This is a genomic window from Croceitalea sp. W27 (assembly GCF_055693185.1).
The window spans coordinates 2,054,042-2,111,712 of record NZ_CM146327.1 but is presented as its reverse complement, the minus strand read 5'-3'; the positions used below and the strand labels follow the sequence as shown (position 1 = coordinate 2,111,712).

Annotated in this window: 60 protein-coding genes and 1 tRNA gene (2 of these 61 running past the window's edge); 37 read left to right on the top strand and 24 right to left on the bottom strand. The window is 36.7% G+C overall.

The window, feature by feature from the left end:
• The 4 genes from ACZ1GR_RS09595 to ACZ1GR_RS09580 form a co-directional block, all read left to right on the top strand.
• Positions 1–827, top strand: partial view of a sigma-54-dependent transcriptional regulator gene (locus ACZ1GR_RS09595; RefSeq protein WP_472608774.1) — the 3' portion only. 538 nt of this gene lie to the left of the window's left edge; 827 of the gene's 1,365 nt are visible here — the last part of the coding sequence; its start codon lies beyond the left edge, outside the window; its stop codon occupies positions 825–827.
• Complete coding sequence (locus ACZ1GR_RS09590) at positions 820–2,166, top strand: sensor histidine kinase (protein ID WP_472608773.1); 1,347 nt, start codon at positions 820–822, stop codon at positions 2,164–2,166. Before ACZ1GR_RS09595 ends, ACZ1GR_RS09590 begins: the two co-directional genes overlap by 8 nt.
• 7 nt (positions 2,167–2,173) lie before the next feature.
• Positions 2,174–2,617: a 3-oxoacyl-ACP synthase gene (locus ACZ1GR_RS09585; RefSeq protein ID WP_472608772.1), complete on the top strand. Its 444-nt coding sequence runs from the start codon at positions 2,174–2,176 to the stop codon at positions 2,615–2,617.
• Between the two features lie 87 nt (positions 2,618–2,704).
• The gene (locus ACZ1GR_RS09580; protein WP_472608771.1) at positions 2,705–3,082 is read left to right on the top strand and encodes a SnoaL-like domain-containing protein; all 378 of its coding nucleotides are present in this window, start codon (positions 2,705–2,707) and stop codon (positions 3,080–3,082) included.
• A 5-nt stretch (positions 3,083–3,087) separates the two neighbouring features.
• Here ACZ1GR_RS09580 and arfB read toward each other — a convergent pair whose 3' ends face one another.
• The 11 genes from arfB to ACZ1GR_RS09525 all read right to left on the bottom strand — a co-directional run bounded on the left by arfB (position 3,088) and on the right by ACZ1GR_RS09525 (position 14,223).
• A complete protein-coding gene (arfB, locus tag ACZ1GR_RS09575) occupies positions 3,088–3,492 on the bottom strand; it encodes an alternative ribosome rescue aminoacyl-tRNA hydrolase ArfB (RefSeq protein WP_472608770.1) in 405 nt (134 codons plus the stop codon).
• A gap of 36 nt (positions 3,493–3,528) precedes the next feature.
• Complete coding sequence (locus tag ACZ1GR_RS09570; RefSeq protein ID WP_472608769.1) at positions 3,529–4,371, bottom strand: hypothetical protein; 843 nt, start codon at positions 4,369–4,371, stop codon at positions 3,529–3,531.
• Positions 4,372–4,454: 83 nt separating this feature from the next.
• Positions 4,455–5,438, bottom strand: a complete 984-nt coding sequence (locus ACZ1GR_RS09565; RefSeq protein ID WP_472608768.1) for an ABC transporter ATP-binding protein — start codon at positions 5,436–5,438, stop codon at positions 4,455–4,457.
• A 71-nt stretch (positions 5,439–5,509) separates the two neighbouring features.
• A complete protein-coding gene (locus ACZ1GR_RS09560) occupies positions 5,510–7,660 on the bottom strand; it encodes a prolyl oligopeptidase family serine peptidase (RefSeq protein WP_472608767.1) in 2,151 nt (716 codons plus the stop codon).
• Between the two features lie 166 nt (positions 7,661–7,826).
• Positions 7,827–8,816 carry an aspartate-semialdehyde dehydrogenase gene (locus ACZ1GR_RS09555; protein ID WP_472608766.1) on the bottom strand — a complete coding sequence of 330 codons (990 nt, stop codon included), beginning with the start codon at positions 8,814–8,816 and terminating at the stop codon, positions 7,827–7,829.
• A gap of 216 nt (positions 8,817–9,032) precedes the next feature.
• Entirely contained in the window at positions 9,033–10,040 is a 1,008-nt protein-coding gene (locus tag ACZ1GR_RS09550) for a medium chain dehydrogenase/reductase family protein (RefSeq protein ID WP_472608765.1), read from the bottom strand.
• Positions 10,041–10,154: 114 nt separating this feature from the next.
• The gene (locus tag ACZ1GR_RS09545; protein ID WP_472608764.1) at positions 10,155–10,907 is read right to left on the bottom strand and encodes a DUF6090 family protein; all 753 of its coding nucleotides are present in this window, start codon (positions 10,905–10,907) and stop codon (positions 10,155–10,157) included.
• Between the two features lie 160 nt (positions 10,908–11,067).
• A complete protein-coding gene (locus tag ACZ1GR_RS09540; RefSeq protein WP_472608763.1) occupies positions 11,068–11,793 on the bottom strand; it encodes a hypothetical protein in 726 nt (241 codons plus the stop codon).
• Positions 11,794–11,999: 206 nt separating this feature from the next.
• Entirely contained in the window at positions 12,000–12,401 is a 402-nt protein-coding gene (gene mscL / locus ACZ1GR_RS09535) for a large conductance mechanosensitive channel protein MscL (protein ID WP_472608762.1), read from the bottom strand.
• An 81-nt stretch (positions 12,402–12,482) separates the two neighbouring features.
• Positions 12,483–13,586 (bottom strand): alanine racemase, encoded by a 1,104-nt coding sequence (gene alr, locus ACZ1GR_RS09530; RefSeq protein WP_472608761.1) that lies wholly within the window; start codon positions 13,584–13,586, stop codon positions 12,483–12,485.
• Positions 13,579–14,223 carry a thymidine kinase gene (locus tag ACZ1GR_RS09525; RefSeq protein WP_472608760.1) on the bottom strand — a complete coding sequence of 215 codons (645 nt, stop codon included), beginning with the start codon at positions 14,221–14,223 and terminating at the stop codon, positions 13,579–13,581. Before ACZ1GR_RS09525 ends, alr begins: the two co-directional genes overlap by 8 nt.
• A 159-nt stretch (positions 14,224–14,382) precedes the next feature.
• Here ACZ1GR_RS09525 and ACZ1GR_RS09520 point away from each other — a divergent pair, with 159 nt between their 5' ends.
• Genes ACZ1GR_RS09520 through rsmI form a run of 3 tightly spaced genes read left to right on the top strand, consistent with a single transcriptional unit; the run spans position 14,383 to position 16,143 of the window.
• Positions 14,383–15,060, top strand: a complete 678-nt coding sequence (locus ACZ1GR_RS09520) for a hypothetical protein (RefSeq protein WP_472608759.1) — start codon at positions 14,383–14,385, stop codon at positions 15,058–15,060.
• 48 nt (positions 15,061–15,108) lie between these two features.
• Entirely contained in the window at positions 15,109–15,462 is a 354-nt protein-coding gene (locus tag ACZ1GR_RS09515; RefSeq protein WP_472608758.1) for a DoxX family protein, read from the top strand.
• Between the two features lie 9 nt (positions 15,463–15,471).
• The gene (gene rsmI, locus ACZ1GR_RS09510; protein WP_472608757.1) at positions 15,472–16,143 is read left to right on the top strand and encodes a 16S rRNA (cytidine(1402)-2'-O)-methyltransferase; all 672 of its coding nucleotides are present in this window, start codon (positions 15,472–15,474) and stop codon (positions 16,141–16,143) included.
• Positions 16,144–16,190: 47 nt separating this feature from the next.
• Here rsmI and ACZ1GR_RS09505 read toward each other — a convergent pair whose 3' ends face one another.
• Positions 16,191–18,686, bottom strand: coding sequence for a S8 family peptidase (locus tag ACZ1GR_RS09505; protein ID WP_472608756.1), 2,496 nt, complete (start codon positions 18,684–18,686; stop codon positions 16,191–16,193).
• 97 nt (positions 18,687–18,783) lie between these two features.
• Between ACZ1GR_RS09505 and ACZ1GR_RS09500 the strand changes: the two genes are divergently transcribed.
• From ACZ1GR_RS09500 to ACZ1GR_RS09470, 7 genes are all read left to right on the top strand, one after another.
• Positions 18,784–19,611, top strand: a complete 828-nt coding sequence (locus ACZ1GR_RS09500) for a M57 family metalloprotease (RefSeq protein WP_472608755.1) — start codon at positions 18,784–18,786, stop codon at positions 19,609–19,611.
• A gap of 123 nt (positions 19,612–19,734) precedes the next feature.
• Positions 19,735–20,793 (top strand): succinylglutamate desuccinylase/aspartoacylase family protein, encoded by a 1,059-nt coding sequence (locus ACZ1GR_RS09495; protein WP_472608754.1) that lies wholly within the window; start codon positions 19,735–19,737, stop codon positions 20,791–20,793.
• Complete coding sequence (locus tag ACZ1GR_RS09490; RefSeq protein ID WP_472608753.1) at positions 20,790–21,920, top strand: DUF819 family protein; 1,131 nt, start codon at positions 20,790–20,792, stop codon at positions 21,918–21,920. Before ACZ1GR_RS09495 ends, ACZ1GR_RS09490 begins: the two co-directional genes overlap by 4 nt.
• A 58-nt stretch (positions 21,921–21,978) precedes the next feature.
• Complete coding sequence (locus tag ACZ1GR_RS09485; protein WP_472608752.1) at positions 21,979–23,031, top strand: helix-turn-helix domain-containing protein; 1,053 nt, start codon at positions 21,979–21,981, stop codon at positions 23,029–23,031.
• Positions 23,032–23,106: 75 nt separating this feature from the next.
• Positions 23,107–23,460: a nuclear transport factor 2-like protein gene (locus ACZ1GR_RS09480; protein ID WP_472608751.1), complete on the top strand. Its 354-nt coding sequence runs from the start codon at positions 23,107–23,109 to the stop codon at positions 23,458–23,460.
• A gap of 239 nt (positions 23,461–23,699) precedes the next feature.
• A complete protein-coding gene (locus tag ACZ1GR_RS09475) occupies positions 23,700–24,053 on the top strand; it encodes a hypothetical protein (RefSeq protein WP_472608750.1) in 354 nt (117 codons plus the stop codon).
• Positions 24,054–24,202: 149 nt separating this feature from the next.
• Complete coding sequence (locus ACZ1GR_RS09470; RefSeq protein ID WP_472608749.1) at positions 24,203–24,781, top strand: uracil-DNA glycosylase family protein; 579 nt, start codon at positions 24,203–24,205, stop codon at positions 24,779–24,781.
• Here ACZ1GR_RS09470 and ACZ1GR_RS09465 read toward each other — a convergent pair.
• The 3 genes from ACZ1GR_RS09465 to ACZ1GR_RS09455 form a co-directional block, all read right to left on the bottom strand.
• Positions 24,759–24,959 carry a helix-turn-helix transcriptional regulator gene (locus ACZ1GR_RS09465; protein WP_472608748.1) on the bottom strand — a complete coding sequence of 67 codons (201 nt, stop codon included), beginning with the start codon at positions 24,957–24,959 and terminating at the stop codon, positions 24,759–24,761. The genes ACZ1GR_RS09470 and ACZ1GR_RS09465 overlap by 23 nt on opposite strands.
• On the bottom strand, positions 24,956–25,366 hold the full coding sequence (locus tag ACZ1GR_RS09460; RefSeq protein ID WP_472608747.1) for a hypothetical protein: 411 nt from the start codon (positions 25,364–25,366) through the stop codon (positions 24,956–24,958). The genes ACZ1GR_RS09465 and ACZ1GR_RS09460 overlap by 4 nt, the downstream gene beginning before the upstream one ends.
• Before the next feature lie 127 nt (positions 25,367–25,493).
• Positions 25,494–26,096 carry a carboxymuconolactone decarboxylase family protein gene (locus ACZ1GR_RS09455; RefSeq protein ID WP_377767061.1) on the bottom strand — a complete coding sequence of 201 codons (603 nt, stop codon included), beginning with the start codon at positions 26,094–26,096 and terminating at the stop codon, positions 25,494–25,496.
• A gap of 47 nt (positions 26,097–26,143) precedes the next feature.
• Here ACZ1GR_RS09455 and ACZ1GR_RS09450 point away from each other — a divergent pair, with 47 nt between their 5' ends.
• From ACZ1GR_RS09450 to ACZ1GR_RS09435, 4 genes are read left to right on the top strand one after another with little or no spacing between them, the layout of a single operon-like run.
• Positions 26,144–26,572 carry an OsmC family protein gene (locus tag ACZ1GR_RS09450; RefSeq protein WP_472608746.1) on the top strand — a complete coding sequence of 143 codons (429 nt, stop codon included), beginning with the start codon at positions 26,144–26,146 and terminating at the stop codon, positions 26,570–26,572.
• Between the two features lie 39 nt (positions 26,573–26,611).
• Entirely contained in the window at positions 26,612–26,962 is a 351-nt protein-coding gene (locus ACZ1GR_RS09445; protein ID WP_472608745.1) for a four helix bundle protein, read from the top strand.
• A 40-nt stretch (positions 26,963–27,002) separates the two neighbouring features.
• Positions 27,003–28,691, top strand: a complete 1,689-nt coding sequence (recJ, locus tag ACZ1GR_RS09440; RefSeq protein ID WP_472608744.1) for a single-stranded-DNA-specific exonuclease RecJ — start codon at positions 27,003–27,005, stop codon at positions 28,689–28,691.
• Positions 28,692–28,707: 16 nt separating this feature from the next.
• Positions 28,708–29,967 carry an MFS transporter gene (locus ACZ1GR_RS09435; protein ID WP_472611810.1) on the top strand — a complete coding sequence of 420 codons (1,260 nt, stop codon included), beginning with the start codon at positions 28,708–28,710 and terminating at the stop codon, positions 29,965–29,967.
• 512 nt (positions 29,968–30,479) lie between these two features.
• Here the strand turns inward: ACZ1GR_RS09435 and ACZ1GR_RS09430 are convergent.
• From ACZ1GR_RS09430 to ACZ1GR_RS09410, 5 genes are all read right to left on the bottom strand, one after another.
• The gene (locus ACZ1GR_RS09430; RefSeq protein ID WP_472608743.1) at positions 30,480–31,244 is read right to left on the bottom strand and encodes a UDP-2,3-diacylglucosamine diphosphatase; all 765 of its coding nucleotides are present in this window, start codon (positions 31,242–31,244) and stop codon (positions 30,480–30,482) included.
• A 214-nt stretch (positions 31,245–31,458) separates the two neighbouring features.
• Complete coding sequence (locus ACZ1GR_RS09425) at positions 31,459–31,935, bottom strand: DUF4199 domain-containing protein (protein WP_472608742.1); 477 nt, start codon at positions 31,933–31,935, stop codon at positions 31,459–31,461.
• Between the two features lie 23 nt (positions 31,936–31,958).
• Positions 31,959–32,726 carry an enoyl-CoA hydratase/isomerase family protein gene (locus ACZ1GR_RS09420; RefSeq protein ID WP_472608741.1) on the bottom strand — a complete coding sequence of 256 codons (768 nt, stop codon included), beginning with the start codon at positions 32,724–32,726 and terminating at the stop codon, positions 31,959–31,961.
• Between the two features lie 32 nt (positions 32,727–32,758).
• The gene (locus tag ACZ1GR_RS09415; RefSeq protein WP_472608740.1) at positions 32,759–34,093 is read right to left on the bottom strand and encodes an MATE family efflux transporter; all 1,335 of its coding nucleotides are present in this window, start codon (positions 34,091–34,093) and stop codon (positions 32,759–32,761) included.
• A gap of 13 nt (positions 34,094–34,106) precedes the next feature.
• Positions 34,107–34,607: a GNAT family N-acetyltransferase gene (locus tag ACZ1GR_RS09410; RefSeq protein ID WP_472608739.1), complete on the bottom strand. Its 501-nt coding sequence runs from the start codon at positions 34,605–34,607 to the stop codon at positions 34,107–34,109.
• A gap of 53 nt (positions 34,608–34,660) precedes the next feature.
• Here ACZ1GR_RS09410 and ACZ1GR_RS09405 point away from each other — a divergent pair, with 53 nt between their 5' ends.
• Both ACZ1GR_RS09405 and ACZ1GR_RS09400 read left to right on the top strand, forming a co-directional pair.
• Positions 34,661–35,458, top strand: a complete 798-nt coding sequence (locus tag ACZ1GR_RS09405) for a universal stress protein (RefSeq protein ID WP_377767071.1) — start codon at positions 34,661–34,663, stop codon at positions 35,456–35,458.
• 52 nt (positions 35,459–35,510) lie between these two features.
• Positions 35,511–35,587 (top strand) — tRNA-Ala (locus tag ACZ1GR_RS09400).
• Positions 35,588–35,931: 344 nt separating this feature from the next.
• Here ACZ1GR_RS09400 and ACZ1GR_RS09395 read toward each other — a convergent pair.
• Positions 35,932–36,414, bottom strand: a complete 483-nt coding sequence (locus ACZ1GR_RS09395; RefSeq protein WP_472608738.1) for a hypothetical protein — start codon at positions 36,412–36,414, stop codon at positions 35,932–35,934.
• A gap of 1 nt (position 36,415) precedes the next feature.
• The gene (locus ACZ1GR_RS09390; RefSeq protein ID WP_472608737.1) at positions 36,416–36,988 is read right to left on the bottom strand and encodes an RNA polymerase sigma factor; all 573 of its coding nucleotides are present in this window, start codon (positions 36,986–36,988) and stop codon (positions 36,416–36,418) included.
• Between the two features lie 134 nt (positions 36,989–37,122).
• Between ACZ1GR_RS09390 and ACZ1GR_RS09385 the strand changes: the two genes are divergently transcribed.
• From ACZ1GR_RS09385 to ACZ1GR_RS09315, 15 genes are all read left to right on the top strand, one after another.
• On the top strand, positions 37,123–37,461 hold the full coding sequence (locus ACZ1GR_RS09385; RefSeq protein ID WP_472608736.1) for a DUF6249 domain-containing protein: 339 nt from the start codon (positions 37,123–37,125) through the stop codon (positions 37,459–37,461).
• Positions 37,451–38,488 (top strand): serine hydrolase domain-containing protein, encoded by a 1,038-nt coding sequence (locus tag ACZ1GR_RS09380; protein WP_472608735.1) that lies wholly within the window; start codon positions 37,451–37,453, stop codon positions 38,486–38,488. The genes ACZ1GR_RS09385 and ACZ1GR_RS09380 overlap by 11 nt, the downstream gene beginning before the upstream one ends.
• Before the next feature lie 9 nt (positions 38,489–38,497).
• A complete protein-coding gene (locus ACZ1GR_RS09375; RefSeq protein WP_472608734.1) occupies positions 38,498–40,210 on the top strand; it encodes a serine hydrolase domain-containing protein in 1,713 nt (570 codons plus the stop codon).
• Positions 40,211–40,523: 313 nt separating this feature from the next.
• A complete protein-coding gene (locus ACZ1GR_RS09370; protein ID WP_472608733.1) occupies positions 40,524–41,576 on the top strand; it encodes a sensor histidine kinase in 1,053 nt (350 codons plus the stop codon).
• 1 nt (position 41,577) lies between these two features.
• On the top strand, positions 41,578–42,300 hold the full coding sequence (locus ACZ1GR_RS09365; RefSeq protein WP_472608732.1) for a LytR/AlgR family response regulator transcription factor: 723 nt from the start codon (positions 41,578–41,580) through the stop codon (positions 42,298–42,300).
• Between the two features lie 45 nt (positions 42,301–42,345).
• Positions 42,346–44,112, top strand: coding sequence for a serine hydrolase (locus ACZ1GR_RS09360; RefSeq protein WP_472608731.1), 1,767 nt, complete (start codon positions 42,346–42,348; stop codon positions 44,110–44,112).
• A gap of 145 nt (positions 44,113–44,257) precedes the next feature.
• Positions 44,258–45,289 carry a right-handed parallel beta-helix repeat-containing protein gene (locus ACZ1GR_RS09355; RefSeq protein WP_472608730.1) on the top strand — a complete coding sequence of 344 codons (1,032 nt, stop codon included), beginning with the start codon at positions 44,258–44,260 and terminating at the stop codon, positions 45,287–45,289.
• Between the two features lie 22 nt (positions 45,290–45,311).
• Entirely contained in the window at positions 45,312–46,256 is a 945-nt protein-coding gene (locus ACZ1GR_RS09350; RefSeq protein WP_472608729.1) for a S41 family peptidase, read from the top strand.
• Between the two features lie 6 nt (positions 46,257–46,262).
• Positions 46,263–47,390, top strand: a complete 1,128-nt coding sequence (locus tag ACZ1GR_RS09345; protein WP_472608728.1) for a trypsin-like peptidase domain-containing protein — start codon at positions 46,263–46,265, stop codon at positions 47,388–47,390.
• A 937-nt stretch (positions 47,391–48,327) separates the two neighbouring features.
• Positions 48,328–48,597 carry a helix-turn-helix transcriptional regulator gene (locus ACZ1GR_RS09340; RefSeq protein WP_472608727.1) on the top strand — a complete coding sequence of 90 codons (270 nt, stop codon included), beginning with the start codon at positions 48,328–48,330 and terminating at the stop codon, positions 48,595–48,597.
• An 84-nt stretch (positions 48,598–48,681) separates the two neighbouring features.
• Positions 48,682–49,887 carry a primase-helicase family protein gene (locus ACZ1GR_RS09335; RefSeq protein ID WP_472608726.1) on the top strand — a complete coding sequence of 402 codons (1,206 nt, stop codon included), beginning with the start codon at positions 48,682–48,684 and terminating at the stop codon, positions 49,885–49,887.
• Between the two features lie 208 nt (positions 49,888–50,095).
• Positions 50,096–51,052: a toprim domain-containing protein gene (locus tag ACZ1GR_RS09330; protein ID WP_472608725.1), complete on the top strand. Its 957-nt coding sequence runs from the start codon at positions 50,096–50,098 to the stop codon at positions 51,050–51,052.
• Positions 51,049–51,351 (top strand): mobilization protein MbpA, encoded by a 303-nt coding sequence (mbpA, locus tag ACZ1GR_RS09325; RefSeq protein ID WP_472608724.1) that lies wholly within the window; start codon positions 51,049–51,051, stop codon positions 51,349–51,351. Before ACZ1GR_RS09330 ends, mbpA begins: the two co-directional genes overlap by 4 nt.
• Entirely contained in the window at positions 51,351–52,220 is an 870-nt protein-coding gene (locus ACZ1GR_RS09320) for a relaxase/mobilization nuclease domain-containing protein (RefSeq protein WP_472608723.1), read from the top strand. Before mbpA ends, ACZ1GR_RS09320 begins: the two co-directional genes overlap by 1 nt.
• A gap of 11 nt (positions 52,221–52,231) precedes the next feature.
• Positions 52,232–52,705 carry a DUF6730 family protein gene (locus tag ACZ1GR_RS09315; protein WP_472608722.1) on the top strand — a complete coding sequence of 158 codons (474 nt, stop codon included), beginning with the start codon at positions 52,232–52,234 and terminating at the stop codon, positions 52,703–52,705.
• A 117-nt stretch (positions 52,706–52,822) separates the two neighbouring features.
• Here the strand turns inward: ACZ1GR_RS09315 and ACZ1GR_RS09310 are convergent, their stop codons facing one another.
• Positions 52,823–54,040 (bottom strand): phage integrase SAM-like domain-containing protein, encoded by a 1,218-nt coding sequence (locus tag ACZ1GR_RS09310; RefSeq protein ID WP_472608721.1) that lies wholly within the window; start codon positions 54,038–54,040, stop codon positions 52,823–52,825.
• Between the two features lie 304 nt (positions 54,041–54,344).
• Here ACZ1GR_RS09310 and ACZ1GR_RS09305 point away from each other — a divergent pair, with 304 nt between their 5' ends.
• Together ACZ1GR_RS09305 and ACZ1GR_RS09300 are read left to right on the top strand one after the other, a co-directional pair.
• On the top strand, positions 54,345–54,482 hold the full coding sequence (locus ACZ1GR_RS09305; protein WP_377767080.1) for a hypothetical protein: 138 nt from the start codon (positions 54,345–54,347) through the stop codon (positions 54,480–54,482).
• Between the two features lie 104 nt (positions 54,483–54,586).
• Positions 54,587–55,294, top strand: a complete 708-nt coding sequence (locus ACZ1GR_RS09300; protein ID WP_472608720.1) for an SDR family oxidoreductase — start codon at positions 54,587–54,589, stop codon at positions 55,292–55,294.
• On the opposite strand, the gene ACZ1GR_RS09295 is transcribed toward ACZ1GR_RS09300, so the two are convergent.
• Positions 55,295–57,671: the 3' portion of a PD-(D/E)XK nuclease family protein gene (locus ACZ1GR_RS09295; RefSeq protein WP_472608719.1), read on the bottom strand. It continues 368 nt past the right edge of the window; 2,377 of the gene's 2,745 nt are visible here — the last part of the coding sequence; its start codon lies off the right edge, out of view — the gene reads right to left on this strand; its stop codon occupies positions 55,295–55,297.

The window sequence follows — 57,671 nt, the reverse complement described above, 5'->3', positions numbered from 1 at the left end:
CAGGCGAGAACGGAACAGGAAAAGAACTCATAGCACGAGAGCTTCATAAGACATCAAAACGAAAAGATGAAGTATTTATAGCCGTTGACATGGGTTCTATTTCTGAAAATCTATTAGAGAGCGAACTTTTTGGCCATGTGAAAGGTTCCTTTACAGATGCTCGTGAAAATAGAACTGGAAAATTCGAGGCGGCTCATAAGGGAACGTTGTTTTTAGATGAAATAGGAAATCTTTCACTACAGGCGCAGGCAAAATTATTATCTGCCATACAGAATAAAGCAATAGTAAGAGTCGGCGCAAATAAGACAATCCCCGTTGATATTAGATTGATTTGCGCTACAAACTGCAATCTTGAACAAATGGTTACTGATGGACTTTTCAGGGAAGATCTTTTGTACAGAATCAATACCATTTCCGTTGAGGTACCTGCGCTCAGAGAACGAGACGATGATATACTGATTATAGCTGATTTCTACTTAAAGCGTTTTGGTAACAAGTACGATAAACCAAGCCTGAGAATAAACAACGCAGCTCAAGAAAAGTTGATGAAGTATCAATGGCCCGGCAATGTTCGAGAATTATTGCATACCATTGAACGCGCCGTAATCTTAGGCGAAGGCAATGTTTTAAAGGCAGATGATTTTATTTTAAACAGTAAATCGACCCCATCTCTTGGTGCTGATCCAAAAACTCTTGAGGAAATGGAAAAGCAGATGATTTTAAGGGCTTTAGAAGCGCATGATGGTAATTATAGTGCTGCTGCCGACCAGTTGGGAGTGTCTCGACAAACCTTGTATAACAAGCTTAAGAAAATAAATAATGGCTAGTAGAAATTTTTATTTTCAACTTATCGTTAGGGTCGGTTTTATTACACTTACCTCCATTTTATTGGCTTTGGCCTTTGTGCAAAATCGTTTTTTCTTATTTGGGTTTTTGGTCATACTTTTAGTTATTCAGACCTACTCTTTAATTAAGTTCATTAATAGTACCAACCGTAAAATCGCTTATTTTTTTGATGCTATTAGAAATGAAGATTTCACCTTACGTTTCCCAGAAAAAGTAACCATCAAATCTTTTAAAGAATTAAATCAAAGTTTGAATAGGGTAAATGGACTAATTCAAGAGGTGCATCTACAACTTCAAGTAAGGGAACAGTATTATCAAGAAATTTTGAAGCAGGCCAGTATCGGCATTTTAACTTTTAATGAAAAGGGGCATATTCTCTTTGCTAATCCAACCTTAGAAAAATTACTCAATTACACTCCTTTAAACCATATTAAGCAGTTAGCGCAAATAGATGAAAAGCTGTATAATATCTTTAAAAACTTTCAACCTTTTGAACGCAAACTGTTTCAGCTAATAAACGAGCGCGAACAAATACAGCTTGCTTTAAAATCTACACCTATTACTTTTGACGGCCAGACTTTATTACTAGTGGTTGTTCAAGATATTCATAAAGAATTAGATGAAAAAGAAACGGATTCTTGGATAAAATTGATTCGTGTGCTTACACACGAAATTATGAATACCATAACTCCGATAACCTCTATATCAGAATCTATTCTAAAGTATTATAAGACCCGTGATGGATTAGTTTCTACTGAACAGTTAGATGAAAACAAGTTGAACAGTACTGCAAAGGGCCTTGAGGTTATCAAAAATCAGGGCAACGATTTAATGGAGTTTGTACAGTCGTACAGAAGCTTACTTAGCGTACCCAAACCGGATAAAAAATTGGTAAGTGTTAAACAGCTCTTTGAAAAAGTACAGGTGCTAATGGAACTTGACGCAGATAGCGGGACTAAAATATTTTGGGAGTTGGCCGATGAAAGTTTAGAATTGTTTATTGATGAAAAGCAGATAACGCAGGTGCTCATAAATTTGGTGAAAAATGCTATACACTCTTTAGAAGGCCAACAGAATGGTGAAGTAAGGGTAAGTGCTTTTATTGATGCTAAAGAAAAAAAGAATATAGAGGTAAGGGATAATGGACCCGGAATACCTTCTGACATACTTGAAGATATTTTTATTCCCTTCTTCACCACAAAAGAAAAGGGTACAGGTATAGGGCTAAGCCTATCAAAACAGATCATGCAAATGCACGGCGGAAGTTTAAAGTTATATTCTGTTTTAAATAAGGAAACTGTATTTACGCTCACTTTTTAAAAACTGTATGAAAGAAGCGCTCTATAGGTTTTGTGAAGCATACATTTTAGCCAGACTTCAAAGAATTAGAAACAATATTGATGAGGTCAATAATTCTCTAAACTCTGAAACCAAGAGCAGTGCTGGCGATAAACATGAGACAGGTAGAGCCATGCTTCAACTTGAGCGTGAGAAATTGGGGCAACAATTATTAGAGGCTGAGAAAACCGCAATCTTACTACGTAAAGTTAGCGCTTCAAAACAATCCAATACTGTTATTTTAGGGAGTTTGGTTAAAACTACCAATGCCAATTACTATATCGCTATTTCTGCTGGAAAGTATGAAAGCGGCACAGCCACATATTTCTGCATTTCTGCTAATACCCCAATTGGGAAACTGTTAATGGGGAAATCCGCAGGAGCTACTTTTCAATTTAACGGAAAAGCGCATAAAATACTGGAAGTCAATTAGTAACGACTTGCTTCTTTTAACTATTTCTTAAAATTTTATTTGCTGTTGTTCACTATCTTTAAGAGGTTAACCAAAAAATAAATAAGCATGACAACTAAAGAAGTAGCAGACAAGTTTGTAAACTTATGTAAAGAAGGAAAATATGATGAGGCATACGGAATGTATGCCGATAATGCCGTAAGCGAAGAAATGCCAGGGGTACCTAACAATGTAACCAAGGGTAAGGCAAATATTTTAAAAGGGTTTCAGCAATGGGAAGAGAGTATCGAAGAAATGCACGGCGGTTCTGTAGGTGAGCCAATGGTCGCAGGTAATCATTTTGTGGTTCCGATGTCTATGGATGCTACTTTTAAGGACAGGGGTAGGCAGCAAATGGATGAGCTATGCGTATATCAAGTAGAAAACGATCAGATTACCAGGGCTACGTATCATTACCAATTACCTGATATGGGTCAGGGAATGTAAATCAACTAATCTAGGTTTGGCTTTTTTCGATTTAATTTTTTTGAAGCAGCGGCCTTTTTAGATTTTAACCGTTTTTCAACAGAAGATTTTGAAGGTTTTGTAGGTTTCCTTTTTTTAGGAATGTGCAAAGCCTTTTTTAGTACATCCAAAAACCGTTTTACCACAAGGTCTTTGTTTTTATGCTGACTTCTAGCCTCGTCACATTGTAGAATTAAAAGGTTTTCCTTTGTCAACCGGGTATTCAGCTTTAAAAGTAAACGCTCTTTTTCCGAGTTGGATAGGCCTTCTGAATCTAAAATGGCAAAACTAAGTTCGACTTTTGAAGAAACCTTATTTACATGCTGACCACCGGCACCACTGCTGCGAATAGCCTTGAATTTCAACTCCTTTAAAATAATTTCTTTTTGCAAAACGCTACTTTACACAAAGATAGATAAGTAAGCAGGTTATTGTTTTTTATAGCTTAGGGCCATTAGATTGAATTCTGAATTGTTTTCCGTATTGCCACTATCGTTTAAGGCTTGCCCTGCATAACTTGCCCTATAGGTTGGGCAGCCTCTTTCTTCACCTCCCCACTGGGTAGCTTCAATAATAATTTTAGAAATATTGTTGGTATTAAGCTCAAAGCGGTAAGAGCCCATAGAGTCTGGCAGCTTACCTTCAATCGAGTATTCATCCAATAAAATTCCGTTTCCAATCTCTTGTCCCATAGCGTTAAAGGCTGTCCATTTCCCAGATTCATCGGCCCTATTGGTATCATTATCGGCGCAGGTCGTACCTTCTTTTGCTTGCCTGCCCTCATCGGGGTCCATTTGACCTACCTGCAGTATTACGTTATTTACTGGAGAATTAAATTCAAGTATCAGCTGCTCACTTGCTTTGACGATTTCACCTTGATATTCATAGTAGTAATCTATCTGCTGCCATCGTCCTCCTGCAACTCCAAAACCATCATCGGTAAAACGACTTTCATAGACTACCTTACCAGGTGAGCGATCTATTTTTAAAGCGCTAATTGTAACATCTTCGTTCCAGGTTTGGTTGCCTTCACCATCATTGACAATAATGTCGGGGTCAGCTTCTAAGGTAATGAGGTCTGTATTATTATCGTTTCCTGAGGTATCATCAGGAGTATCTTCTGGGTTATCATCGGAGTTATCTTCAGGGGTCTCATCAACTTCATCGGCTTCGGTATCTGTTAGAACCTCTTCAAGAAGATTAGTTTCGGCAGAACAAGAAGATAATATCACCGATAAGGACAGTAATAAAAGAAGAATAGGCTTTTTCATTTCAATAGTTTTTGGGTTCTAAAAAAGGAACGAAAAAGGGTAAGGTAGAAGTATGCAGCCAGATGTATTTTCGATGAAAGGCGCTATTTTTTAATGCTAATTCTGCGGTTCACCAACTGTAATGAAACATTAAGATATACTCTGGCGTGTATTTTAAGTGTATTGGGGTTGGTAAAAAATACAGTTTGACTATTTTCGGCTACCCCTTCGATTACATAATACCCGCCCTTAAAATGATTGTTTACAACGTAAACCTCAAATCCGGATTCTTTGGAAATTTCAAATTCATGAGGGTAAATAAGAATGGAAGCATCTACCTCTGTATATTCTTTTAATAAAGAAATTGGTAGTTCGTTCACCTGCCCGAAAAGTGAAGCAACGTATTTTTCCTTTGGCTTTTGGTATAGCGCCTCAATACTATTATAAGCTATTGTTTTACCATCTTTTAAAACTAGCATATCATCTGCGAAAGAAAGTACATCGTTAGGGTCGTGGGTCGCATTGATAACGGTAATGCCTTTTTCTTTTAGATAGGGAAAAAGACTGTGCCTTAGTTGATTCTTTTTAAACTGGTCAATACTGCTAAAGGGCTCATCTAACAATAAGACTTCAGGTTCTTGTGCCAAAGCTCTTGCTAGAGCAACGCGCTGTTGTTGGCCGCCACTTAGGTTTTTAACCTTAACATCTGCAAAGTCGACGAGCTCTATCACTTCTAACAGCTCGGTTATTCTTCTTTTATGGTTTTCTTGTTCAAAAACGGAGAGAAATTCCCCGATGTTTTCAGCTACGGAAGTATAGGGCATTAAATCAAAATCTTGAGCCACATACCTCATATACTTTTCGCCGGGGACCAAGTTAAAACTAGGGCCCAAAACTTGCTGTTTATCCCAAAAAATCTCACCAGAATCTAAATCGAGTAAACCATAAATAGCTTTGAGCAAAGTGCTCTTGCCCGAGCCGCTTTCGCCCATAATTGATAGATGCCTTCCTTTTTCAAGAGCGAAAGCTATATGGTCAAGAACAGGAGTATTCTTATAGGAGAATGAGATGTTGTTTATATGAAGCATTTGGGCTTTAAAAAGTAAAATCCGCTTCCAAAGAAACGGATTTTATATAATTATTATGCTTTTGTGAAGATTTAGTCTTTAAACTCTTTTAATACGGCTTGATTCGGCAGTTGATCAAAGCCCATATTGAATAATGTAAAGCCAAAAATATCGGCATATTGTTCAATAGTTTTACTCACGGGTGTTCCAGCACCATGTCCTGCATTAGTTTCAATACGGATTAATGTCGGATTGGTGCCTGCCTGTTTTTCTTGCAATTCGGCGGCAAACTTGAAACTATGTGCTGGCACAACTCGGTCATCATGATCACCGGTTGTTACCAAAGTGGCAGGATATTCCACTCCCTCTTTAACATTGTGTACAGGAGAGTATCCTTTTAAATATTCAAACATTTCTTGACTTTCTTCTGCTGTTCCATAATCATAGGCCCAACCTGCACCTGCAGTAAATGTATGATAGCGTAGCATGTCTAAAACTCCAACAGCTGGTAAAGCTACCTGCATTAAATCTGGACGTTGCGTCATGGTTGCACCAACTAAAAGCCCACCGTTAGAACCACCTCTAATGGCCAAATATTCTTTTGAAGTGTATTTGTTCGCAATTAGATATTCTGCAGCAGCTATAAAATCGTCAAAAACATTTTGTTTTTGCGTTTTAGTACCTGCATCGTGCCATTTTTTACCATATTCTCCACCACCTCTTAAATTAGGCACGGCATAAACACCACCTTGTTCCATCCATACAGCATTTACAATGCTAAAAGAAGGTGTAAGACTAATATTAAAGCCGCCATAACCATATAAGATAGTAGGGTTCTTGCCGTTAAGCTCAACACCTTTTTTATGGGTAATAATCATAGGTACTTTTGTACCATCCTTCGAATCATAAAAAACTTGGGTAGATTCATAATCGGCTGGATTAAAATCAATTTCTGGTTTCCAGTATTGTGCGTATTCGCCCGTTTCCACATTGTATTTGTAGGATGAGCCGGGTGTGTTGTAATTGGTAAAAGAAAAGTAGAATTCTTTGTCTTCTTTCTTCCCTCCAAATCCACCAGCACTACCGACACCGGGAAGTTCTACTTCACGCACCAGTTTTCCATCAAAATCATATTGTAGCACTTTAGAAATGGCGTCGACCATATATTCTGTAAAAAAATAACCGCCACCAGAACCAGCAGTTAATACGTTTTCAGTTTCAGGAATAAAGTCTGTCCAGTTTTCAGGAGTAGGATTATTAGCATCCGTAACTACAATCTTTTTATTCGGGGCATCCATATTGGTGACCATAAATAGTTTTGACCCTTCATTCTCTATCACATAGGTATCTGAATCGGTGTGGTCTAAAACAGTAATTAAATCCCCATCTGCTTCTAGGTCTTTTAAGAATAATTTATTGCCCGACGTTGAGGTAGAAGCCGTAATCACTAAATAACGTTCATCTTCGGTAAGATATCCCCCAACGTAGCGATGCTTTTCTTCAGGAGTACCCCCAAAAATCAGTTTGTCATTAGCCTGTGGAGTACCCAATTCATGGTAATACAATTTATGCTGGTCTGTTTTTGCCGAAAGCTCACTTCCTTTAGGTTTATCGTAGCTGGAATAGTAAAAGCCTTTGTTTCCTTTCCAAGAGATTCCACTGAACTTTATATCCACTAAAGTATCTTCTACTTGTTCTTTGGTCTTCGCATCGATAACAATCGCTTTTCTCCAATCGCTGCCGCCTTCAGAAATAAGATAAGTGGCTAGAGAACCATCTTTGGTAAAGCTAAGGCCTGCCAGTGAGGTAGTTCCGTCTTCAGAAAAGGTATTCGGATCAAGAAACACTTCTTCGGCACCATCACCTTGTTTGCGATAGACCACATATTGGTTTTGCAGTCCGTTATTTTTATAGAAATAGGTGTATTCGCCTTCTTTGAATGGAGAACCCAACTTTTCATAGTTCCATAGTTTTTCCAATCTATTTTTTAAATCTTCTCTAAACGGAATACTATCCAGGTAGCCAAAAGTGGTTTTGTTTTGAGTTTTTACCCATGCTTCAGTCTCTTTACTACGGTCGTCTTCCAACCAGCGATAAGGGTCTTGTACTTCGGTTCCAAAATAGGTATCTACGGTATCAACTTTTTGGGTGATAGGATAATTCACAACGATAGGTTCTCTCTTTTTTTCGGTTTCGCAGGCGGCTAAAACAAGCACTGCCAATAAGAAGGTGATTTTTTTCATTTTTTAGGTGGATTTAACCTCCCGAAAATACCATAAAAGAGTAGAAAGTCTGGTTAAGTCTAGCTTTTGTTAACGTTTTTTAACGAATAGCACTTGTCATTCCTGCGAAAGCAGGAATCCACTTTGTTATTCTTTTAGATTCCTGCTTGCGCAGGAATGACAAAACCTACACCAACTTATTTTCCACCAAATACTCTGCGATTTGCACCGCATTGGTTGCGGCTCCTTTTCTGAGGTTATCAGACACAATCCACATGTTAAGGGTATTGCGCTGGGTTTCATCCCTACGAATTCGCCCTACAAAAACATCGTCTTTGTCATGCGCATAAATAGGCATGGGGTAGGTATTGGTATCTGGATTGTCTTGCACGGTGACTCCAGGGGTTTCACTTAGTAATTGACGAACTTCGGCCAGGTCAAAATCATTATGAAACTCAACATTTACCGATTCTGAATGCCCCCCTGCAGTTGGTATACGCACAGCGGTAGCAGAAACAGAGAAAGTTCTATCGTCCAATATTTTTTGTGGCTCACGAGCGAGCTTCATTTCTTCTTTGGTATAGCCATTTTCTAAAAAGACATCACAATGGGGCAGTGCATTTCTGTTAATGGGATATGGGTATGCCATTTCACCTTGTACACCTGCCATTTCGTTCTCAAGTTGTTTTACGGCTTTTACTCCAGTACCAGAAACGGATTGATACGTTGAAATAACTACACGTTTCATCTGATACTTTTTATGCAATGGGTTCAACGCCATGACCAATTGTATGGTAGAACAGTTGGGGTTGGCAATAATTTTATCACTTGCCGTTAATTCAGAAGCATTTATTTCTGGAACCACTAACTTTTTAGAAGCATCCATACGCCATGCGGATGAATTATCTACCACAGTAGTGCCCACTTCGGCAAATTTTGGCGCCCATTCTAATGAAGTGTCACCACCGGCTGAAAAGATGGCGATATCTGGTCGGGCCGCCACCGCAGTTTCTAGACCAATAATAGTATGCTCTTTGCCTTTGTAGCTCAATTTCTTGCCTACTGAACGTGCTGAGGCTACCAATAACAATTCTGAGATGGGAAAATTACGTTCTGCCAATACTTTTAACATGACCTCGCCAACCATACCGGTGGCACCAACTACTGCTACTTTCATTTCTTTTAATTTGACAGGGCAAAGGTAATTCTGAATTTTAGATTGGCAAGCAAACTAAAGGGAATAATCAAAATACAACAAAATGTTTTATTTTTAACAATCGTACATCCTTGTTAATTGGTAGAAATGTGCTCTAACATTCTGGTTATGAAAAGTAGGACATTTCAAGGCTACAACCTTGTCCACCCTATTTTACAGCCATTGTTGTGCATTTTTTTAATTTTCCATTTGTATAATTAGTTTCCCCTTCAATCCTCTTTTTTCAATTAGTTCATGTGCTTCTTTTGCGTCCTCTAATTTGATGGTTTTGGAGACAAGGGGCTTTAGTTTCTTTTCTGATAGAAGTTTAAAAAGCTTTTTTAAGTCACTTTCAAACCAATCATGATGCTTTTTATGCCACGCACCAATAGAGTAGAATTTGGTAGAAGGCATCCAAGGCGTGAAATTCCACATTTGAACACGTAAAAAACTCTTTATCAAGTCCATTTTCGTTTTTGCATTGTACGCACCAAAAGCCACTAGTTTCCCCTTTTTGTTAAGTGTTTTGATAGAACGTTTGAAATGGTCTCCACCAAATGGGTCAAATACTGCATCAAGTCCATTTGGTTCCAAATCCGTGACTACCTGAACAAAATCGTCAGACTTATAGTCAATTGGTTTACAGCCTAATTCTTTTAAGATGTCATGCTGGTCTACTGATGCAGTGCCGTACATTTTTAGCTTTAAGATAGCCCCAATTTGTAGTAAGGCACTACCAACTGCTCCTCCAGCTCCGTGAATAAGAATTTTGCTTCCTTCTTTAACTTTAACTGACCTAGTTAGCATTTGGTAAGCTGTCACATATGACAGAATCATTGAGACTGCCTCAACCGAATTCACATTTTCTGGAACGGTAACTAGTTGCTTGGCAGGTAGAACATTGTATTCTGAGTAAGCACCGATTATGGTCAGTTCTGCCACTTTTTGACCTACTTTAAAATCAGTAACTCCAGCACCTAGTTTGTCTATAACTCCGACCATGTCATAACCTGGTGTAATGGGAGGCTTCTTTTTAACATCAGGATAAATACCTCTGCGGATTAACGTATCAGTAAAGTTGATACTTGTCGCTTGAACTTTAATCCTTACCTCACCTTGATTGGGTTCTGGAAGTCTTTCCGCTGTTTTTACAACCAATACCTCAGGACCTCCAAATTTGTTAAAACTGATGTATCTGTAGCTCATTATGTTATGTCTTTTAATTGTTCACAACGTCCAAGTGTATGGAGCGGACGAAGCGATAGCGAGTCTGATCTCATGCACAGTGTTATGCTTTCGTTATTCTCATAGGCAACATATTTATAGGTTCAAATTTTGTTCCATATAATCTATAATTGATTGCCCTTCAGCTTTAATTTTTGCAAAATGATAAATTTGCCAGTAGGACGACACGTGTATAGCGTTGATATCCTTCCGAACTTCTTTATTATTGAGAAAGCAAGTAAACCAATTTCTACTGTTGGTCTGATCGCCATCTGGTTTCCAATATCTATCCACACTTGCAATATCCAGACATTGTCCGTAGGTATTTCTGCATTTCTCTCTCATTTTTGCAGGTGTCTCTGAAAATTGAATCACTTGTTTGTCATAATATTCATAGAAGTTTTTCAATTGATTATCCAATGAATCATTATCTATTATTGCAATTTTCCCTGAAGATGATAACTCATCCCAGGTATTATTTTGTCGACCAACATCTATGACCCCGATAATATTTAATACATCTTTTGTAAACAAACTCGAATCGGCTATATATCTACTTTCACTTTCTAAAATTTCAAGTATGCGTCGAGATTTTATTTTATTCGCTTCAAATTTGTCAAGAATATCAGCTATCTTCTTAATATCTTTTTTTATCTCTCTATAAATTTCCGCGACATACGCCTTTCCTTGTATATTACTTTTTCTTTCTTCGTTCCAATTGTTAATTGAAAGTGCGATAAGAATACCAATAACCACAAGAACTATTTCTCCAATTGCATAAATAAGATACTTACTGAATTTATTTTCAGAGAGTAGTTTTTGCCTAATTTTTCTAAAGAATTTTATCATTGGTTAATGGTTGGTTATTATGAAGCACAACGGTCTCGGATATTAGTAGTTGCGTGGGTTAACACTAAACTTTGCAAGTACACACTAAGGTGAAAATCCACGAGGATTTTCGTAAGTAGGCTAGTACTAGCAATGAATTATACACGTTGTCGTACTTTCGTTATTTATTTTTTAACTCGCTTTGGATTTCACTCTTTAATTTTTGCATTGTTTCTAATAAATCGCTTAATTTCTGCGAAGACTGTCTATCAGTTCCTAATTTTTTATTCAGAAGATTAATAATTTCTATATTATCTATGATTTGTTTTTTATCGGTTAAGAGAATAGTAGTGTTATTATCGGCATACTTTAGATTGTTAATAATATATGGTGTTATGGAATTTTGAACTTCATTTATAGCAAATGATTGATAAAAATCAAGAAAAGTCAATTTTGATTTAAAATCTTGTAATAGATTTAGTAGTTTTTTGTTTTCAATTAATTCAGGATTAGTTCTTTCGATAAAGCCTAAAATAACTGGAAAGTCAAATTTTAATTGAATTAATCTATTAAGTCCTTTGAGATTATTGTTTAATTGATTTACAGATTCGTATTTCTTATTTTGTAATAGATTCACTGCTTTTTGCAAATAAGCAATTGTACTATCGTTTCTCTTATATTGGTGTTCAATAATTGGGTTCAAAAATTTGATTTCCGTTTCTATACTTTTATATGAATCAATTATATTATTTTTCTCTTGTTTATTATTATTCCAATTATTTATTCCAAGAGCAATCAATATTCCAAAAACAACAAGTACAATTTCACCAATCGCATATTTTAAATACTTTCCAATTTTGCCTTCTGAAAGTAAATTTTGTCTAATTTTTCTAAAGAATTTTATCATTGGTTAGCGGTTTCTGATAATGAAGTACAACAATTAGATATAGTTATTAACTATATCTTACTTATGTGTAGAACTAAGATAGTATAACAAACTAAATACCTAATAGGTTGGAATAAAAATAACCGCCAGCTTGTTAGCGAACAAACTGACGGTTTTAGTTAAATGTGTGATGTAGCGGCCTGCTCTGAATTTATTTCAGGGTCTCACTATTTTTTTAAAGCATCACGAATTTCAGTAAGCAACTCTTCGGCAGTTGGCCCAGCTGGAGCAGCTTCTGGTTCTGGAGCTTTTGTTTTGTTGTAAGCCTTAACAATCAAGAACATTACAAAACCAACGATTAACAAGTTTACAATGGTATTTACCCAAGCACCCCACCTAATGGCGTTTTCTGGACTGGTAACGCTACCGTCAGCAGCTACTACAGCTTCATCAAGTACTACTTTCATTTCAGCGAAGTCAATTCCGCCAGCAAAGTGACCTACAACAGGCATTACTATGTCGGCAACAAATCCGTTTACTACCAAGCCTACGGCACCGGCCATGATAACGGCTACAGCAAATTCAATGACGTTACCCGTCATGATAAAATTCTTAAATTCTTTAAGCATTGTATTTATAGTTTAAGTGGTTAATACCTGCACAATTTACAAAAAAAGACTAAAGAAATGTTAAAATGGTTGAAGTGCAATCTATTTCACGACCCGCTTTACACGTTGCGATATTGCTGTAAGCAGTTCGTACGATATGGTGTCTGCTGTATTGGCAAAGCTTTCGGCAGATAAGGTATCGCCAAAAATCACAACTTCGTCTCCTTCTTTGCAATCTATTCCAGTAACATCTATCATAATCATATCCATACAAACATTACCAATAATGGGTGCTTTTTGCCCATGAACCTGCACAAAGGTTTTACCATTGCCATATTGTCTAGAGATACCATCTGCATGCCCAATAGGTAAGGTAGCCGTAACTCGATAGTCTTTAGACTTAAAAGCACGATTGTAACCCACACTTTCGTTGGGCTCAATTTGATGGAGCTGAGAGATAATGGTTTTTAAGGAGGCAATAGGTTTTAACTGTGCATCGATACCTGATTCGTTTCCATAGCCGTAAAGCCCAATTCCACTGCGTACCATTTCAAATTGTGCTTCAGGATAATTTAGAACACCAGAGGTGTTCAGTATATGTCGCATGGGGGAAGAACCAAGTTTTTCAGATAGTTCATCACTAATTTTTTTAAAGCTTTCAATTTGCTGTAAGCTGAACTCACGCTCCTTGTTGTCCTCTGAAGCTGCTAAATGAGAAAAAACCGATGTTATTTTAAGTGCAGTTTCACCGTCTAACTTTTTTAAAATAAGAGAGATGTCATTTTCCCAGAAGCCCAATCTGTTTAGGCCAGTATTAAATTTCAAATGAATAGGATAGTTGGTTTGTCCCTTTTTCTTAGCGGTTTCCAAAAAAGAATTTAAAATTCTTGGGGAATATATGCTGGGTTCTAAACAACGATCAATGAGTTCTTCAAAATTTATAGGTTGCGGGTGTAATACCAGAATAGGGGCGGTAATGCCTGCATCCCTTAAAAGCACACCTTCTTTTACATAGGCAACTGCAAAATAATCAACGTCCAAATTTTCCAGTTTTTTAGCTACAATAGCCATATCACTACCATAGGCGAACGCCTTTACCACTGCTAAAAACTTGGTTTCTTTTTTGAGTTTGGCTTTAATAAAATTGAAATTGTGCTCCAGAGCTGAAAGGTCGATCTCTAAAGTAGTCTCTTGAACATTACCCATTAGCAGCCTTTTTTTTGGAAGTAACTTCTTCGGCGTCAACATCCATCTGACTTACTTTTTCTTTTAGCATGGCTTTGTAAAAAGCGGCTCGGCTTAAGGGCTCGTACTCTTCGGTTTCGCCTAATAAAACCAATTTGTCATTATCAGATTTTCTAAAACTATAGTTGGCAAGATTTCCGGTGCGAGTGCAAACGGCATGCACTTTAGTAACATATTCTGCCGTGGCCATTAATGCCGGCATTGGTCCGAAAGGGTTGCCCTTAAAATCCATATCTAGTCCGGCGACTACTACCCTTACCCCGCGATTGGCCAAATCATTGCAAACGGTAACTATTTCATCATCAAAGAATTGCGCCTCATCTATTCCCACAACTTGGCAATCATCTGCCAATAATCGAATATTTGCTGCTGCCGGCACAGGTGTAGATCTTATTTCATTCGAATCGTGAGAAACTACCATTTCCTCATTATATCTGGTGTCAACCTGAGGTTTAAAAATCTCCACTCGCTGTTTGGCGAACTGTGCACGTTTTAGTCTTCTGATGAGTTCTTCGGTCTTTCCTGAAAACATAGAACCACAGATAACTTCTATCCATCCAAACTGTTCTTTATGGTTTACGGTGTTTTCGAGAAACATATTGTACTTTTAAACGAAAATAGGGGTTTATTCGTTTTTGTTATAGCAGTGCTAAAATTACTAAAAAAATAACCCTAGACGCTAGTATTAAATTTAACCTTTCGTTTTTAAAAAGGCATAGAATTTGGTAGTACATTTATATAGTTAAAGATTAAGTTGATGAAACGACAGATAAGAGAACAATTGGTAAAATTGTCTACGGATATAATTACTTCTCGTGAAGATAAAGAACTTGCTGAATTGTACGAAGTAGCCAAGGAATTATACGAAAAGTTGGCGGTTTTAAAGTTTATAGATGAAAAACTTAGCGATGTTGAGGTCGATGTTTCTAAAAATGTACTTGCATCGCGTTTTGAAAAACTAGCGAGTTCCGTGATGAGCGGAAATACCGGAGTGCCAGAAAACAATCCGCATGAAGAGGATATTATTACGCATCCAGGTATGGATACTATAAAAGATATGGTTTCTGAAATGCCAACAGAAGCTATCGAACATATTTTTGGCGATTTTATTGCCAAGCCTGAAACTATAAAAAACGATAAAGACTTGTTGGCACCAGAACCAACAAAAGATAATACGGTGCCAAAATCTTTGAACGATAGATTAAACAAAGAACTTCAAATTGGCTTAAATGATAAGTTGGCCTTTGTAAAGCATCTTTTTCACGATAATGTAGAAGATTACAATCGCGTGCTTTCGCAATTAAACACTATTGACACTGAAGAGCGTTCTGTGGCTTTTATCAATAATATGGTGAAGCCGGAGTATAAGAACTGGGAAGGAAAAGACGAGTATGAAAATCGTTTTATGACACTGATAGCCAGAAAGTTCGCTTAGGTTGCTAAATATCATTACATTTAGTTTTACAATTTAACTTAATCATCGATGGCAAAGAAAATTCTCTATTGGGTCTCTACAGGTATGCTGACCCTTATCATGTTTTTTTCAGTTTACAACTACTTTTTTAACCACCAAGCTATTGTAGATTTCTTCGTAAATATGGGCTATCCTACCTATCTTATTTACCCTCTGGCAATTGCCAAAATCTTAGGATTAGTTGCAGTTTGGGGTAATTTTTCGAAGTCGTTGAAAGAATGGGCCTATGCAGGTTTTTTCTTTAATACCGTTTTAGCTTTTTTTGCCCACTATATGGTAAGTGACGGCGAACACATGGGTGCAGTTATTGCATTTATTATGGTTTTACTCTCTTATTTTACAGGAAAAGAAGTAAGACCTTAACTTTACTTAATGGGGAAGTTATATTTGGTGCCTACTCCAATCGGTAATCTAGAAGATATTACACTTAGGGCAATTACGGTATTGAAAGAGGTTGATTTGATCTTGGCCGAGGATACCCGCACAAGCGGCAAACTAATCCAACACTTTGAGATTAAGACCCCAATGCATAGCCACCACATGCACAACGAGCATAAGACGGTGGATAGCATCATAAAGCGCCTACAAAACAAGGAAACAATTGCCCTGATTTCCGATGCAGGTACACCGGCAATTTCTGACCCTGGTTTTTTACTGACTCGAGCCTGTGTAGAGAATAATATTGAGGTGGAATGCCTTCCCGGGGCTACGGCATTTGTACCCGCCTTGGTCAATAGTGGGCTGCCAAATGACCGCTTTGTCTTTGAAGGTTTTCTTCCGGTAAAGAAAGGGAGGCAAACCCGATTGGAGTTTTTAGCTGAGGAAACCAGAACCATGGTTTTTTATGAATCGCCTCACAAACTATTGAAAACATTGGGGCAATTTGGAGAATACTTTGGACTAGACAGACCGGTCTCAATATCTCGTGAACTCACCAAATTGTACGAAGAAACTATTCGAGGTACCATTTCGGAAGTTTTAGAACACTACACCCAAAAACCACCAAAGGGCGAAATCGTAATTATCGTAAGTGGGAAGAAATAAAAATCTATTAACCAAGCGACAAAGTATGAATTAGGCCTAGCGGCCGTTTACTTCACAATAAGCTTTTTTGCAGTAATCGTCTTATTGTTTTCGTCTACCACATGAAATATGTATATGCCAGCGGAAAGATTTATTCCAATAAAATCTTGAATGGATAATACGGAGTCTTGAACGATAACTTTACCCGTCATATCCAAGATTTGAAATTTTGAACCCTGCGATGTAAAGTTGAGATCAAATCCGTTCTCGACAGGATTAGGAAATAGGATAAGTTCATTTTTATCCGGAATAAATAGTTCAACCTCATCAGTTTGCACAATATTTCCGTTGGTGAGGATAATCTCTGCCCTATACCTATTGTTTCCAGGAACCAAAATGCTATCCGTATCTGTTACAACAAGGTCTTCAAATCCTTCGGAGTAACTGTTTATAATAAAATCTTGTCCAGCAATCGTTTTAACAAAATCTATACGCTCTATATTTATCCCGGTACTTAGGCTAAGGGCAAGGTCCACTTCATTATCGTCATTGAGCAATGCTATGAAACCCCTGAAATAACATTGAACCCCTGAATCTTCAATATTAATGGTGTTGCTTCTAAGGCCCTTACCATCGTTAAAAATTGGGGTTATCGAAAAATAGACAGAACCATTTTCAGCCTTTTGGTTAACGAAAAAGGGTTCCGAAACGGTTGCAATTACCTGAAGCGAGTTGTTTGTATAAGTTTTCACTTCATAGGCAATGGCATTAGAAACACTTTCCCATGAAATACCAACTTCATCAGCGCAATTATATTCTACCTGGGGGATAATTTCTTGGGAAACAAAAAATTTATCAGAAGTATAAACCTGAGTGCCCGAGACCATTTGCAATTCTACAACTTCGTTCAATTCCGGAATTTCCCATTGGTACAACTGATTATTTAAATCTATGGCATTACTGATCAAAACCCACTCGCCTCCCTCAACACGATATGATAGACTTCCCTCGTTCAAAGCCGTAGTATTTTTCCATCTCAGAACCGGCAGACCAAGGTTAGAAAGTGTCTCGTTTTTCAATGGAAACTGCCATTCAAAAATCCCCGAATTCTCCAGGGAATAACTTACCGCATAAGGGACTTCGGTTGTATTTTCACTATCCGCGCTTATATTTATGCCGTAGGTGCCGGGAAAAGGATTTTCTATAGTAATAAACTCTAGGGTATTTAGGTTATCGATTCCACGTAATGCTTGTCTTTTTAAAGAGTCGGCATTGGCAAAACTGCTCAATATCCAAGGAAGGTATTCGTTGCTGTTTGGACCATTGACCACCAAGTCTAAATCATTGTTCAATAAATCAGTGCTGCCAGCTATTGATTCTGTATCTAACCAAGAAAGAGCAATTTTTAAAGATTTTGTGTTCTCTGGAACAGTGATTGAATTATTGGTCTGTCCGTTGGCTGCCATCGTTCCCTCAAAGAATTGGCCATTGTCTATAATTTGCAGACTGTTTTTGGCATTTAGCTTTCCATAACCTGATACATAGTCAATGTTTGACACTCCAGCATCTTCGGTCCCAGCAATTAAAGAAGATTTCACAAGCGGATAAGATGGTATTGCACCATTTTTCTTAAAATATAGATCTTGTATAGAGGCCACAGTTCCAGAAACCAAGGCCGCGGCATCGGAAGTTCCACCAGGTGCATAAGCCACCAAATCGGGCTTTACTCTTCCGTCAAAAGAAGGGCCTTTAGAGCTCCTTTCACTAATGTTGTCCAAAGCGTCAGTGGCTCCAACGGTAATTACATTTTTTGCTTGCTTGAAGTTACCGGTCAGCGTTGCAAAACTTTCAAGGTTTGCATATGGTCCGTCTACGGCCACCTCAGTACCGCTATTGCCCACGGAGAAAACATGAACCATATCTTGTAATACAAAAATCTGTTCATCATAAGCCGAAGCTTCATCACCATAAAAATTCTCTATGGAGACCCCATAGGAATGGTTTTGGACAAAAATCCCATCTGTGATGAGTTGCTGGGAATCGTCAGGTAACAACTCAAGAAAACTCGAGGAGCTTAGCTGTGTGTTGGGGGCCACTCCAAGTCCTTTTGGACCAGAATTGCCGTTGCCCCCAACTATTGTGGCCATAGCCGTAGCATGTTGATCAAGGGTGTTTGCTTCATTTCCGTTTAAACTGACCCTTTCTGAATAGTCAATGTCATTCACGTTAAAGAGTAATTCCTTTATGGAAACCGATACATTTGCTCCGTTGGCATTGGGAAAAACTGCATGTGCATTGGTAATTGCGTTGACACTTAAATCAGCGGCAGATATGGGAGTTTCTGTTTTCGGAATTTTATGCACCAAGAAAAAAACGTTTCGATTTTTAGAAAGGGTATAAAAAATGTTCTCGGCATAACGGTTGGGCAAATTATTTTTGTCCTTTGCTATTTGAAGACCGCCTTTAAATCCTTTGAATGGCAATTTCTCTTGTGAAATAGATTCCATCAGTCCACAGAAAAATAGGATAAGAATGGAAAGTCTCAAAATTGCTCGTTTTTGCATCTTATCGATTTACTATAACGTTTTCGGAATATGTTAATTTTTTAACATATATTCGGTCGAATTAAAAAATAATCTTAATCATTAACAAATTTAAAACATGAAAAGTAACCATTTTTTAAAGTTCGCCCTTTCTGCCGTTTTGGTAGGAACAATCGTTGTTTCTTGTGAATCTGAAAATAACGAAGAAATTGATGTGATTGACACTCAAGTTCGTGCTAAATTAGAATCTTTAGGTTTTAATACGGACAATTTAACGGAAGATTCGTTGAACGGTGTAGACGGTTTTACAGTAGAGGGAGATATCTTTTTAACAAGAGATCAAATTAATGAAATGGCACCCGCCTCTGGTGTTGGCACTGAACATTATAGAACAAATAATATCGTAGGCCCAGATGGTAGGGTCGTAAGTGTTTATATGGATGCCGCATTCAATAGCACCATGCAAGCAGCTTTTGATGATGCAATTAATAGATATAACTCCTTAAATTTAGATATCACATTTCAAAGAGCCAATAGTTCTGGTGCAGACATCGATATTCTGTCTCAAAAGCTTAAGAGAGTACGAGGTGGAGGCGTAATTCTTGGTCGTAGTGCAGGTTTCCCAGATGCCAATGGAGATCCTGCAACACCAATTGTACTGAATTCAGATATTTACAACCCGAGAAGAGGTGGTATTCCTGCCGATGCAGCAACGGTAATAGCTCACGAAATTGGACATGCTATTGGTTTTAGACATACAGACTATGATCAAAGAGAATTTAGTTGCGGAAGAGCTGGCAACGAGGGAGATGCTGGTGTTGGCGCAGTTTACATTCCAGGCACACCAACTGGTCCAGAAGCTGGATCTTGGATGTTAGCTTGTAGCAATGGTACAAATAGACCATTTACTTCTGGTGATCAAACGGCATTAACAACTGTTTATTAATTAGAAAGAACATCGCAAAATCTTGAAAAAGCCGCTTTTTAGCGGCTTTTTATTTGCTGAAATTTAAAAGTTTTATTGCGCTTTGATTAAAAGATTATATTTAGAAAGCTAATACGGCTAGCAATGTATCAAAAGCTTTTTTTAATTTTAACTACTTCCCTATTCTCGTATTCGTTTTGTCAAGAAAACGTTTCTGCCCGTAATAATGGAATACCGGTGGTAGAGGATTTGCATTTGGAACAGCTAGAAAGCGGCAAAATTCATAAGCTCTGGCTTCAACTTGGTGAAAATGAATTATCAGAACCCATTAAAGTACCAGTGTTAATTGCAAAAGGTGATGGAACATCCAAAGTTTTAGGATTAACTGCAGCTATCCATGGGAATGAGTTAAATGGGATTGCTATTATACATGAGTTATTTTCTAAGATTGATGTGACTGAGTTAGAAGGAACCATTATCGGTATTCCGGGCTTAAATACCTTAGCCATAAGCAAGAATCAACGCAAATTTATTGATGGAGTAGATTTAAATCGCATTTTCCCAGGAAAACCTAATGGAAATGGCTCCGAACAAATGGCATATAAGATTGGTGAAAAGATTATCCCTTTGTTTGATTATCATGTGGATTTACATACGGCAAGTTTTGGTAGGATAAACAGTCTTTATGGGCGTGGCGATATGCAAGATGAAACCTTAGCTGGGATGTTACAGGTATTAGAACCAGATATTGTTGTTTCTAACAAAGGGAAAGCTAGTTTTGGTTCTGCCTCTGGACTAACTATGAGGGCATTTGCAATTAGCAAAGGTGTTAAATCCATAACCATGGAATATGGAAACCCACAAGTTTACCAAAAAGATATGATTGAGCGAGGCGTAAAAGGCCTTAAAAATTTAATTGTTCACTTAGGGTTAATGGAGGGAGAAATTGTGATTCCCACAATTGAAAATATATGTTCAAAATCATATTGGATATACACGGACAAAGGAGGTTATTTGGATATTAAAGTAAGCCTAAATCAAAAAACACAAAAAGGTGATACTATAGCAACACTAAAAAATTCTTTTGGAGAATTAATAGCAACTTATAAAGCACCAGAAGACGGAATTGTTGTTGGTAAAAGCACTAACCCTGTAAATACCTCTGGAGGCAGAATTATTCATCTTGGGATTTTAGAAAAATGATAACACCTTGGATTATTACCGTTTTTACGGTTTTACTGGTTTATTATTTAGATCGATGGGAAAACAAACACGTAAAATCGTTATTTGATTGGGTCCCTGCTATTTTATTGGCATACTTAATACCTGCTTTAATATCCTACTTCTTTTCAGTTGATTATTCACAAGCTACAATTCACAATTTTAGTAAAGACTATTTTATTCCCTTGGCTATCCTTTCTGTTATGGCCAGTTTATCCTTGGGGCAATTAAAAGCCGTAGGTTACAAGCCTATCTTGGTATTCTTGGCAGGGTCTGTTTTTATCGCGCTATTTCCTGTGGTATTTGTATTTGCTTTTAGTGAGTCAGATTTAGTTGTTAGTACCCTCTCCGAAAAGGAGTTTTGGAAAGGCATTCCCCCCATAGTAGGCAGTTGGATTGGCGGCAGCACAAGTCAATTGGTATTAAAAGAATTAGTCAATTGTCCTGAAGCAATTTTTCTGTCGGTTTTGGTTATGGATAATATTCTGGTAAATGTTTGGACAATCTTAATGTTCCAGGGGATTAAAAAAAGTAATAAGCTCAATAAATGGTTTAAAATTACAGATAAAGAATTGCCAGAGGACATTCGATCAGAGAGCCAAAAAACTTTGCCAGTTTGGCTCACAATAGTAGTCTTATTGGGCTTAGTTTTAATTACTAATTATTTGGTAGTTGGGTTTGTATGGAAAGTTGTGTTATTATCAATATTAGGATTGCTTTTAGGAAATTTTATCCCTCGGTGGAATTTTAAGTTTTCACTTAAAGCAGGAGCAGTATTAATAATTTGTGTGATGGCTGTTTTAGGGTTGAAGTTGCAATTTGAAACTTTAGGATTTGACCTGTACTTTTTTGGCTTTCTTTTAGTCTGGTTGATTGGACATTTTGTTTTTATGGTATTAGCTGCAAAAGCTTTAAACGTAAATATGGCGTGGGTTCCAATAGCAAGTATGGCTAACGTTGGCGGAATAGCTACTGCGCCAGCAGTTACTGCGGCTTATCAAAAAAAATGGATGCCTCATGCTATTGTTTTGGCAATTTTAAGCATGGCTACGGGAACATTTTGGGGGATGTTGACGATTTACTTATTGGAAAGCTTTTTTGTTCTATAAATAATAAAAATTAATTTTTTGAATAGAACTACGACTAAGGATTAAAATCCAACTACCAGTGGTCACTAAGCTTTTTCCAGAGATTGACAAAGTTTACTTTATTGAGAAGTATACCTTAATCCACATCCTATCAGGAAAAGGTAATATTCAGGTAGATTTTGAAAATTATTTCGATTGGCAAGACAAGGCTATCTACTTAGAAAAGGGGCAGTACATTAAGTTTCTATCTGATGATTTTTTGGTTCGAAAAATTGAATTCCCAGACGAAGCCATGTTTAGAAATAAAGATGTTCGTGTTCTTTTTAAACATTTAATATCACTGGGCTACATCGATTTTAATGAATGCTCAGATTGTCAAAACTTTTTGAATAATTCTGTTTTCTCTGAAGAAACCAAGCAGATTATAGATATTTCTTCGAAACAGTGGTTTTGGCAAAACCCTTTTAAGGCCAGTAAAAGTGAATATCAAATTATTTTTGATGTTAAAGAAGTTATAGACGAACACTTCTCCAATAGGTTGTCAAATGCAGATTTAGTGCATTTAATTAATAAAAATGGGATAGACGCTCAGGCGTTGGTTCAAGAGAAGGTCGGTATATCAATTTCAAAACTCTTAAGTAAAAAAAGGCTGGTGGAGAGCAAACGCAAAATTGCCTTTACCGATAAAAGCATACAAGAGATATCTTTTGAAATGGGTTATAAAGATGATGCTTATTTTAACCGAGTTTTCAAGAATACTACAGGATATACACCTTCTCAATTTCGTTCCAATTTTGATTATGAAGAGCGAGATATCTTTGTGCAAGATATTATTGATTTAATTCAAGAATACCATAAAGAAAAGCGGTCTCTAGACTTTTACGCCGATAAAATGAATGTTTCTGTAAAGACACTTTCAAAAAAAACCAGGAACAAACTGAACGTTTCGGTAGGTCAACTCATTAGGAACGAGCTCATAAATTCTTCTAAGTCAGAATTGGCGGTGAACACCCCTATTAATGAGATTGCCTTTAAAATGGGTTTTGAAGAACCCAATCACTTCTCTAACTTCTTTAAGCATCATACCGGAATAACACCTTCAGAATACAAACTAGAAAAGTACAATTCTTAGCGCCTTTTTTGTAGTCTTTTAATTTACCTCTTAACTCATCTTTGCAGTGTAAAAATTCACTAAAAAATAGTAAAGATGAATATTAAGACACAAGTAACAAAAATGGATGCAATAGTAGCTCAAGGAGCTATTGTTGAGGCTGTGAAAGAATTTTTCGCAGAAGATGCCATCACTTCAGATTACGGAAATGGTGGAACAAAAGGGAAACCTGCAATGATTGCTAAAATGGAAGGTTTTGCCGGTGCTATTGATGCGGTAAACGGAATAACACATCATCACTCTATTGTTGATGGTAACGTTTCAGCTTCAGAATTCACATTCGATTTTAACATGAAAGATGACAGTAAAATTTACTGGCACGAAATCATTAGAAGAGTATGGAACGATGAGGGAAAGGTAATTCAAGAAGAATATTTTAACGCAGAATAAATGCACCTCTATTTTTCTAATATAAAACAGAGAAAAGGGCATCGGAGCAGCCGGACGGATTTAGGAAGCTTATTAATAAGGACCAAATGGCAATACCAGGCCAAACTCGCCAGTGGGATTCTAGGTGCTGATCAGGTAACAAGCGAAAACAAACCTGGTTATTAGAAAAGTAAGAACGGTCTTGTTCTTTAAAAATGAAAACAACAAACAAAACAATTAAATAATTAAAATTTTAAATCATGAAATTCATAACCAAGAGAATTCACGCATTTTTAGATTATCCGGTAGCTATTGCCTTAATAGCACTTCCATTTTTATTAGGATTAGGAAGTTCTAATCCAATAGCACTGCAGCTTTCAGTAGCCACAGGAATAGCCGCATTTGTTCTAACATTATTAACAGATCACCATTTAGGGGCATTTAAGGTCATTCCTTATAAGTTTCACTTGATAGTAGATTTTGCAGTGGCCATTGTATTTATTTTGGCGCCTTTTATTTTCTCTTTTGAAGGAATAGATGCTTATTTCTATTGGATAAACGGAATTGCGGTACTTACGGTAGTTAGTTTGCACAAAGCAGAAATGACACCATAAAATGTTGATGTACTACTAGGTAATTTAGAACACCTAGAAAACAATGTTCTTTTTCACATAAAACAGCTAAAGACTTTTGGTTGGTTATGGCTCCAAGCATGTTGATCTTATGATTGATGTGCTTTGGTGTTTTTTATACATTTAGACAAATGAAAAAATTACTTTCAGAGATTAGGGCCTGTGAAGTGTGTTCTGCCCACCTGCCTTTAGGCCCAAGACCCATTGTAGCTGCTCACTCAGAGGCTAGGGTTATTATTATTGGTCAGGCACCGGGTACCAAAGTGCATGAAACGGGTGTCCCTTGGGATGACCCCAGTGGCCGGCAGTTACGCAAATGGTTAGGAGTATCAGATGCCATTTTTTATGACGAAACTAAAATAGCTTTAGTGCCCATGGGCTTTTGCTACCCAGGAAAAGGTAAAGGAGGCGATTTGCCACCAAGACCTGAATGCGCACCTTTATGGCACCAAAAACTGTGGGACAACATGCCCAATTTAGAATTAATAATTTTGATAGGTACCTATGCCCAGAATTATTATTTGAAAGAACAGAAAGAAAAGAACCTGACCGAAACCGTTAGGTCATATCGTAACTATTTGCCAAAGTATTTTCCTTTACCACACCCATCACCCAGAAATCGATTTTGGCTGACTAAGAACCCTTGGTTTGAGGGTGAGGTTTTGGAAGCGTTGCAGAAAAAGATTGCTAACTCTCTTCATCAATCATAAAAAGTTCTTCAACACTTAGTTTAAAGAGTCTAGCCATTTTAATGGCTAATGTCACCGAAGGATTAAACTTATTTTTTTCTATGGCATGAATTGTTTGCCTAGATACTTCAAGTTTTTCGGCTAATTCTGCTTGAGTTAAATTAAGTCTTGCACGCTCTACTTTTACCAAATTTTTCATGAATTTGCCTGTTTTTTTAGATGAAAAACTAAAAGAAATAGAAACATAAAGAGAGATAGGAACCAATCTAAACTAAAACTTGTTTCAGGCTTTATGATGTAAAAAACAAAAGCAATAGTAAGAAAAGAAATCACAGTGATTTGGTAAGCTTCTAATCGTAACAATTTTATAAAATCGTCCTCCGTTCTTTCTTTTGAAAGCAGATAAATTAGCAAGCCTAAGGTTGGTAAGATATAAAGAATATGAAAAACAGATGCTCCATAAAAATCCTTAAAATAATGATTTGTGCCAATGGGGACATTCTTCCATCCATCCATAAAGGAGTCTCCAGCCGTTAATATTGACGCTATAAAAAATAGTGCTAAACCTAGTTTTTTACACCAGCTTGGTAATACTTGAAAATTCATAATTCTATTAATTTTGACTAAAAGTAAATAAAACTTTACATTATGACAAATAAAATAGAATATTTTTCAAAATGAAACCCCACCAATTGGCAGGGTCTAATACCTCAATACTAATAATGTCTAAATTCTAATACTTAGATCCATCATGCTTGCCTTTTTCCCAACCATGCTTACCAAGGTATTGGTTGGCACTTTCAACCGCACCATCTTCAATGTCTGTACCCTGAGAATCATTCCAACGGTTTAAATAGCCAAATAAAGAAATAACACCGAGCATTTCTACAATTTCACCTTCGTTCCAGTGTTGGTATAGGCGTTCTTTAATTTCGGCATCAACAGCATTGGGTACTTGAGACGCTTGCAAAGAAAAATCTAATGCGGCACGTTCTGCTTCAGAAAAAGCAGGATGCGTTCTGTATTCCCAAATATTATCTAACTGTTCTTGTTCAGCTCCATAACGCTCTGCAGCACGTATGGCATGAGCTTGGCAATAACGACATCCAGTGGCATTGCTACTTACCCACGCAATCATTCTTTTGAGTGCTGAGGTAACTCTACCCTCATTAGCCATAACGGCTTTGTTTAGGTTAATAAACGCTTTTGAAATTGCAGGGCGATGCTGCATAGTTAACACTGAATTTGGACAGAATCCCAAAGTTTCATTAAAGAATTCAGCTAATTTTTTAGTGTCAGGATCGTGGTTAGGGTCAAGCGGTTGTACTAATGCCATTTGGTTTCTTTTATTGTATTTTTATCCTTCACAAGAAACAAAAATTTATGGCGACCACAAATCATATTTCCACAAAATGGCTAGGTAATATGGCCTTTGAAAGTAATAACCCTTCTGGACATAATTTTAAGATAGATATTGCAAAAGAAGATGGGGGAGATGGCAGTGGTTTTAGACCTAAAGCCTTAATGTTATCTTCATTAGCGGGTTGTTCGGGGCTTGATGTTGCTTCACTCATGAAAAAGATGAAATTAGAAGTAGATGAATTTCATATTGAAACTATCGCTAATCTTACGGATGAACACCCTAGATATTATGATTCCGTTGTTATTGAGTATCATTTTCATGGGGCTAACTTAAAGGAGGAGAAACTTCAGAAAGCTGTGGATTTATCAATCGAGAAATATTGTGGGGTTATGGAAATGTTTAGACGGTTTGCAGAATTAGAGATTAAGACGATTTTTCATTCGAAATAAATTTCAAGTTCAAGAAAAAGTTCAAACTCAAATTGGGTTATGACCGATAAAAAATATGATTTAGAAGATAGATTAGTTCGTTTTGCTGCAAAAAGCGCCATTTTTTGTAAAGAATTACCTAACGATTTTACTGGTCAATATTATGGTAATCAATTATTGCGCTCTGGTGGTAGCTCAGCTCTAAATTTTGGAGAAGCCCAGGGGACAAATTCAGATAAGGATTATATAAATAAGGCATCTATTTGTCTAAAGGAGCTAAAAGAATCAAGAGTTAATCTTAAGATTTTGAATACTATTGAATATGGTTCTGAAAAAGTCAGGGATGAGTTATTGGACGAGGCGAAACAACTTATAAAAATAATTGCAACAATAATTAAGAATAAAAAGTAAGTTTTGAACTTGCTCTTGCTCGTTGAACTTGAACTTTACCATGCGCTGGACTATAAAACCTAAACCTGAGCAAAAAGAAATAGAACAACTTTCTAAGGTATTGAAAGTTGAACACTTAGTTACGCAGCTTCTACTGCAACGAGGAATTTCAACATACGAGGAAGCAAAAAAATTCTTCCGGCCTCAACTTTCAGATTTGCATAATCCTTTTTTAATGAAGGATATGGATATAGCTGTGGAGCGCATTCAAAAGGCAATTAATAACGAAGAGAACATTTTGGTTTATGGTGATTATGATGTGGATGGTACCACGGCAGTAGCGCTACTTTCATCATATTTATTAGAGAATTATCCTAATGTGGCCACTTATATTCCAGACCGTTATGATGAAGGTTACGGGGTTTCTTTAAAAGGAATCGATTTTGCAGAAGACAATGATTTCTCGTTGATTATTGCATTGGATTGCGGTGTTAAAGCGATTGACCAAGTAAATTATGCTAAAGAGAAAGGTATCGATTTTATCATCTGTGATCACCACAGACCAGGTGAAAAATTACCTAATGCCATTGCGGTTCTTGACCCTAAAAGAGAAGATTGTGAATACCCGTACGATGAACTTTGTGGTTGTGGGGTAGGTTTTAAATTGACACAAGCGCTTGCATCTGCCAAAGGTGATACTATCGAAAAATTAGTCCCATATTTAGATTTAGTAGCTACTGCTATTGGGGCGGACATTGTTCCGATAACGGGAGAGAATCGGGTTTTGGCCTATTTTGGTATGCAAGTCATTAATTCCAACCCTAGAATAGGGTTTAAGGCCATTATTAATCAAATAAAAAAGAAAGAACTCACGATTACCGATGTGGTGTTTATCATCGCCCCAAGAATTAATGCCGCTGGACGGATGAAACATGGTCAACATGCGGTAAATCTCCTAACAGAAATGAATCTAAGTCAGGCTGAAACTTTTGCTGCGGAAATCGAGAAATTTAATACCGATAGAAGAGGTCTTGATAAAGAGATTACAGAGCAGGCCCTCAAACAAATAAAAGAACATAAAGAAGAAGGCCGATTTACCTCGGTGGTTTATAATGAAAATTGGCATAAAGGAGTTATTGGTATTGTTGCTTCGCGTTTAACAGAAACCTATTACCGCCCTACACTGGTCTTTACCAAAAGTGGAGATAAACTCGCCGCCTCTGCACGTTCAGTAAAGGGGTTTGATGTTTATAACGCTTTAGAAGGTTGTGCCGAATGTATTGAGCAATTTGGCGGACACAAGTATGCAGCTGGCTTAACACTACTTGAAGAGCAGTACAAAGTATTTAAAGCTAAGTTTGAAGAAGTTGTATCTGAAACTATTGACCCACAACTATTGACTCCTGAACTAAACGTTGATATGCAGATTGAAATGCAACAGATTACGCCAAAATTGATGCGGATTCTAAAACAGTTTGCCCCTTTTGGACCAGGAAATATGACCCCAACATTTATAGCAGAAAGTGTACAGGATACGGGATATGGTAAGGGTGTTGGCGAAGATGAAAAGCATTTGAAATTATCCCTTACCCAAAAAGGTTCAAAACCAATTGGTGCCATTGGGTTTAATCTAGGAAATAAAATTGGGCAGATAAAAACTAAAAATCGTTTTGATATTGCTTTTACCTTAGATGAAAACGAATGGCAAGGTAATGTAAGCCTTCAACTAAAACTTAAAGATTTAAAGTAGGCTTGTGGAAAATAGAATAGACCCTTATGCCGCCTTACGTTTTAAAGAATTCAACATTTTTTTAGGGGTCCGTTTTGCTATGGTTTTTGCTTGGTCCATGCAATTTATTGTAATTGAATGGCAAGTCTATTCTTTGACGAAAGACCCACTTTCTTTAGGCATTATTGGTCTTATGGAAATAATTCCTGCAGTAAGTATTGCCTTGTTTGCAGGTCACATCGTAGACCAAAGTGAAAAACGAAATCTTTTGGTTAAATGTATTTTAGGTTTTTCTGTTGTGAGCTTAGGTCTTTTTTTAATTACGTTACCATCTATTGAAGCTGAATATACCACTAAAACAATACTCTATGTTATCTATGCTTTGGTATTCTTGGGAGGTTTAGTAAGAGCGTTCATTGGGCCAACAATTTTTTCATTAATAGCATTGATAGTTCCCAAAAAAATATACCCAAATGCTGCAACGTGGAGCAGTTCTACATGGCAAATGGCCTCTGTTTTAGGACCAGCTTTTGCAGGATTTGCGATAAGTTGGATTGGAGTTCACTGGTCTATGTGTATCATTTTCGGATTTTCAGTTTTAGCCTTATTGTTTCTTTTTAAGATTTCAAAAAAACCTATTTTAAATCCGAAAATAGGGGAGCCGATTATACAAAGTTTAAAAGACGGACTTCAATTTGTTTTTAATAGTAAAGCGGTATTTGGGGCATTAACATTGGATATGATAGCAGTACTTTTTGGTGGTGCAGTGGCGCTGCTGCCAATTTACGCCCAAGATATTTTACATGTAGGCTCTGAAGGCTTTGGTGTTTTAAGGGCAGCACCAGCAGTAGGCGCATCAATTACGATGCTGGGCTCTACAAGATTTCCTTTACATAAATATGCTGGTAAAAAGTTGTTATGGGCTGTCTTTGCCTTTGGCATTTGTATTATTGTTTTTGGTATTTCAACATCATTCTGGATTTCGGTCGCGGCCTTATTCTTAAGTGGTGCTGTGGATGGAGTCTCTATGATAATAAGACAAACTATCCTACAACTGAAAACTCCAGATAATATGCGGGGTAGGGTTGCATCGGTAAATTCAATTTTTGTAGGATCTTCCAATGAGTTAGGAGCTTTTGAAAGTGGTTTAGCGGCAAAACTTCTTGGTACTGTTACTGCTGTTGTTTTCGGTGGATGCATGACCTTATTGACTGTAGCAACAACGGCGATAGTTTCACCTACATTTAGAAGATTGGATTTGTCTAAAGATGTAGAGGCCCATGAAAATGAAGATTAATATTTTGGAATAAAAAAGCCCTTCTTTTGGGGAGAAGGGCTGCTCTTTTAATGTAGGTTTTAAAAAGATTTGGTTTGTTGCCTTGCTTCAAGTAGGTTAGTATGGATTTGGGAACTACTCTGAAACTAACAACACTGTAAATGTATGGCGGTGCTGCACAATTTCGAAAATATTGTTGTGAAGTAGTAAATATATGTTGTAAGAAAAAGATTACAATATGTATATAATTAATCTTGGTTGTCTTTTTTTGTAAAATCCTATGAATGTAAGTTTATGAAATAAAAAAACCCTTCTTTGGGGAGAAGGGCAATTTTTTAATGTAGGTTTTAAAGATTTAGGTTGTTGCTTTGTTTCTAGTAGGTTTCAAGTATGGATTTGAGAATCATAGCGAAACTAACAACACTGTAAATGTACGTTAGTATGTCTTTTTTTAAAAAGATTTGTTGTGAAGTAATATTATAATGTTGTAAGAAAAGGATTACAATATGTTTAATCGATGAATGACACAATTCTTATGAGTATTTCTTAAGTTCTAACTTTTCACCATCAAAGACTGCATAAGTAAAATAGTTAATCCAGTCCCCGAGGTTAGTGTATTTTGATTTTTCGTTCAAGTTGATTTCTAAAGGTAGGTGCCGGTGGCCAAAAACAAAATGGTCGTAATGTTTTGTTTCGAGCTTTCGTTTGCAGTATTGTACCAACCATTCTTTGTCCTCTCCTAAAAATTTGGCATCTTCCTCCCCAGAGATGAGTTTATTGCTTACAGAGAGGTATTGCCCTAATCGGACGCCTAAATCTGGATGCAGCCACTTAAAGAGCCACTTACTTAACGGATTGGTAAAAACCTTCTTCATACGTTTAAAGCCTTTATCCCCTGGTCCTAATCCATCTCCGTGCCCAATAAAAAAAGAAGTGTCATTGATTTTAAGCTGTTGTGGTTTATGGAAAACAGGAATGTTGAGCTCTTCCTCAAAATAACCGTTCATCCATAAATCATGATTACCCACAAAATAGGTGATAGGAATGCCGGCATCCGTAAGTTCTGCAAGTTTACCTAACGTTCTTGTGAAACCTTTGGGCACTACTTTTTTATACTCAAACCAGAAATCAAAGAGATCACCCATTAAGTATATGGCCGCGGCATCTTCTTTGATACTATCTAACCAGGCGACAAATTTTTTCTCCCTAGGAAGACTTTCTTCTGAGCTTGGAGCACCTAAATGGTTGTCACTGGCGAAGTAGACCTTTTTGCCTTTTGGTATGGTAAGGGTATTCATTTAAGGCAAAGATAGCTATTGCTTTCTAACGTTTGAACCTTCTTCTATTTCTAACTCTTGTAAAAATGTAGATAGCAATTACTAGTAATGCTACCGTAGGTAATACCAAGTCGCTATTTAAGATGGAGAGAATATCCATAGGTATCGTTTAATTTAAACTTCTAGCTGTAAGACGTCTTTTTACTATATAACTAACAACGAAGTTTTCAAGGCTTTATTTTTTTCTCACAAATAACGCTATAATGGCCGAAGTCACTGCACCCATACCTAAAGCCCCAAAAGCCGCTTGTAATAGATAACTTTTAAGACTAAAATAGACTTCCGCATTATTTTGTGTCATTTTATCATTTTCAACAACATAATCAATCATATTTGTAAAGTAATCAGGGCTAATAAACTCATACGTAATGTACTGCGCTAACGGACTTAAAATAGCAACAAACACACTTATCAACATACCTGATGCAACCCCTTGAAACCAAGTCATTTTGCCTCCTAAGTCTTTATTGCGTTTTTCTACGAGTGCGAAAACATATAGAGCAATGGCAATAACAGCGAAAAAATTGGTGTAGATAGCATGCTTGGCGATATGCTCGTCATGCCAGCCCAAAGCTTTTTCCAAAACCATCCATAACAAAGCTACAATGGTGAATAGGAGTGCCCATTTAATTTCAGTCGTGAACTTTTTCAAAATATAAATGCTTTTAATATGTACTACTTTTTGAATTTGGCCAGTGCGGCTTTAGTTGCTTCAGATAAGGCTAATCTTCCAGACTGTTCGGCTCTATCTAAAAGCAATGAACTCCAGTTTTCGGTTCCTTTCCATAATGCTTTTTTCATTGCTATTAGCGCTTCTGGATTATATGAGGCTAGCTTTAAGCTGAAATCGTCCAGTTCTTTGTCGAGTTCATTAATAGAATTAAAAACCTTAGAAAAAAGTCCTTTTTCTTTGGCCCAATAGGCGTTTTTCCATTCAGTAGGAGATAAGGCCAACTCTGCAAGGCCATCTTTACCAATTTTTCGTTCTACCGCAGGTGCTATTACGAGTGGTGCTATACCGATTGAAATTTCAGAGAGTTTAATGGATGCCGCTTCAGTAGCAAAAACATAATCGCAGGCAGCTGCTAAGCCAACGCCACCACCAACGGCCTTGCCTTGTACTCGACCAATAACCGGTTTGTCACAACTACGCATGGCATTAATAACATGGGCAAAGCCACTAAAAAAGGCTTTTCCTTCATTCAAATTAGAAATTGCTACGAGTTCATCGAAAGATGCTCCGGCACAAAATGCCCGGTCACCTTCAGACTTAAGAATAATAATCGAGACTTCATCATTTGATGAAAGCTGATTAATTTCATTAGTTAGTCTTTGCAATAATTCTGATACGAAAGAATTACTGGCTGGGTGGCCAAACTCTACAGTTGCAATTTGATTATTGATATTGGTATAAAGACTTCCGTTTGCTCTATCTGTGGGCATAATTAAGTGCTATTTTTTTGTAAAGTTTAAAATTACTGGTTTTGCAAGAGGGGACGAAATTTTCGCCTAAACTTCCAAACTAATGCTCCACCACGAATAGCCATCCAAACCACAAAAGCAATCCATATGGCATAGAAACCCAATCCAAAATATTTTCCTAGGTACAATGCGGGAACAAAACCCAAAAAGGTCGCTGAAAGGAGTACATTACGAAGGTATTTCATTTCCCCTAATCCTTTAAATAGCCCGTCGAGAACAAAGGCAAGCGTATTCATAGGCAGGCCTAAAATAACGATAAAGAAGATACCGTAAAACGTTTGAAGAACGATTTGTTCATTAGAGAAAATACGCCCTAAAGGATAATAGAAAATGAATCCAGCGAGCATCAGAATAAGACTTACTATCATTCCATAAGTAATAATCTTTTTTGCCAACATCCACAAGCCGTTATAATCTTTTTCCCCCAACAGTTTACCTCCCATACTATTGCCGGCAGCGCCATAGCCATCAATAAAAAAGGCAGAGAACAACCATAGATTAATAGCAATGGTATGGGCTCCGATAAACCGGTCGCCCAAAGCGGTTGCTTCTCGTACCGCAATAATCAAAGCTGCATTTAAGGCCAAGGCCCTGACAAAAAGATTTAGGCTCATAAAAACAAGTCGTTTCAATTCTTTGTTCAACGGAAAACGAAGTTTTAGACTGATGTCCGTTTTTGCGCGTAACAAGAAGAAAACCAAGATGGCCATAACACCTTGAGAGATTAGACTTGCCCAGGCAGCACCCTCTAAATACGTGGCCGGTAGTACCCCCTCGATACCATAAACAAAAATGAAATCAAGAATTATATTTAGAACGGCCCCTATAATTGCGATGAGCATGGGGTAAAAGGTGTTTTGTAACCCTCTGAAAATTCCGAAAACCGCAAAAGTGAAAAGTGTTAACGGAAAACCCCAAACACGAATGGAATAATAGGAGACGCAGTATTCTAAAATTTTGCCCGAAGCTTCAAAAAGCCTAAAAATATCTTCAACGATAAAAATGGTCGAAAGCAGAATAAACAAACTCAACAAAATATTGAAGAAAATTGCCTGTGCAGGCAGGTCTTTGACTTCATGAATTTTACCTGCTCCCAAATATTGCGAGATAATAGCCGAAATAGCACTTCGGGTCTGCCCTAATACCCAAATAAGCATTGATAAAAAAGACCCTACAATTCCCGCTGCTGCAAGAGATTCTAATCCATCTATAGAAATATTGCCTACAATAGCGGTATCGGTAATCGATAAAATGGGTTCTGCAATGCCTGAGATGGTCGCAGGAATTGCAAGATTATTGATGTTCTTTAGGTTTACGGTAGTTTTCAAATCAGGCTACAAGTTACAGCACCAATTCATAACAGTGAAAGGGATGCTCGCTTTGTTTCGGAAAAAAAATGTCTCCCAGTTTTTGATAACCTCGAGTCTCATAGAATTTTTGATTGCGCTTGTTTTGAGAAAAAGTGTCTAAACGCACCGATAAAAATCCATTTTGCCTTGCAGTGTTTTCAGCAAAATCCATCATTTTCTGAGCATACCCTTTTCCTTGAAAATCTGGATGCACACTTAGGCGGTGTATATAACAGTTGTTTTTGTTTTCGGTCAGCCATTTAATGGGGATGTATTCAACATCCATATGTGTTGAAATCACTATGGTGCCGATGACCTTGTTTTCTGCTTGGAGCACATACAATTCGTTTCGTTTTATATCCAGTAAAAATGCTTCTTTAGAAGGGTAGTGTTCATTCCATTGGTAAATGTCTTTGGCCATCATAAATGCAGCGCATTCTCTTGTAATTGCCATTATATCGCTTATTTCAGATATCTTTGCATGTCGTATCATTAAATGACTTGGATTAAGTTGTAAATTTATAGTATAATCTTAATAACCTGACCATGAACAATATATTGGTTCCTTTAGGCACATCACCCGACTCACACGAAACATTGCAATATGCGGTAGACTTTGCATCCGATTTTGGAGCAAATATCTATATAATGGATGTTTTTACGGTAACTTCTGGAACGGGTAGTCTTGGAAATATTCAAGAGAAAGTGGCCCAAAGTAGTAGGGAGAATATAAAGGGTATTGTTGGTAGAATAGATACAAAAGGATTGGATGTAAAAATTGCATCTTACAATGGTGATATCGTTGATGGGCTTTTAGAAATTAAAAAGGAATTGGGTATAGATTTAATTGTTATTGCCCCAAGAAGTAATGACATCAATGAAGAATATTACTTAGGAAACACTTCAGGAAGAATAATTAAACAGACCAATATACCAACCCTAGTAGTTCCAAAAGGAACAAAGTATAAGCCCATAAAGAGTATTTTAACGGCATTTAAATCGGGTATTTTAAAGCGAAGTAAAATTTTACACCCTTTAGTGGCTATAATGAATAAGAATAATGCTGAGGTTAATTTACTACTGGTGAAAACCCCAGGGTATTCAGAAGAAGATTTACAAGTGAATACTTCGCTTCTAGACATTAGTAAAAACCTTACCATTTCTGAAAATGCCACTACGTATTTAGGGGTTTTGGAACATTTTAGAACAACACAGCCAGATTTGCTTTGCGTATTTCGAAGAAAAAGAGGTTTTTTCAAAAAGCTTTGGGAAAAGAGTACAGTACTAAAATCTGAATTCTTTGCACCTGTACCGGTTCTAGTACTAAGCGTAAAGAAGTACTAAACACTAAACCAATTTTGAAACCAATTTAAATTGTGTTTTCTTTGTCAGCAAAGGGGGATTAGCTCAGCTGGCTAGAGCGCTTGCCTGGCAGGCAAGAGGTCACCGGTTCGACTCCGGTATTCTCCACCAAGAAAACGAGGGCTTCAAGAGTTTTTGACTTTTGAAGCTTTTTTCATTTGCACGCAATTTGCACGCAAAACTGGTTTTAATTTAACCATGGTATTATTTGATTCAAATTGGTCTATTTTAATACCCCTTCACTCTTTACAGAGTATTTTTTGAAAAAGCATCACATTTATTGGGTGCTTTAACTTCAATATTAGATTAAGGAATCTAAGACCCATAAAAGGTCAATTAACGAAACTACTAAAAGAGACCATGAATGGGACCCGCCTAGTTTACATAATAGCCCCGTAAAACGGCCGTTATATGTTACTAATAATACTGATTGAAGAATATTAAATTTCTATACGCTACTGATTTAGCACCACGTTATTCTTGATATTTAAATCTAATAGGAGTAAAATTGTTACGACAACGATACTAATCCAAAAAACTGGTGATATATTCGATAATTCCTGAAACCATTCCACTTTAAAAAGTGATTCATCCGAAACATAAAGTATGTTCAAAAAGAATTCATCAAGAATTAAAAAAGCATAACCTATTGCGAATGTGCCCATCACAATGGTTGTCGTCTTTTGTGATAGCAATGGCTTAATATCAGATTTTTTAACGCTATCTTCCAAAGCTTTCATTGTTTTCATCGAAAAGTCTTTTGGAACTGATGGCAGTAAATCCCTTTTTAGAGTATGCTCTGATATCACATCCATTTTTTCAACTAGGGTAGATTCTTCCTTCAAAAAGGCCATCACATCTTCTGTGAAATCTGGACTTGGACTATCTAATTGTACAGATTTGATTAACTGAATAAGAAATTCGTCTTTTCGTTTCATCCTATAATATTGAATTTGGTTCTCCATTTAGCAAAACATCAAGCTTTTTCCGTAACTTTTTTCGAGCCCTAAATAGCCTCACTTTTACATTGGTCGCCGATAAGTTCGTGATGGAGGTTATTTCTTCTATGGTGTTTTCGTCAATGTAAAACAGCGTTACTAAAAGTCCTTCCATAGGTGGTAAAGAGTCAACCGCAATTTTAATGAATTTTTGTTGCTCCCCTATTTTGAAATCTTCAATTTGTGAATTGGAATTCGCCTGAAAATTCGCTTCATCACTTACCACTATATACCTAGTGTCAATTTTGTTCTTTCTCTTATGATATAGAGCCGACCTATATGTTATAGTGTATAACCAAGTTGAAAATTTAGATTCCCGTTTAAAACCTCCTATGCTCTGATAAGCTTTTATAAAACTTTCTTGGGCTACATCCTCGGCATCGATAGTACTCCCCAAAACTTTTAAAGCTACTGCATATACCATCTCTTTATATTTTTCAACGAGATACGAAAACGCAGTCAAGTCTCCCTCTTTTACTTTATCAATGCATATCCAATCGTTTTTATAGTCCATCTTATAGTTAAGATGCAAGTTTTTCACATTGCGTTACAGTTTTTATAAGATTAGTTGAAAAAATAATTTTTATGTTTTTGTGTAACCTTACTTAGAATTCGTGCATCATATCAAAAACAACAAAATCAATTTTGATGAACGGAGACATTATAGTACCCATAACATTTATAGCTTCCATTTTTGGAATCATTTATCTCTATCTCAAGTCAAGACATCGAGAACGCACAACTATGATAGAAAAAGGTGTGTCCGCCGATTCTCTTTACAGCAAATCCAAAACGATAGCGGCAACTCTAAAAATTGGGATGTTAAGTGTTGGTATTGCAACGGGGATTTTAATTGGCCATTACATCAACCATGTCTTCAATATTCAAGATGGCTCTGTGTTTTATTTTGTGTTTATATTTCTATTTGGTGGATTGGCTCTCATCTTGAACTACAAAATCGAAAAAAACAGGACAGATGAGCATTAAACCGCTTATCATATTTGGTATGCTTCTGTCGGCATATCTAAACGCTCAAACTGTTTCATCAAAATTAACCGATAAACAAGAAATACAGGGACTGTTACAGAAATACAATGTACCCGCCTTGGGTGTGGGTATCATCGAAAATGGAAAACTTGTAGAAGTCGGGGTTTACGGTGAAATCAAAGCAGGAGTTACCGCACCCTACAATACAATTTTTGATGTTGCTTCATTAACAAAGTCTATTGTAACAATGACCACTTTGCAATTAGTGGAAAATGGGGATTGGAATTTGGATGAACCACTGCACACCTATTGGATAGACCCTGATATAACAGACAATGCTCAGCATATACTAATTACAACAAGACACGTTTTAACCCATACGACCGGGTTTAACAACTGGCGTTGGATGAATGAGTCCAACAAGCTTGAATTTCTTTTTGAGCCTGGAACAAAATTTAAATATTCAGGAGAGGGTTTTGAGTATTTAAGAAAGGCTTTAGAAGGTAAATTTAGTGTCTCGTTACAGCAGTTATCAGGCTCTTTACTCTTTCAGACGTTGGGTATGGTAGACTCCAGACATTCTTGGGATGCCGATGTCGATGAAAAAAGATTTGCAGTGGGTCATGACAAACTCGGAAATATCTATCAACTACCAAAAGACAAATTGCCCAATGGTGCTGACAATGCATTAACTACCATTGAGGACTTCGGGCTTTTTGGGGTCAATGTCATTGAAAAACTACAGGGTAGTGTCGATGTTTATCAAGAAATGGCAAAGCCACAAGTTATGGTCAAAGACGGTATAGCAATTGGATTGGGGTGGTTTATTTTCTCCAACTTATCCAATAATGAATATGCCCTTTACAATGCTGGTGGTGATGAGGGTGCTCATACCGTAATTGTTTTACTTCCAAAATCTCAAAGAGGTATTATCATCTTCACCAATGGGGACAAAGGATATTTTCTTTACAAAGAATTAATACCAAAATTACTGGATGTTGGTATTGAAATAATTAATCGAATTTAAAAGAATAGAATGAAAAACAATCAGTTAACACGACTCACTTGTATTATATTTCTTGTAATGCAATCCGCGCTAATAAATGGTCAAGTCAAAAACGATGCTTTAATCAATAACACCACCAGAGAACAGATAAATAGTCTATTTGAAGCTTGGGACAGTGTTAAAACCCCTGGAGCATCGGTCGCCATTATAAAAGATGGTAAAGTCGTTTTTAAAAAGGCATATGGACTGGCTAACCTTGAATTTGGAATAAAAAATAATTCATCAACACTTTTCAATATTGCTTCAAATTCAAAACAATTTACGGCATATGCTCTCTTACATTTGGTGGAAGAAGGTAAAATAGACTTAGATGACGACATTAGAAAGTACATTCCAGAATTACCCAATTTCGGCGAAACTATCAAAGTAAAAACGTTGGCACAGCATACTCATGGGATAAGGGGTATAACCTATCTTTTAGGAATCGCCGGTTGGGATATTGAAGATTTGATATCTAGAAAAGATGTCTTAAAACTATTGACACAACAACAAGAACTAAATTTTCCACCTGAAACAGATTTCTCTTATAATAACTCGGGCTACATGCTATTGGCAGAATTAATTGAACGTGTATCAGGGAAATCTTTTCATCAATATCTCAATGAAATTATTTTTACCCCTTTAGGGATGAAAAGCACGGTTTTGTTTGAAGATTACCAGAAAGTAATTCCTAACCTTTCGAATCCATATTTTTTTGATGGAAAAGATTATAAGAGGGGTATTAGAAATTCAAAAGACATTGTGGGTAATACTGGCATAAGAACAAATATTGAAGACTTAAGCAAGTGGGTCATAAATTTTGAGAACACAAAAATAGGCAGCAAAGAACTCTTCAATAAATTAGCTCAGACGACTGTTTTAAAAAATGGAGATACTTTGAATTACGCCTTTGGGCAGAGAGTATCAAAATATAACGGCAAAAAAGTCATTTTTCACGGTGGAGCCGATGCCGGATACAGAAGTCAAATTCTAAGATTTCCTGAAGAAAAGTTGTCCATTCTGGTTCTGACAAATGATGGATCATTGAATGCTGATGAAAAGGCGTATGCTATTGCCGACATCTATCTGGACAACAGAAAAATACTTGATGCCAAAAAGTCGATTGACGTGGTCCAAAAACCTTTAAGTGGTATAACCAAAGAAATACTAAAAAAATACGAAGGCAAGTTTGAGCTACAACCCGGTTTTATACTGGATTTCAATGAAAAAGAAGAGCAATTGTACATAACAGCAACTGGTCAGGGAACCTTTCCATTGGAAATGCTCAATGAAGAACAATTTCAAATTAGAAGAATAAGTGCCACAATTACTTTTGTAAAAAACATGAACGGTGACTATGATACGCTGACCTTTAATCACAAAGGTCAGGATTCTACTGGCAAAAGAATAAAGTTTCATATGGACAATTCAAGGCTCCAAGAATATACAGGATTTTATTACAGTCCCGAATTACGAACTTCTTATGAATTGATACTTGAAAATGGATTCTTGGTTGCTAAACACCAACGTCAAGAGCAAACAAAGTTATCCCCTTTGAATGACCATAAGTTTTCTTGTAATACCTGGTTTTTTGGAACGCTTGAATTTAAGGTAAAAGATGGTAAGGTAAAAAGTTTTACTGCAAGTTCAGATAGGGTCGAAAATTTAGTATTTAACAAAATAAACCAGCCATTTACTAACTAATGAAATTTGTTCGAATAAATATTTACAAGAAAGAAAAGACATAAACAAATAATATTCACAATACCATAACCCGGGGATTGACACCCATTAATCTATCACTTATATATAGAAATTCAAAATATGATTTCAACCTATCATGGTCGTTTTTCTTTATCTTCTTGATTCTTGAACATTCTTGAAGATTAAGTGTTCCGGAACATTTGACATTGTCTACATTAATTTATGATACATTGATGCACGTTTATCATTGATATTCTGCGTCCAAGGAAATATGATTTTTTATAATGAGTTATTCTATTAAATTAGGTGAAATATGTTTTTGAGAAATAAAATATCGCTGTATTGGAAGTGCCAAATTCTCGGTTGGGGACTGGTTGCATTATACTGGTTGTACATTACCCTTAATAGAGATGATTATCCTATTTTTTTAGCCTTCTGTAATTATGTACTGGATGTGGCGATGTGTATAGGGTTAACCCATATGTATAGAAAGGTGGCTAAAGCCTATAACTGGAAATCCTTGCCGCTCGGCAGGTTGTTGTTAAAAACAATTCCATCAGTATTGGTCCTAGCGTCTGGATTTATGCTATTTGTCAATTTTAAATGGTATTTCTTCTGGGAAATTATAGCAGGTCAAAACTTTGGATTTTATAAGACCCTATTCAAATGGGACCCAGTTTTTATTACAGGATTACGTTTGATGTCAATTTGGGTTCTGGCATATCATCTATATGATTATCACAGGAGAGAAGTTGATACATTGAAGTTGAATACTGAGCTGTCTACTATGGCCAAACAAGCCCAACTTGATAATTTGTTGGCGCAGCTTAATCCACATTTTTTATTCAATTCTTTAAATTCCATAAAATCCTTAATCGTTGAGAATCCCTCTTCAGCTAGAAGGGCGATTGACCTATTATCGGATTTACTCCGATTCTCTTTAAATCGAAAAGACAGTGAATCGATTACCATTGAAGAGGAGCTGCTTCTGGTCAATGATTATCTAGAACTTGAAAAAATAAGATATGAGAATAGATTAAGTTTTGCCTTTGATGTAAGCGAAAGTTCAAAAGTTCAAAAGGTTCCAAAATTCAGCATACAATTGTTGGTAGAAAATGCTATAAAGCATGGTATTGATAAGCTTAAGAAAGGGGGGGAAATAGGTGTTACCGTTTTAGACGATGATAATTTTGTCACTATAAATGTGGAAAATCCAGGAACGATTACCGAAAATGAGTCCAAGGGGATTGGGCTTGAAAATTTAAAAAAAAGACTGCTGATCCAATTCAATGGGCAAGCGAATTTTAGTATTCAACAAAAATCTTTAGACCTAGTAATATCAACAATTCAAATACCAAAACCTTAAAATGACCAAAAAGTATGAAGTCATAATAGTTGATGATGAACGTCTGGCAAGAGAAGAAGTCAAGAGGGCATTAGAACCATATTCAGAGTTTACGGTAATTGGTGAGGCAATTAATGCGGAGGAAGGGAAATTATTGATTAACTCCACTAAAGCTGATGTACTTTTCTTAGATATTCATATGCCTGAAAAATCAGGGCTTCGGTTGTTGGAAGAATTGACTATAGTCCCTGAAGTTGTATTTACTACGGCTTATGATCAGCATGCTGTAAAAGCATTTGAGCTAAACGCTCTTGATTATCTAGTAAAACCTCTAAGAAAAGAGCGATTTCAAAAAACCATTGAAAAAGTTAGGAAAACATTATTGGCAAAAAAAGGCAATAATGAAGATCTGTCCCCACAGCAAAAGGTATTTGTTAAAGATAGGCATAGATATCACATCATAGCAATCACCGATATATGGCTTATTGAGTCTTTGGAAAATTATGCTAGGATACATTATGGAAATAATACTGTTTTAATACATAGGTCTCTGAATCTGTTGGAAGAGAAATTACCGTCACAACAGTTCTTCAGAATTAATAGAGGTCAAATGGTAAATATTGATTATATCAAAGAGGTTCATCCTTATTTCAAAAATAAGTTGCAATTAACCCTAACAACAAATACTTCTTATGAAGTGTCAATAAGGCAATCGGTTAAGCTAAAAAAATTAATTGGACTTTAGCTTCGCTGCATGCAATTATATTATTCATCAATCAAAATCAAAAACATGATTTCAACAAAAAGAAAGAAAACAATTCAAATTTCATTACTACTATTTTTAATTCTGCTTGTAAATACAAGTTCCTATGCTACATGGTCGATTATAGCAGTCGACAGGAATACTGGAGAAATTGGTATTGCAGGGGCTTCTTGCACATTTGATGTTTCAGGTATAGCATCTTTAATTCCTGGTAAAGGTGCCATAGTCGTTCAAGCTTCTAGTAATTACTTTGCGAGGATGAAAGGAGTAGACCTTATGGAAAATGATATGCCAATTGAGGACATATTAAAAGCTATGAAGGCGAAGGAATTTAACCCTGAAAGGCAACAATACGGGGTAATCATACTGGATAATAATAGCGCTCCTTTGGTTTATTCTGGAAGTGAAATAAAAGATTGGAACGGGTCCAGGATAGATAATAATTTTGCCGTCCTTGGGAACATCTTAGTTGGAGAGGTCGTTATAAACGACGCTTTCATGGCTTTTAATGCAGCTAAGGACAAACCGTTTTCAGAGCGTTTAATGGATGCCTTAGAGGCAGGCGAAAATGCTGGTGGCGATAAAAGATGTGGTAAACAAAAAGCACGATCTGCTTTTGTTTCAATTTACAATCCCATTTCTGATGCCATTATCAATTTATCTGTCACAGGAATAGATAAAGGGGGAAAACCTGCAGTTACTTTGTTGAAAGACAAATTTGATAGGTTAAACAATAAAAAAGATTATGGCAGCCCCATGTTAGATGCAAAATCTCTTAGGTCTATAAATGGATATGAAATAAAGAAGGCTGATCTGGACAAGTTTCTTCAAAAACAAATGGATTCTTTAAAAATCCCCGGATTATCTTTTGCTTTCATTAATGATTCAAAAATAGTTTACAAAAGATATATGGGGGTAACGAATGTCGAAACAAACGATAAGGTTACCAACAAAACCATGTTTGATGCCGCTTCCATGTCCAAGACCGTTTTTAGCTTTTTTGTGTTAAAAATGATTGGGAAAGGATTAATCGATTTGGATGAGCCATTATATAAATATTTGGAAAACCCGGGCATTGCCCATGATGACCGTTATAAGAAGATAACCGCTCGGATGGTTCTGTCCCATACCTCCGGCTTTCCAAACTGGCGATTTTTGGATAGTAATGGTAACTATGACGGGAACGCAAAGCTTAGGATTGATTTTGAACCTGGCACTCAATTTCAATACTCTGGTGAGGGTTATCAATATTTATCAGAGGTTTTGGCGCATCTTTTAAATACTGATGTAAATGGCTTGCAAATTATTATTAAAAAAGAACTTTTTGATCCATTGGATATGGGAAAAAGCAGTTTTATATGGAACGATTATTTGGAAAAATATAGAGCTAAAGGCCATTTGAATAGAAAATTAAATACCGGATGGGCAAGCAATTCAAACAATCCTAATTTCAACTCTGCGGCAAGTTTGCAAACAAACATAGTTTCTTTCAGTAACTTTTTGATTGAGTTAATGGATGGAGAATTACTTTCAGAAAATGAAAAAAATCAATTGCTAAAAGTCCAATCGACTTCACCCGCAACCAAAAATGCAAATAGTAAAAAATACGGTCTGGGTATTAGAATTGAATCAACAGACTATGGAGAAAATTATTCTCACGGAGGTGATAACTTAAGCTCTACTGCACAGTACATGTTCAATATTGAAAATAAAAGTGGTTATGTTTTCTTTACGAATTCCGAACATAAAAAAACGCTTCAATACAATTTGAAGCGCTTTTTACACCGTAAATGAGCAAAGAACAAATTACCAAACACTTGTATGGTAAATGCTCTGAATATCTTGGTTTATGGGATTTTAGATCACTCCTGAAAATGGACCTCGATATCCTTTATAACAAATAAACATCTAATAGAATTTTAATCTTAAAAATAAACTTGTGAAAATTAATAATTCAATTTTAATTGTGGCAGCCTTCTTTTTATCGCTTTCCCAAGAAGTCTATTCCCAAGAAATATATGTGGACCCAACTACAAATCAAAACGGAAACAATGGAAGTTTGGAAAAACCATTTAATTCGCTTTCAAAAGCATTGTCATACGCCAATTCGCTTACAGGAATAGGGTCAATTACTATTAAACTAAATCCTGGATTATACGTTTTGAACAAAAGACAGGATATTAACCCTATTCGAAAAATGACTGATTCTACCCGGTTTGTTATTGAAGCAGTCTATATGCCCGATGATGTGGGTTGGTCACAAGAAAAAATGCCACGAATCCTGTCCGTCTCAGGGAATAATTCCGTAACCCAATTTCCGCATACCACCGGCTTTTTGGTTTCTTCGGCTTATGTAACGATAAGAGGTTTGAAATTTTTGGGAAATGCCAATCCTACTATTTCCTATTACTACCCTATTTCAAAGGAAAATCAAGAACTTGAAGATTTAATGGTATCCCAGTGCTATTTCATAGGAGATAAGGAGTCTGCACCTATTCAGGGAGGAGTTTGGGCACATGGGCCAAAGAATACCATAGAAAATTGTGTCTTTTTTCAATGCAGAAATGGCGTACTGTTCTTTAACAACGTAGAAGGTTTTACCATCAAAAATACCATTGTAACGGAATCTTACGAAAGTGCTTTTTGGTTTGGAGCAAAGGATTACAAGTTCAATTTTTCAAACAATTTAATTTTTAACAACAATCATGTTTTGGTCGGTGCTAAAGATGTGAGCTATTCCTCAGCCTTTAATAATAGTATAATTACGCAAAATGGTGGGTATACTGGATATTGGTCCAGTGCTGATCAAGCCATAATGAAGAATACAAAACCCTTCATAAAAGAAAACAGAATCATAAGCAAAGGTAAATTAGAAATCTTAAAAAATACTGAATTGATATTATCGAAAAATCATTTGCATTTGGTTAATGGTCTTAAAGGACAAGAGTTTAAAGTTGGGATTTTTAAATAACAATAGTACATAATCATTACAAATGAAAACCATATCAATATTTCTTTTATTTATTTCCTCCGCGTACTCAATTTATTCCCAAAACCTTTCTGCGAATCAGGTAAGGGAGATTACTGAAAAAATCCCTATTCTAATAAGCGATCGATATGTGTTTTTAGAAAAAGGCAGCGAAATTTCAAAACAGTTTCAAATCAATTTATCTCCAAACAAATATGTAAAATATACGAACCCGGACAGCTTGGCTCAGGTTTTGACCAAAGACATCAGGGAAATAAGTAATGACGGTCATCTTTATGTGAGTGTTAAAAAGAATCTGTCTAGCACCGAAGAACCGCTGGAATGGGAAGAAATTGAAAGAAAGGATGAGATTGAAAAAAATTTTGGGTTTACCAAGATCCAAATATTGGAAGGTAATATTGGTTATGTCAAAATCGTAGAGTTTATGCACCCAAAACGGTCCTTTCCCACTGCTGTCGCTGCAATGAAAATGGTGGAAGAAACTAAAGCATTGATTATTGATCTTAGGAATAATAGTGGGGGTTATCCCGGTATAATGGAGTATATTCTAAATCATTATTTTGAAGGTCCTCCTGAACATTTACACACCACCTATTTTGCAGATGAGAAAAGTACTGATAAAACTTACACATCCGATTTAATTCATGGCAAATTGATGATAAATAAACCTTTGTATGTTCTTATAAACTCTAAAACGGGTTCAGCAGCTGAATACTTTGCTTATACGCTTCAGGCCTTTGACAAAGCTATTATTGTTGGAGAAAATAGTGCCGGTGCTGCTCATATGAATGATTTTTTTGACCTACCGCACGATTTTAAAATTTCTATTTCTGTTGCTGCACCTATAAACGCCAAAACCAATAAGAATTGGGAGTTAACGGGAGTTATTCCAGACTATAAAACGGAGTCAAACAGAGCGTTGGAAAAAACACTTGATTTACTGAAATAGAAACTTATGAATAAATTTAAAACTTTATTGTTAGCAATCGTTTGTGCCAATTGCGTTGCACAGCATGAAGAATCTTGGATTGACAAGTCAAAAGAACAGTGGCCAGCAATTGCAATGATAAACAATGTAGAGTATAAAAATGGTGAAAGTTATATCCATTCTTCTTTTGAATATGCTGGAACGGGATTTCTCATCGACACTGGATCAGATACCTTGGCTGCAACTGCAAAACATGTACTTTGGATCGCAAAGACTAAATCAATGAATTCAGTGGATTTACAGGGAAACTTAAAAAAATGGATTATGCATCCCAAGGGGAACCCTAACGATTCAGTTATCGCCACGAAACTTATAAATACGGACTCTTCTGAAATACTCACCGGGCCTAAATCAACAATTACCGAACGTGATTGGATTGTATTTAGAACAGAATACGTTTCTCCTAACATAAAACCGTTGAAGCCAAGATTTACAGAAGTTAAAGTTGGAGAAAGTGTTTATTATTTTGGATGCCCTTATAAAGATAAAAAATGTATAACCGAAGAAGGTAAAATACTAGAAATTGAAGGTAGTAGAATTGTTTTTTCATTACCAGAGGAAGCTAATGTAGCCGGAGCGAGTGGCTCTCCAATTGTTGATAAAAATGGTTTATTAATTGGAATTGTAGGAGGTTCTGCTACAGATAAATTTACTGGAGCTAATGCTATATATGGTACCTCTACACATTATCTTAAAAAAATCCTCACCAAGGAACAGCCTCTAAACGTGCCACTCATTTCTATTGACAACGCTATAAAAAACGTAATTCTTAAAGAAGGGCTAGAGGTAGGTATACAAAAGTTTAATACTTTAAAAAAAGATAAGAATAACTATTTTATATATAACTTTTCACCAGAGAAGATTAACGCATTAGCGGATGAATTTGTTGAAAATGAAAACTATGATATAGGAATTGGACTTTATGAATTAAGTATTAAAGAACTTGCATTGACTGGAACATATACCAAAATGGCGAATGTCTATTTAAAAGTTGATAAAAAGGACAAAGCAATTGATGCTTTTAAAAATGCAATCAAATTATGGCCAGATAATGAAGAGGCAATTACAGGATTAAAAAAACTCGACAAAAGATAAGTGTTTATTAAATCTACATGATATTCGTAGAATAGATGTTTTAATTATTATAGAATTTTTAAAACAGTGGTAAGTCTGAATTACAGATAATATTTTAATACCTACAGATAAAATAATACTCGAAAAATCGCGTGAAATTAAGAAGAGGGAATATATCATGAATCATTACTTCGAAAGTCCACCAACATTACTCTCTACAGCATATTTTTCAGACTCAAAAGCAACACCCTACACCAATTACACTACGGATTAGGTATGTGGAGAATTGAAAAACCATTATATATTTTAATTTTATAAAATAAATACGTCCAGACCAAAAGTTGATTAATGATTATTTCCTTTTAATTGGCAATTGAATGATAGCTCTTTAATAGTTCAAGAAAATGATTTAAATATGTTTAAAGTGTAATAAACAGGCATACAGCAAAGGTGTGTATAGTGCCCTTCGGTATACGCAATACACTAGCCGATGATTTACATAGCGCTCGTTGTATGCCATTCCGTAAGTCCCTCAAAACGAACGTTTTTTGAGACAGTACTTTCAAATGAAATGCCAATCTTTCTTCACGTAATAATAAAATATCAAACCGTTTTTAGTATAACTTAAATGTCAAAATCCGTCTTTTTAAAGTCCTTATTTTCTAATTCCTTCAGTTTTAATTGTTGATAACCCACAATTTTCTGCTAAATCACGGATTACACTCTTATTTAGAATGGTGTCGTTTGGTATCAAACGGAACCAAATAAAATTACTGGTCCTTTAGCACTATCTAGTTTGGTGCTATTTGGTTTAATTTGTTGTATATCAGTTATTTGTGAATAACTCTTTGTAATAATCTATTTGGTTATTCGCCTATTTTCATACATTTATTCAACAATAATATTGAAGGAAAACAAAAGCGCTTTTGTTCATTTCGTAACCCTAAAAAGAAACAAAATGGACAATTTTTTAATACTCGAACGGCTAGACCGTTTGGAAAGACTGTTGATTGCCAATAAAGAGGTACTGACCTTTGAGGAAACCTGTGACTATACCGGCATATCCAGAAGTTACCTTTACAAACTTACCGCTTCGGGAAACATTCCGCACTCCAAGCCTAATGGAAAATTGATTTTTTTCGAAAGGAAGAAAATCGTTCGTTGGTTGCTACAGAACGAACGAAAATCCATACAGGAAATCGAAACGATAGCGGAGCCTGTTCGATAAGTAAAAGCAGGCGATACCATTTTGAATTTTCATGAACTTACTGTTACATCTTGGGAATTCCCTCGGTGTTCAAAACGTCACTATATGAAAACAGCACCATGCTTACGGGTGGGCACTTCCTATTATAAACTGGTGCAGGCACCCACCATCGCAGGCCATTTCAACGAAATACTGGTGCATTGGAACATAGAGACCATACGCCAAGACCATGGCAAGGATTACTTGGGTAAAGTTCCCAAGTATGATGGATTTACCTGTATCCCCAGCCACGTCGATTTCAAACAGGAGTATAAAGGGTTCTATAATACCTATTCCCCATTGCCCGCAGTCCCCAAAGAAGGGGAATGCAATACTTCATTGAGTTTCATCGAACACATTTTTGGCAAGCACAAGGAACTGGGACTGGACTACTTGCAATTACTGTACACAAAACCGGTACAGGTATTGCCAATACTGTGTTTGGTTTCTAAGGAACGTTCCACGGGCAAGAGCACCTTTCTGAAATGGCTGAAGGCCATCTTCGATAACAACATGACCTATTTGACCAACGATAGTTTCAGTAGCCAGTTCAATGCGGACTGGGCGAACAAGCTGCTCATCTGTATAGACGAAGTACTGTTCAACAAGGAAGAGCTTACCGAACGTATAAAGTATCTGAGTACCACCAATATCAACAAGTTGGAGGCGAAGGGAAAGGACAAAAGGGAAGTGGAGTTCTTTGGTAAGTTCGTTCTATGCAGCAACAATGAGGATAATTTCATCAAAATAGACGGGAACGAGACGCGCTTTTGGGTGCTGAAAATACCAGTGCTCAAAAAGGAGAAGACCGATTTCCTGAACCGACTGATATCGGAAATACCGGCTTTTCTGCATTACATGCAAAAGCGGCGGTTATCGAGCGAGCATACCACTAGAATGTGGTTTACCCCAAAACAGATACAGACATCTGCCTTGAAAAAGTTGGTACAGAATAATCGTAATAGGGTCGAAAAGGAACTTGCTACGATTCTGCTTGGGGCCATGGAACAATTCGATGCTGAGGAAATACATATTTGCCCTCTGGATGCATTACAGCTGTTGAACAGGACACGGATAAAGACCGATCTGACACAGCTCAGAAGACTGCTGAAGAGGGACTGGAAATTGGAGAACAAGGACAATTCCCTGAGCTATCAAAAACTGGTCATTTGGCAGGATGCCTCCATGCAGCTGTTGGATGCCAAGGGACGCTATTTTGTAGTGGAAAAATCTTTTTTGCTTGACAATTTCGATGAAACGATGACGGATTGAACTGTTCGCTTTATTTATCGATGCAGGGGCTGTCATCATTATATCATCATTTGTTCATCAAAAAATAAAACGATGACAAGAAAACATAGAAAAAATATAAAAATGATGAATCGATGAAGAAAACGATGCTACGGAAACCGAAGTAAAGAAGGGCTTTCCCATGTTCTGTCATCAAAACATCAATTTTTTGCTCAAAACTATTTGGCTTATGAAAAAAGAAAGAACAATTGGATTATCGTGTGAAAGAGCCCGAGCTTTTCCCATCGAAAAAGCGCTGGCAAAACTAGGGCACTTTCCGACCAAGACGAGCGAAAAAGAAGCTTGGTTCCTGAGTCCGTTCCGGCTCGAGACCCAAGCCTCTTTCAAGGTTGCCAAGAAGCTCAATAGATGGTACGACCATGGAGAAGGTATTGGTGGTAATGTAATTGACCTGGTTTGCAAAATCAACAAATCTTCGGTAAAGGAAGCTTTAAAGTTTATTGGACAAGACCAGACCTCTTTCTCTTTTCAACAGCGGCCAGTTTTAATAAATGATAACAGCAATCGCCTAAAGATTCTCCATGTACGACCGATTCGGCATTACGGTCTGTTAAGATATCTTTTTGAACGAAAAATTTCCATTGCTAGGGCATCAACCATTTGTAAGGAAGTCCACTATCTACATACAGGAAGACGATACTTCGCCATCGGTTTGAAGAACGATTCCGATGGATGGGAACTACGCAACAAATACTGTAAGAACTCCAGTTCCCCGAAGGACACCGCCCATATCAAAAACGGTAATAAAAAACTAATTGTTACCGAAGGGATGTTCGACCTATTATCGATTTTGGAGAGTACTAAAGATTTAAAATTGGAATATGATTTTCTAGTCTTAAACTCTACGGCCTTTCTACGGAAAGCGATAAAAGTCATTGATGGCTATAACGAAATCGGCCTCTATTTGGATAATGACAAAAATGGAAGGGAAACCGCCGGAGACTTGATTGCCCATTCGAATAACTGCATTGACAAATCAAGTTTATACGAGAGGTATAAGGACATGAACGAATGGCTCATATATAATGCTAAAAAGGGACTTGGTCAGGAAGCGCGAGATGTGTTTTTGTTGCCACAAAAACAAACTCGCTTTACTCCCGGCGGTCGCAAAGTAAAAAAGAAATGAAACGAACCTACATCAAGTTCCGGTGCTCCATCTATGAGAAAAAGCTGCTCAAAAAAAGAGCGGAAAGGGCGGGTATTTCCCTTTCCGAATATTGCCGTAGCTCCGCTTTCGGCAATTCCGTCATCGAACGGTTGACGGACGAACAATTGACACATTATAAAATGCTAGTGAAGTACAAGAGCAACTTTACCCGCATCGGGAATATGTTCAGGAAACACAACCCGAAACTGGCAAGCGAGGTCGAGCAATTGGCGGAGGAAATACGCACACACCTTTATAATTTCAAAAGAGTAAAGTAATGATAGGAAAGGGAACCTCCATAGCCCACACTGGGACAAGTATCGAATACGGTTGGAACCAAGAGAAAGATGCCGAGATAGTCTTTAGCCAACATCTGGCGGGAACCGATCCTCAAGAGATAACCGAAGAGTTCAAGTTGATACAGGAAGAGAATACCCGTTGCCAAAAGAACACCTTGAGCTTTATCCTCAGCCCGACACAAGAGGACGGTAAAAACCTTTCCAAGGAACAATTGGGGGAACTGACCCGAAAATTCATTAAGGAAATGCAGCTAAAAGAGCGGCAGGCCATCGCATTCGTTCATCGGGACAAGGCACATACGCATGTGCATTTGTACGTCAACCGCATCGATTTCGACGGCAGGGCATACAATGATAGCTTTATCGGGAAGCGGAGCCAACTGGCAGCCAAAAACGTGGCCAGGGAAATGGGACTGACCACGGTCAAGGAAGTACAACTGGAAAAGGAGCTGGATTCCATAAAAGTCCGCCTTGAAATAAGAAACGTTCATCAGAGGGTAATGGAGAGCCAAAGACCAAAAACCTTGGATAGTTATATCAAGGCCATGCAGAAAAGGAACGTGGAAGTAATTCCAACTATCAACAAGGCGAACAAATTGCAGGGATTTCGATTCCAATACGAAGGCCATAATTTCAAGGCAAGCGAGGTGCACCGCTCCATGTCCGGAGGAAGGATAATGGCGCAACTTTCCTACAGTAGGGGTATGGCAAAACCAATAGAGGTTGGTAAATCGGTTCAGGTATTGGGAAAGACCGTGGAAATAAGCACCAATCTTGCTACGAGCATCGCCAAGAACATCATAAAAAAAACAATCAAGAAGGCCATTGATACAGGAATCGGAATTTAAAATTGAAAACTATGGGGTATAAAAAACTGGATGAAGTAATGGAACTGCTCACCGACGAGCTGGACGGGTTTAACAAGTCCCTTGTCAGACTGGAACGGTTGACCCAAAACACGGATAACCTCAAGATTAAAGCGGATACCACCGAAATTGAAAGGTTGCTCCGTGAACATTTGAATTCCGAGAAGGCGAATAATTCAAGGCTTGATGAATCCGTTCGAGGTATTACCGAGCAGATTTCAAAAGCAAGATTGGTTCCGAAAGTACAGGTATGGCTCCACTATTCTATCTGGATAACTTCCTTGATTATTATCGGCTATTTAGCCTTCAAAGTATCTCGAATAAATGATATAAAAGAAAAGGCCTTCGCCGAGGGTGAGCAAGAAGTAATTTCAAACCTAAAAGGATATTTTGACCAAAACCCCGAGCATTACGAATCATACCGGAAATGGATAAAAGAAAAAGATAGCGTTCCAAAGCAACAGTAGTGTGCGCCCTATGGAATTTTTGCTTAACGCTTATCTACCGGAATCGCTACAAAAATTCCACAGGATCCATGCGCAAAGTTTAAGGGTAAGATTTGGGACTGGTTCAGAAAAACTAACCTATATTTCAACCAATTTTTTATTGTAATCATCCAGTATTTCACTTGGTAAGGACTTAAGATATATTTGAGTAGTGGATAAACGATTATGACCCAGCATAGCTGAGATTGCTTGCAAAGGAACATCTTGTAACATGGCTTGAGTTGCGAAGCTATGGCGAGATACATACGAGGTCAACCGTTGTTCTATGTTACATTTATTTGCAATCTCCTTCAACCCTTTATTATATCTCTTCCGAGCCCATAATACATCCTTATATTGAAGTTCAAAGATGTCCCTTTTAACTATCGGAAATATAAAATCTGATTTCCCCTTGTTCTTAAGGTAAAACGAAAGTATCTTCATTAGCTGCGAGGTTATGTTTATGTCATAAGGTTTGGATGTTTTTTTCCTCTGGAACTTAATGCGGTTATCAATGATATTTTCAACTTTTAAAAAAGCCAAGTCCATAAATGAAACGCCATAGAGCATGTAAGATGCTAAGAAGTAGTTTCTGTAATGAAACAGACTATCGGTTTCTTCCAGTTTTAAAAGCATTATAGATTTGATGCTTTTGATGTCAAGAGCTCTTTTTTCAGTAGGAGTTGTTTTAATTCTATAGTGGGTAAAAGGATAAGCATCTCTTGAAATAACATCAGATTTAATGGCCTTATTTAAAATAGCCTTTATAGTTCTCATGTATGCCGAAAGACCGTTTACAGAATTACCCCTTGAAAAATGCCAACTTTCAAACCTTTTAAGAAAGTCGTAATTAACTTCGTTGAATTTGATATCATTCCCACCGGTAAATTTTTCCATTACCTTGATTACAGCATAGTATGTGTTGGCATTTCCAAAGCGTTCAGCATGCCTTAGCTCATTTACGACACCCTTACTATACTCAAAAAATGATTCGAATGAGGCGGTTTTTACGATTTTGCTTTTGAGTTGTAGAATGGATAAAAAGTTAAGTTCATCTTTCTCGTGCAGGTCATTAATTATGTCCACAGCTCTGGTCTTTTCCTTCAAAAGCTGATTATTCAATTTACTAACTGATGAAGTGCCTTTGAACGCTCTTTTTATCTTCTCGTTTTTATTGTCCCAAAACTCCTTTTGTACAGATTGGCCTAAACTTATTGACGTTGTTTTACGAAAATGAGTCAATCGTAAAATGACCGGGTAGGAGGCATCCTTTTTCTGCCTGCGAGTATCTAAAGAAAGTTTAATATTAGTATTCATCTTAATCAAAGGTAAAAAAAATTTGCACGCAATTTGCACGCAAATAGATGTTTTTTTTTGATATCAAATGAATATGAATTCAATTAAATAATTGATTTATAATTAGTTATGTATAATTTTGATTCGGTTTGGTATACCAATCCTCTTGCTGGCAGGCAAGAGGTCACCGGTTCGACTCCGGTATTCTCCACTTAGTAAATATAAGCCTTCACAGATGTGAGGGCTTTTTTGATCAAGATATATAGAAAAGTGACTTTTCTAAGTAATTGGTGTCCAATGTAGTACAACAATCAATCACAGTAAAATGAATGATACTACAATAAATCTTATTCTAGGTCTTTGTTTAGGTTTGGCCGGATTCGCTTTTGTATATATGTTGGTTTTGGTAATTCCTATCATACAAGATTCACTTAAAAAGAAAAAGACCTCCAACCGACTATAAACCGGACTTTTAACCATTTAAGATTGTACTAAAAGGAAGTTAATCTATAACAATGAGGCATTTCTTCAGAAGTATGATACTATTTTTGTAATAAAGAATTAAAGATGTTAAAAGATAAAGTTGCCTATATCACAGGAGGTAGTAAAGGAATTGGTTTGGGCGTTGCCAAGAGTTTGCTCGAGCAAGGAATGAAAGTTGCAATAAGCGGCCGAAATTTAGAGACGGTTATAGCGGCTGCCAAGACTTTAGAACATGAAGACTATGTTCTGCCCTTAAGTTCAGATGTTACTGTTCTAGAGGATGAAAAAGCTGTGGTAAGCACTATTTTAGATAAATGGGGTAGATTAGACGTGGTCTTGGCGAATGCAGGGGTAGGTCATTTTGCTCCGGTGGACCAAATGAAAGCAGATAGTTGGAAACAAATGATAGACACCAATTTAACAGGGGTCTTTCACACCTTAAAGGCTTCCGTTGAAGCTCTAAAAGCTACAGAGGGTTACTATATGACTCTTGCAAGTTTAGCAGGCACTAATTTTTTTGCCCAGGGTGCGGGGTACAATGCAACAAAGTTCGGAGTTGTAGGTTTCACCCAGGCCGCAATGTTAGATTTAAGAAAGTATGGCATTAAGGTGAGTACAATTATGCCCGGTTCTGTATCAACTTATTTTAATGATAACGAACCTTCTGCTAAGGATGCATGGAAAATTCAACCTGAAGATATTGGAAAATTGGTAGTCGACCTATTAAACATGCATCCAAGAACCTTACCCAGTAAAATTGAAGTTAGACCAACTCGGCCCGATTTAAAATAGTCAATCTTCTTTTTCTGTAAACGGAACCTCCGGATTAAATATTTCCAGGATAAGTTCTTTTAAATGTGATTCAAAGACTGAAAGCACATCAGGATCTATTGTATGCTCTTTAGGGCCTCTTGTTGATGATTTAGTTGCGAAACGAAAAACACCGGCACTTATTTTTTTTATGGAGATGATGCCAGCTTCAAACGAGGCTTTCTTTTCTTTTCTACGATACATTAGTGAGTAACATAATAGTTGAAATGCCTTGCTAAACTTTTTATCTGTTACAATACTATCCCATTCCATAAGCTCTACTTCACTGGGGTTGACAGTGCCTGTTTTATAATCAAGTATTCTTAGTTGGCCATCTATTTCATCAATCCGATCTATTTTGCCTTTTAGAACTACCGGAAAGGCCAATTCTGGGATGTTCAATTCCAGCCTAAGATTCAGTTCAACGCCCAATAATATTATTTGATGTTTTTTCAGTTGTTCTATTTCGTATGCAATAAAATCCTCAATATATTTTATGATGACGTTATAGATAATAAGGTTTTTTCCTTTGGTCAAATCAGCCTCTGAATGACTTTTGTTAAAATGACGCTGAACAACTGATGGTACTTTTTGCTTTGCATCTAAAAGCATTTCTTGTGTCAGTCTTTGAGTAACAAAGTTTGAGTACAGATCTTCTAGAGCATCGTGTATAATAGTCCCAAAAGTATTAAGCGCTATACTTTCCTCTACTTCATTAAGAGCATCTATTTTGAGGATATTTTTTCGATAGAATTCAATCGGGTTTCTGATGTAGTTGGTCAGTGATGTAGGTGAAAACCCCTTGGTGGCAAGTACCTGTAACTCCTCTAGTAGCATTGGCGATTTATTTATAACCACTTTTCTGGGTATATTCGATTTTACATTTGAAGAGGCAATACTGTGGGTGATGAATTTGTTTATGTTTTCATCTGTTAAAAGTTGATTGATAAATCTACTTTTTTCACCACCTTCTAGAACATCGGGTTCCGTATTGTAAATAAGATATACGTTTTTGGCTCTCTGTAGAATACGATAAAAATGATAGGTATAAATGGCATCTTTTTCTTTATAGGTTGGTAAACCGAACTCTTGTTTCACATCATACGGAATAAAAGAGTTATTACTTTTGCCTGATGGTAGTATACCTTCATTGACCGAGGTTATAATAACGGTTTCAAAGTCCAAAACCCGGCTCTCCAGCATTCCCATTATCTGTAGACCTTCCATTGCATCTCCTCTAAAATCTAAGGTTTCTTTGCTTAATAATTCAAAGAACAGATTCTTAAGGGCCTTTAAGTCCATCTCAAATTTAAAGGTGTCTAAATGGGCTTCAATTTGATTTGTTATTCTATAGAACTGATAAAGCTGTTCCAAGTCATAAAAACTGTTTCTTTCACTAATTTTTTCTTTTAGCAATTCAATAGTATATTGATGAATTTTTAAAAGGTCTTGCCCGTTAGCGCAGTCGATAAAAATCTTAGAATTCAGATTTTGAAGTATGGGTATCGCAGCTAATATTTGATTTAGGCTCAAGAAGACCCAGTTGTTGTTGTGTATCTTTTCTTGTAGTTTTTTGGAGTAGTCAATGGCTCCTTCAGTAAATAGTGTTACGGTATATGGATTCGATAAAAACTTGAGAAGGTCTTGGTAAAAAAATCCATTTTTACTTTTATTGATATGTAGTTCAAAAAGTGCTTCAAAAAAGCTTGCGAGGGCTGTATTTTGTAAGGAGAGCCCCATAGTAATATTCACTTTTTTAAGTGTATTGGGGATGGAATTTAAAACGGGTTCCAGTAAACTCTCATCTGCTAGAATTAATGCAGCATTTTTTAAATCGTTCCGGTTAGTGGAATAGATCTTGCTTATTAGATTACCGGCATATTTGGCTTGTGAAACGGATTTTGGCACACCAATAATCTGAATTGATTTTTTAGAGGCATAGTTAGTAGTGATTCCAAGAAGGTCATTACTTTTAAAATAAGGCCATGTGTTTTTGTAATAACGTATAAAATGCGAAGCAGAGTGAATAGGGTCTTTTAAAAAGCAAGCATCAAGGTCAAAGTATATTTTAGCACTACCATCAACCAGAAATTTTTGAATTATTCTCGATTCTGCCTTATTAAGGGCATTAAATCCAATAAAGGCGAATGTTTTATTTGTATTTAACTTTAGATAGCTTTCAATGGCTGCTGAAGCTTGTTGGTATACCAAACCTTGATAACCTTTTTTATTCTGAAGAAGGTGTTGGGTAAACTCCGAATAAATTGCAGGTAGGCTATTCCAAAAAGCTAAATAATTACTTATTAATTCAGATTTTTTAGCGCTAAGGCCCCAGTTGTTTAGTTTTTGAATTGATGTT

Excerpts from the sequence above, each read along its gene's own strand:
- ACZ1GR_RS09590 (WP_472608773.1), top strand. The coding sequence starts at position 820 with ATGGCTAGTAGAAATTTTTATTTTCAACTTATCGTTAGGGTCGGTTTT.
- ACZ1GR_RS09585 (WP_472608772.1), top strand. The coding sequence starts at position 2,174 with ATGAAAGAAGCGCTCTATAGGTTTTGTGAAGCATACATTTTAGCCAGA.
- ACZ1GR_RS09580 (WP_472608771.1), top strand. The coding sequence starts at position 2,705 with ATGACAACTAAAGAAGTAGCAGACAAGTTTGTAAACTTATGTAAAGAA.
- ACZ1GR_RS09570 (WP_472608769.1), bottom strand. The coding sequence starts at position 4,371 with ATGAAAAAGCCTATTCTTCTTTTATTACTGTCCTTATCGGTGATATTA.
- ACZ1GR_RS09565 (WP_472608768.1), bottom strand. The coding sequence starts at position 5,438 with ATGCTTCATATAAACAACATCTCATTCTCCTATAAGAATACTCCTGTT.
- ACZ1GR_RS09560 (WP_472608767.1), bottom strand. The coding sequence starts at position 7,660 with ATGAAAAAAATCACCTTCTTATTGGCAGTGCTTGTTTTAGCCGCCTGC.
- ACZ1GR_RS09555 (WP_472608766.1), bottom strand. The coding sequence starts at position 8,816 with ATGAAAGTAGCAGTAGTTGGTGCCACCGGTATGGTTGGCGAGGTCATG.
- ACZ1GR_RS09550 (WP_472608765.1), bottom strand. The coding sequence starts at position 10,040 with ATGAGCTACAGATACATCAGTTTTAACAAATTTGGAGGTCCTGAGGTA.
- ACZ1GR_RS09545 (WP_472608764.1), bottom strand. The coding sequence starts at position 10,907 with ATGATAAAATTCTTTAGAAAAATTAGGCAAAAACTACTCTCTGAAAAT.
- ACZ1GR_RS09540 (WP_472608763.1), bottom strand. The coding sequence starts at position 11,793 with ATGATAAAATTCTTTAGAAAAATTAGACAAAATTTACTTTCAGAAGGC.
- mscL (WP_472608762.1), bottom strand. The coding sequence starts at position 12,401 with ATGCTTAAAGAATTTAAGAATTTTATCATGACGGGTAACGTCATTGAA.
- alr (WP_472608761.1), bottom strand. The coding sequence starts at position 13,586 with ATGGGTAATGTTCAAGAGACTACTTTAGAGATCGACCTTTCAGCTCTG.
- ACZ1GR_RS09525 (WP_472608760.1), bottom strand. The coding sequence starts at position 14,223 with ATGTTTCTCGAAAACACCGTAAACCATAAAGAACAGTTTGGATGGATA.
- ACZ1GR_RS09520 (WP_472608759.1), top strand. The coding sequence starts at position 14,383 with ATGAAACGACAGATAAGAGAACAATTGGTAAAATTGTCTACGGATATA.
- ACZ1GR_RS09515 (WP_472608758.1), top strand. The coding sequence starts at position 15,109 with ATGGCAAAGAAAATTCTCTATTGGGTCTCTACAGGTATGCTGACCCTT.
- rsmI (WP_472608757.1), top strand. The coding sequence starts at position 15,472 with ATGGGGAAGTTATATTTGGTGCCTACTCCAATCGGTAATCTAGAAGAT.
- ACZ1GR_RS09505 (WP_472608756.1), bottom strand. The coding sequence starts at position 18,686 with ATGCAAAAACGAGCAATTTTGAGACTTTCCATTCTTATCCTATTTTTC.
- ACZ1GR_RS09500 (WP_472608755.1), top strand. The coding sequence starts at position 18,784 with ATGAAAAGTAACCATTTTTTAAAGTTCGCCCTTTCTGCCGTTTTGGTA.
- ACZ1GR_RS09495 (WP_472608754.1), top strand. The coding sequence starts at position 19,735 with ATGTATCAAAAGCTTTTTTTAATTTTAACTACTTCCCTATTCTCGTAT.
- ACZ1GR_RS09490 (WP_472608753.1), top strand. The coding sequence starts at position 20,790 with ATGATAACACCTTGGATTATTACCGTTTTTACGGTTTTACTGGTTTAT.
- ACZ1GR_RS09480 (WP_472608751.1), top strand. The coding sequence starts at position 23,107 with ATGAATATTAAGACACAAGTAACAAAAATGGATGCAATAGTAGCTCAA.
- ACZ1GR_RS09475 (WP_472608750.1), top strand. The coding sequence starts at position 23,700 with ATGAAATTCATAACCAAGAGAATTCACGCATTTTTAGATTATCCGGTA.
- ACZ1GR_RS09470 (WP_472608749.1), top strand. The coding sequence starts at position 24,203 with ATGAAAAAATTACTTTCAGAGATTAGGGCCTGTGAAGTGTGTTCTGCC.
- ACZ1GR_RS09465 (WP_472608748.1), bottom strand. The coding sequence starts at position 24,959 with ATGAAAAATTTGGTAAAAGTAGAGCGTGCAAGACTTAATTTAACTCAA.
- ACZ1GR_RS09460 (WP_472608747.1), bottom strand. The coding sequence starts at position 25,366 with ATGAATTTTCAAGTATTACCAAGCTGGTGTAAAAAACTAGGTTTAGCA.
- ACZ1GR_RS09455 (WP_377767061.1), bottom strand. The coding sequence starts at position 26,096 with ATGGCATTAGTACAACCGCTTGACCCTAACCACGATCCTGACACTAAA.
- ACZ1GR_RS09450 (WP_472608746.1), top strand. The coding sequence starts at position 26,144 with ATGGCGACCACAAATCATATTTCCACAAAATGGCTAGGTAATATGGCC.
- ACZ1GR_RS09445 (WP_472608745.1), top strand. The coding sequence starts at position 26,612 with ATGACCGATAAAAAATATGATTTAGAAGATAGATTAGTTCGTTTTGCT.
- recJ (WP_472608744.1), top strand. The coding sequence starts at position 27,003 with ATGCGCTGGACTATAAAACCTAAACCTGAGCAAAAAGAAATAGAACAA.
- ACZ1GR_RS09430 (WP_472608743.1), bottom strand. The coding sequence starts at position 31,244 with ATGAATACCCTTACCATACCAAAAGGCAAAAAGGTCTACTTCGCCAGT.
- ACZ1GR_RS09420 (WP_472608741.1), bottom strand. The coding sequence starts at position 32,726 with ATGCCCACAGATAGAGCAAACGGAAGTCTTTATACCAATATCAATAAT.
- ACZ1GR_RS09410 (WP_472608739.1), bottom strand. The coding sequence starts at position 34,607 with ATGATACGACATGCAAAGATATCTGAAATAAGCGATATAATGGCAATT.
- ACZ1GR_RS09405 (WP_377767071.1), top strand. The coding sequence starts at position 34,661 with ATGAACAATATATTGGTTCCTTTAGGCACATCACCCGACTCACACGAA.
- ACZ1GR_RS09395 (WP_472608738.1), bottom strand. The coding sequence starts at position 36,414 with ATGAAACGAAAAGACGAATTTCTTATTCAGTTAATCAAATCTGTACAA.
- ACZ1GR_RS09390 (WP_472608737.1), bottom strand. The coding sequence starts at position 36,988 with ATGGACTATAAAAACGATTGGATATGCATTGATAAAGTAAAAGAGGGA.
- ACZ1GR_RS09385 (WP_472608736.1), top strand. The coding sequence starts at position 37,123 with ATGAACGGAGACATTATAGTACCCATAACATTTATAGCTTCCATTTTT.
- ACZ1GR_RS09380 (WP_472608735.1), top strand. The coding sequence starts at position 37,451 with ATGAGCATTAAACCGCTTATCATATTTGGTATGCTTCTGTCGGCATAT.
- ACZ1GR_RS09375 (WP_472608734.1), top strand. The coding sequence starts at position 38,498 with ATGAAAAACAATCAGTTAACACGACTCACTTGTATTATATTTCTTGTA.
- ACZ1GR_RS09370 (WP_472608733.1), top strand. The coding sequence starts at position 40,524 with ATGTTTTTGAGAAATAAAATATCGCTGTATTGGAAGTGCCAAATTCTC.
- ACZ1GR_RS09365 (WP_472608732.1), top strand. The coding sequence starts at position 41,578 with ATGACCAAAAAGTATGAAGTCATAATAGTTGATGATGAACGTCTGGCA.
- ACZ1GR_RS09360 (WP_472608731.1), top strand. The coding sequence starts at position 42,346 with ATGATTTCAACAAAAAGAAAGAAAACAATTCAAATTTCATTACTACTA.
- ACZ1GR_RS09350 (WP_472608729.1), top strand. The coding sequence starts at position 45,312 with ATGAAAACCATATCAATATTTCTTTTATTTATTTCCTCCGCGTACTCA.
- ACZ1GR_RS09345 (WP_472608728.1), top strand. The coding sequence starts at position 46,263 with ATGAATAAATTTAAAACTTTATTGTTAGCAATCGTTTGTGCCAATTGC.
- ACZ1GR_RS09340 (WP_472608727.1), top strand. The coding sequence starts at position 48,328 with ATGGACAATTTTTTAATACTCGAACGGCTAGACCGTTTGGAAAGACTG.
- ACZ1GR_RS09335 (WP_472608726.1), top strand. The coding sequence starts at position 48,682 with ATGAAAACAGCACCATGCTTACGGGTGGGCACTTCCTATTATAAACTG.
- ACZ1GR_RS09330 (WP_472608725.1), top strand. The coding sequence starts at position 50,096 with ATGAAAAAAGAAAGAACAATTGGATTATCGTGTGAAAGAGCCCGAGCT.
- mbpA (WP_472608724.1), top strand. The coding sequence starts at position 51,049 with ATGAAACGAACCTACATCAAGTTCCGGTGCTCCATCTATGAGAAAAAG.
- ACZ1GR_RS09320 (WP_472608723.1), top strand. The coding sequence starts at position 51,351 with ATGATAGGAAAGGGAACCTCCATAGCCCACACTGGGACAAGTATCGAA.
- ACZ1GR_RS09315 (WP_472608722.1), top strand. The coding sequence starts at position 52,232 with ATGGGGTATAAAAAACTGGATGAAGTAATGGAACTGCTCACCGACGAG.
- ACZ1GR_RS09310 (WP_472608721.1), bottom strand. The coding sequence starts at position 54,040 with ATGAATACTAATATTAAACTTTCTTTAGATACTCGCAGGCAGAAAAAG.
- ACZ1GR_RS09305 (WP_377767080.1), top strand. The coding sequence starts at position 54,345 with ATGAATGATACTACAATAAATCTTATTCTAGGTCTTTGTTTAGGTTTG.
- ACZ1GR_RS09300 (WP_472608720.1), top strand. The coding sequence starts at position 54,587 with ATGTTAAAAGATAAAGTTGCCTATATCACAGGAGGTAGTAAAGGAATT.